The sequence below is a fragment of the Enterococcus viikkiensis genome (genome assembly GCF_005405345.1).
Lineage (GTDB): Bacteria > Bacillota > Bacilli > Lactobacillales > Enterococcaceae > Enterococcus_A > Enterococcus_A viikkiensis.
This window is the reverse complement of the sequence record NZ_BJDW01000004.1, coordinates 115343-163974: the sequence shown is the minus strand read 5'-3', so window position 1 is coordinate 163974 and position 48632 is coordinate 115343. Positions and strand designations below refer to the sequence as shown.

Annotated in this window: 49 protein-coding genes, 2 tRNA genes and 1 other annotated feature (1 of these 52 cut by a window edge); of the genes, 46 read left to right on the top strand and 5 right to left on the bottom strand. The window is 41.1% G+C overall.

Features of this window, described 5'->3' with window-relative positions:
- Positions 1-134: 134 nt before the first annotated feature.
- The 7 genes from thiI (at position 135) to FFM67_RS04250 (ending at position 8432) form a co-directional block, all read left to right on the top strand.
- On the top strand, positions 135-1343 hold the full coding sequence (thiI, locus tag FFM67_RS04280; protein WP_137613377.1) for a tRNA uracil 4-sulfurtransferase ThiI: 1209 nt from the start codon (positions 135-137) through the stop codon (positions 1341-1343).
- Positions 1344-1480: 137 nt separating this feature from the next.
- On the top strand, positions 1481-2125 hold the full coding sequence (locus tag FFM67_RS04275) for a redox-sensing transcriptional repressor Rex (protein ID WP_137613376.1): 645 nt from the start codon (positions 1481-1483) through the stop codon (positions 2123-2125).
- Between the two features lie 32 nt (positions 2126-2157).
- Positions 2158-2368, top strand: a binding site (T-box leader).
- 201 nt (positions 2369-2569) lie between these two features.
- Positions 2570-5209 carry a valine--tRNA ligase gene (locus tag FFM67_RS04270; protein ID WP_137613375.1) on the top strand — a complete coding sequence of 880 codons (2640 nt, stop codon included), beginning with the start codon at positions 2570-2572 and terminating at the stop codon, positions 5207-5209.
- A 154-nt stretch (positions 5210-5363) separates the two neighbouring features.
- A complete protein-coding gene (locus FFM67_RS04265; protein ID WP_170177983.1) occupies positions 5364-6695 on the top strand; it encodes a bifunctional folylpolyglutamate synthase/dihydrofolate synthase in 1332 nt (443 codons plus the stop codon).
- Positions 6682-7341 carry an HAD family hydrolase gene (locus FFM67_RS04260; RefSeq protein WP_137613373.1) on the top strand — a complete coding sequence of 220 codons (660 nt, stop codon included), beginning with the start codon at positions 6682-6684 and terminating at the stop codon, positions 7339-7341. The genes FFM67_RS04265 and FFM67_RS04260 overlap by 14 nt, the downstream gene beginning before the upstream one ends.
- A gap of 49 nt (positions 7342-7390) precedes the next feature.
- Positions 7391-8080 (top strand): RadC family protein, encoded by a 690-nt coding sequence (radC, locus tag FFM67_RS04255; protein WP_137613372.1) that lies wholly within the window; start codon positions 7391-7393, stop codon positions 8078-8080.
- A gap of 151 nt (positions 8081-8231) precedes the next feature.
- The gene (locus FFM67_RS04250) at positions 8232-8432 is read left to right on the top strand and encodes a cold-shock protein (protein WP_137613371.1); all 201 of its coding nucleotides are present in this window, start codon (positions 8232-8234) and stop codon (positions 8430-8432) included.
- Positions 8433-8491: 59 nt separating this feature from the next.
- On the opposite strand, the gene FFM67_RS04245 is transcribed toward FFM67_RS04250, so the two are convergent.
- The 3 genes from FFM67_RS04245 to FFM67_RS04235 all read right to left on the bottom strand — a co-directional run bounded on the left by FFM67_RS04245 (position 8492) and on the right by FFM67_RS04235 (position 11126).
- Positions 8492-8992, bottom strand: coding sequence for a TetR/AcrR family transcriptional regulator (locus tag FFM67_RS04245; RefSeq protein ID WP_137613370.1), 501 nt, complete (start codon positions 8990-8992; stop codon positions 8492-8494).
- Between the two features lie 243 nt (positions 8993-9235).
- Complete coding sequence (rnjA, locus tag FFM67_RS04240; protein ID WP_137613369.1) at positions 9236-10912, bottom strand: ribonuclease J1; 1677 nt, start codon at positions 10910-10912, stop codon at positions 9236-9238.
- A 1-nt stretch (position 10913) separates the two neighbouring features.
- Positions 10914-11126 carry a DNA-directed RNA polymerase subunit epsilon gene (locus tag FFM67_RS04235; RefSeq protein WP_137613368.1) on the bottom strand — a complete coding sequence of 71 codons (213 nt, stop codon included), beginning with the start codon at positions 11124-11126 and terminating at the stop codon, positions 10914-10916.
- Positions 11127-11609: 483 nt separating this feature from the next.
- Between FFM67_RS04235 and FFM67_RS04230 the strand changes: the two genes are divergently transcribed.
- The 34 genes from FFM67_RS04230 (at position 11610) to FFM67_RS12240 (ending at position 39918) form a co-directional block, all read left to right on the top strand.
- Positions 11610-13340 (top strand): ABC transporter ATP-binding protein, encoded by a 1731-nt coding sequence (locus tag FFM67_RS04230; RefSeq protein WP_137613367.1) that lies wholly within the window; start codon positions 11610-11612, stop codon positions 13338-13340.
- Positions 13337-15097 (top strand): ABC transporter ATP-binding protein, encoded by a 1761-nt coding sequence (locus FFM67_RS04225; RefSeq protein ID WP_137613366.1) that lies wholly within the window; start codon positions 13337-13339, stop codon positions 15095-15097. Before FFM67_RS04230 ends, FFM67_RS04225 begins: the two co-directional genes overlap by 4 nt.
- Before the next feature lie 461 nt (positions 15098-15558).
- Positions 15559-17067 (top strand): glutamate/gamma-aminobutyrate family transporter YjeM, encoded by a 1509-nt coding sequence (gene yjeM, locus FFM67_RS04220; protein WP_137613365.1) that lies wholly within the window; start codon positions 15559-15561, stop codon positions 17065-17067.
- Between the two features lie 10 nt (positions 17068-17077).
- Positions 17078-18307: an aminopeptidase gene (locus tag FFM67_RS04215; RefSeq protein WP_137613364.1), complete on the top strand. Its 1230-nt coding sequence runs from the start codon at positions 17078-17080 to the stop codon at positions 18305-18307.
- 108 nt (positions 18308-18415) lie between these two features.
- Positions 18416-18904 (top strand): gamma carbonic anhydrase family protein, encoded by a 489-nt coding sequence (locus FFM67_RS04210; RefSeq protein ID WP_137613363.1) that lies wholly within the window; start codon positions 18416-18418, stop codon positions 18902-18904.
- Positions 18905-18914: 10 nt separating this feature from the next.
- A complete protein-coding gene (locus FFM67_RS04205) occupies positions 18915-19250 on the top strand; it encodes a hypothetical protein (protein ID WP_137613362.1) in 336 nt (111 codons plus the stop codon).
- A gap of 65 nt (positions 19251-19315) precedes the next feature.
- Positions 19316-19588, top strand: a complete 273-nt coding sequence (locus tag FFM67_RS04200; RefSeq protein ID WP_137613361.1) for a (4Fe-4S)-binding protein — start codon at positions 19316-19318, stop codon at positions 19586-19588.
- A gap of 52 nt (positions 19589-19640) precedes the next feature.
- A complete protein-coding gene (locus FFM67_RS04195; RefSeq protein ID WP_307723246.1) occupies positions 19641-19934 on the top strand; it encodes a GNAT family N-acetyltransferase in 294 nt (97 codons plus the stop codon).
- A gap of 80 nt (positions 19935-20014) precedes the next feature.
- Positions 20015-20251: a preprotein translocase subunit SecG gene (gene secG / locus FFM67_RS04190; RefSeq protein ID WP_071857487.1), complete on the top strand. Its 237-nt coding sequence runs from the start codon at positions 20015-20017 to the stop codon at positions 20249-20251.
- A 131-nt stretch (positions 20252-20382) separates the two neighbouring features.
- Positions 20383-21147 carry an alpha/beta hydrolase gene (locus FFM67_RS04185; RefSeq protein ID WP_137613359.1) on the top strand — a complete coding sequence of 255 codons (765 nt, stop codon included), beginning with the start codon at positions 20383-20385 and terminating at the stop codon, positions 21145-21147.
- Positions 21128-23506 carry a ribonuclease R gene (gene rnr / locus FFM67_RS04180; RefSeq protein ID WP_137613358.1) on the top strand — a complete coding sequence of 793 codons (2379 nt, stop codon included), beginning with the start codon at positions 21128-21130 and terminating at the stop codon, positions 23504-23506. Before FFM67_RS04185 ends, rnr begins: the two co-directional genes overlap by 20 nt.
- A 3-nt stretch (positions 23507-23509) precedes the next feature.
- Positions 23510-23974 (top strand): SsrA-binding protein SmpB, encoded by a 465-nt coding sequence (smpB, locus tag FFM67_RS04175; RefSeq protein ID WP_137613357.1) that lies wholly within the window; start codon positions 23510-23512, stop codon positions 23972-23974.
- Positions 23975-24263: 289 nt separating this feature from the next.
- Positions 24264-24977, top strand: a complete 714-nt coding sequence (gene atpB / locus FFM67_RS04170) for a F0F1 ATP synthase subunit A (protein ID WP_071862312.1) — start codon at positions 24264-24266, stop codon at positions 24975-24977.
- Between the two features lie 34 nt (positions 24978-25011).
- On the top strand, positions 25012-25224 hold the full coding sequence (gene atpE / locus FFM67_RS04165; RefSeq protein WP_010743272.1) for an ATP synthase F0 subunit C: 213 nt from the start codon (positions 25012-25014) through the stop codon (positions 25222-25224).
- 93 nt (positions 25225-25317) lie between these two features.
- A complete protein-coding gene (atpF, locus tag FFM67_RS04160; protein ID WP_071862311.1) occupies positions 25318-25839 on the top strand; it encodes a F0F1 ATP synthase subunit B in 522 nt (173 codons plus the stop codon).
- On the top strand, positions 25829-26374 hold the full coding sequence (atpH, locus tag FFM67_RS04155) for an ATP synthase F1 subunit delta (protein WP_071862310.1): 546 nt from the start codon (positions 25829-25831) through the stop codon (positions 26372-26374). The genes atpF and atpH overlap by 11 nt, the downstream gene beginning before the upstream one ends.
- Positions 26375-26393: 19 nt before the next feature.
- A complete protein-coding gene (atpA, locus tag FFM67_RS04150; RefSeq protein WP_137613356.1) occupies positions 26394-27920 on the top strand; it encodes a F0F1 ATP synthase subunit alpha in 1527 nt (508 codons plus the stop codon).
- 15 nt (positions 27921-27935) lie between these two features.
- On the top strand, positions 27936-28841 hold the full coding sequence (locus tag FFM67_RS04145; protein ID WP_137613355.1) for a F0F1 ATP synthase subunit gamma: 906 nt from the start codon (positions 27936-27938) through the stop codon (positions 28839-28841).
- 22 nt (positions 28842-28863) lie between these two features.
- Positions 28864-30264 carry a F0F1 ATP synthase subunit beta gene (gene atpD, locus FFM67_RS04140; RefSeq protein ID WP_137613354.1) on the top strand — a complete coding sequence of 467 codons (1401 nt, stop codon included), beginning with the start codon at positions 28864-28866 and terminating at the stop codon, positions 30262-30264.
- A 13-nt stretch (positions 30265-30277) separates the two neighbouring features.
- Positions 30278-30712: a F0F1 ATP synthase subunit epsilon gene (locus FFM67_RS04135; protein ID WP_137613353.1), complete on the top strand. Its 435-nt coding sequence runs from the start codon at positions 30278-30280 to the stop codon at positions 30710-30712.
- A gap of 353 nt (positions 30713-31065) precedes the next feature.
- Complete coding sequence (locus FFM67_RS04130; protein WP_137613352.1) at positions 31066-31299, top strand: DUF1146 family protein; 234 nt, start codon at positions 31066-31068, stop codon at positions 31297-31299.
- A gap of 47 nt (positions 31300-31346) precedes the next feature.
- Positions 31347-32648 (top strand): UDP-N-acetylglucosamine 1-carboxyvinyltransferase, encoded by a 1302-nt coding sequence (gene murA, locus FFM67_RS04125; protein ID WP_137613351.1) that lies wholly within the window; start codon positions 31347-31349, stop codon positions 32646-32648.
- Positions 32649-32660: 12 nt separating this feature from the next.
- Complete coding sequence (locus tag FFM67_RS04120) at positions 32661-32837, top strand: DNA-directed RNA polymerase subunit beta (protein ID WP_071862304.1); 177 nt, start codon at positions 32661-32663, stop codon at positions 32835-32837.
- A gap of 153 nt (positions 32838-32990) precedes the next feature.
- Positions 32991-33275, top strand: coding sequence for a membrane protein insertion efficiency factor YidD (yidD, locus tag FFM67_RS04115; RefSeq protein ID WP_174784457.1), 285 nt, complete (start codon positions 32991-32993; stop codon positions 33273-33275).
- A gap of 474 nt (positions 33276-33749) precedes the next feature.
- Positions 33750-34913: an ABC transporter substrate-binding protein gene (locus FFM67_RS04110; protein ID WP_137613350.1), complete on the top strand. Its 1164-nt coding sequence runs from the start codon at positions 33750-33752 to the stop codon at positions 34911-34913.
- Positions 34914-35027: 114 nt separating this feature from the next.
- Positions 35028-35906 (top strand): branched-chain amino acid ABC transporter permease, encoded by an 879-nt coding sequence (locus FFM67_RS04105; protein WP_137613349.1) that lies wholly within the window; start codon positions 35028-35030, stop codon positions 35904-35906.
- 9 nt (positions 35907-35915) lie between these two features.
- Positions 35916-36890: a branched-chain amino acid ABC transporter permease gene (locus FFM67_RS04100; protein ID WP_137613348.1), complete on the top strand. Its 975-nt coding sequence runs from the start codon at positions 35916-35918 to the stop codon at positions 36888-36890.
- Positions 36871-37647 (top strand): ABC transporter ATP-binding protein, encoded by a 777-nt coding sequence (locus FFM67_RS04095; protein WP_137613347.1) that lies wholly within the window; start codon positions 36871-36873, stop codon positions 37645-37647. The genes FFM67_RS04100 and FFM67_RS04095 overlap by 20 nt, the downstream gene beginning before the upstream one ends.
- A complete protein-coding gene (locus FFM67_RS04090; protein WP_137613346.1) occupies positions 37647-38348 on the top strand; it encodes an ABC transporter ATP-binding protein in 702 nt (233 codons plus the stop codon). Before FFM67_RS04095 ends, FFM67_RS04090 begins: the two co-directional genes overlap by 1 nt.
- Positions 38349-38353: 5 nt before the next feature.
- Positions 38354-38998, top strand: a complete 645-nt coding sequence (locus FFM67_RS04085; protein ID WP_137613345.1) for a CBS and ACT domain-containing protein — start codon at positions 38354-38356, stop codon at positions 38996-38998.
- An 82-nt stretch (positions 38999-39080) separates the two neighbouring features.
- A complete protein-coding gene (locus FFM67_RS04080) occupies positions 39081-39311 on the top strand; it encodes a DUF2969 domain-containing protein (protein WP_137613344.1) in 231 nt (76 codons plus the stop codon).
- 81 nt (positions 39312-39392) lie between these two features.
- Positions 39393-39476: transfer RNA gene (locus FFM67_RS04075), tRNA-Tyr, on the top strand.
- Between the two features lies 1 nt (position 39477).
- Positions 39478-39549 (top strand) — tRNA-Gln (locus FFM67_RS04070).
- Positions 39550-39747: 198 nt separating this feature from the next.
- Positions 39748-39918 carry a hypothetical protein gene (locus tag FFM67_RS12240; RefSeq protein WP_169818940.1) on the top strand — a complete coding sequence of 57 codons (171 nt, stop codon included), beginning with the start codon at positions 39748-39750 and terminating at the stop codon, positions 39916-39918.
- 176 nt (positions 39919-40094) lie between these two features.
- On the opposite strand, the gene FFM67_RS04065 is transcribed toward FFM67_RS12240, so the two are convergent.
- Positions 40095-40703: a TetR/AcrR family transcriptional regulator gene (locus tag FFM67_RS04065; protein ID WP_137613343.1), complete on the bottom strand. Its 609-nt coding sequence runs from the start codon at positions 40701-40703 to the stop codon at positions 40095-40097.
- Positions 40704-40881: 178 nt separating this feature from the next.
- On the opposite strand from FFM67_RS04065, the gene FFM67_RS04060 reads away from it, so the two are divergent.
- Positions 40882-45123, top strand: coding sequence for a 2-hydroxyacyl-CoA dehydratase (locus FFM67_RS04060; RefSeq protein WP_137613342.1), 4242 nt, complete (start codon positions 40882-40884; stop codon positions 45121-45123).
- Positions 45124-45288: 165 nt separating this feature from the next.
- The gene (locus tag FFM67_RS04055) at positions 45289-45993 is read left to right on the top strand and encodes a GntR family transcriptional regulator (protein WP_137613341.1); all 705 of its coding nucleotides are present in this window, start codon (positions 45289-45291) and stop codon (positions 45991-45993) included.
- Between the two features lie 9 nt (positions 45994-46002).
- On the opposite strand, the gene FFM67_RS04050 is transcribed toward FFM67_RS04055, so the two are convergent.
- Positions 46003-46644 (bottom strand): YigZ family protein, encoded by a 642-nt coding sequence (locus FFM67_RS04050; protein ID WP_137613340.1) that lies wholly within the window; start codon positions 46642-46644, stop codon positions 46003-46005.
- 115 nt (positions 46645-46759) lie between these two features.
- Between FFM67_RS04050 and FFM67_RS04045 the strand changes: the two genes are divergently transcribed.
- The 3 genes from FFM67_RS04045 to FFM67_RS04035 all read left to right on the top strand — a co-directional run.
- On the top strand, positions 46760-47041 hold the full coding sequence (locus tag FFM67_RS04045) for a DUF7662 domain-containing protein (protein ID WP_170177986.1): 282 nt from the start codon (positions 46760-46762) through the stop codon (positions 47039-47041).
- Between the two features lie 67 nt (positions 47042-47108).
- On the top strand, positions 47109-48413 hold the full coding sequence (locus FFM67_RS04040; RefSeq protein WP_137613338.1) for a DEAD/DEAH box helicase family protein: 1305 nt from the start codon (positions 47109-47111) through the stop codon (positions 48411-48413).
- 94 nt (positions 48414-48507) lie between these two features.
- On the top strand, positions 48508-48632 hold the beginning of the coding sequence (locus tag FFM67_RS04035) for a ComF family protein (protein WP_246042918.1). Its footprint extends 436 nt past the window's final position; only the first 125 of its 561 coding nucleotides appear in the window; its start codon is at positions 48508-48510; the stop codon falls past the right edge of the window.

Here is a 48632-nt window from a genome sequence, read left to right as displayed (position 1 = left end):
AAGCTTTCAGCAAGAGCTAAGAGCGATAATGGAAGATGAAAAGTATAGCTGAATGATATACGGCTTGAAAATCAAACTTATTTTTCCTGAACGTAGGAAAAATAAATACATGAATATGAAAAAGGAGAATCATCTTGCAATATACTGAAATTATGGTGCGTTATGGTGAATTGTCAACGAAAGGCAAAAATCGGCGCAGCTTCATTATGCAGCTAGCGCAAAATGTTCGAGGAGCGTTAGTAGAATTTCCAAACTTGAAAATTCACGCGGATCGCGATCGGATGCATATTTTATTAAATGGGGAAGATAGCAGTTTGGTGCTGCCAAAATTAAAAAAAGTTTTTGGTATCCAAACTTTTTCGCCCAGCATTCAAGTAGAAAAAAAGCTTGAAGCCTTAAAACAAATGACTCAACAAATCATGGAAGAAATCTACACAGGAAAAGAAACCTTCAAGATTACAGCGAAACGCAGCGACCACGATTTTGAATTAGACAGCCATGGCCTGCAACAATACTTAGGGGATGCCGTGATGGATGTTTGTCCAGAAATACAGGCTCAAATGAAGCATCCGGATATTAATTTACGAGTTGAAATTCGCCGTGACAGTGCCTATCTATCTTATGAGACGATCAAAGGGGCTGGCGGGCTGCCAGTGGGTACGAGTGGCAAAGGGATGCTGATGCTTTCTGGCGGGATCGATTCACCGGTAGCGGGTTATTTAGCGATGAAACGAGGCGTTGAGATTGAAGCTGTTCATTTTGCTAGTCCGCCTTACACAAGTGAACAAGCCTTGCAAAAAGCCAAAGATTTAACTGAAAAGTTAACACCGTATGTTGGGGGCATCCAATTTATTGAAGTGCCGTTTACTGAGATTCAAGAAGAAATCAAAAAACACAGTCCTCAAGGTTATTGGATGACGCTGACTCGTCGGATGATGCTGCGTTTGACAGATGCCATTCGGGAAAGACGTCATGGGTTAGTGATCATCAATGGCGAATCACTTGGTCAAGTAGCTTCTCAAACGCTTCACAGTATGGTAGCAATCAACGAAGTGACCACGACGCCGATCATTCGACCAGTCGTAACAATGGATAAGACGGAGATCATCGAACTGGCTGAAAAGATCGACACATTTGAATTAGCGATCCAGCCCTTTGAAGATTGCTGTACGATTTTTGCACCACCACAACCAAAGACGCGCCCTAATCTAGAAAAGGTTTTAGAGTTGGAAGAGCGTTTTGATATTGAAGGCATGATGGCTCGTTGTTTAGCCGGACTAAAGGTTGAAGAGATTACACCACAGCAAAGCGAAAAAACAGAAGAATTTGCTGATTTGTTATAATGATAAAAGAGCAAGAAATCAATTTTGATTTCTTGCTCTTTTGCAATATTTGGTGCTTTTTTTTGACAAAGGATTGTTAAACAAAAATATTCATGCTAAAATTATTCATGTGAAGTTTTTAACAAAGGAGTATCTTTATGAACCGCATAATTGAAAAACCCGTTCTCTCAAAAGCAACGACGAAACGTCTTTCATTGTATTTGCGTTGCTTAAAAAATTTAGAAAAAAATGGTGTCAATCGCGTGAAGTCTTCTGAGCTTAGTAAAATGACCCAAGTTGGTTCGGCAACTATTCGCCGTGATTTTTCACATTTTGGCGAGCTGGGACGCAGCGGTTATGGCTATGATGTCAATGATTTAATTAAAGTTTTCAGCGATATATTGGAAACGAAGGAAGAAAAACGAATTGCCCTAATTGGCTGTGGAAATTTGGGACAGGCCTTGCTGAATAATAATTTTAGACGGAATGAAAATTTAAATATTGTCTGCGCTTTTGATAATGATCCGGCTAAAGTCGGCACAGAGATTTGCGGCTATCCAGTTTATTCAATTAAAGAGTTAAGCGATGTCCTAAAAGAAAAGCAAATTACGGTGGCGATCTCAACGGTGCCTAGCCAGTATGCCCAAGGCGCCATCGATCAAGTGGTGGCAAGTGGGATTACGGCTATTTTAAACTTTGCTCCTGATCCACTGAAAGTTCCGGAAAATGTGCATGTTCACTATATTGATTTGACTTCGGAATTGCAGACCTTGATTTATTTTGATGGTCAATCACTCGCTTAGACTTTACAAGTTTTCAAGTTCATTGTAGAATGATTCATACGATGATCAAGAGGAGTATGTAAGCTCAATGTTATAGAGAGAAAATGATCTGCTGCAACATTTTCACTTTGACTTACAGAAGGTAGCTTGGGAGTTTGCGTTTTGAATCAGTAGGAACGCACGGCGCATGACCGTTAACACATGCTTGAGCGGCAGGAAATTTTTCTGCAATTTAGGTGGTACCGCGTAATTTACGTCCTAAAACACAGTTGTGTTTTAGGACTTTTTTTGCAGTTTCTTTAGCTTAAAAGAGACAATCATGTTTGCTCCAAGTGAAAGAATCTGCTGGCTCGCTTTATCATATGTGTAGGAAGAGAAAGAATTTTTTGAGCTAGCGGTCAGTCCAGTTTTACCACAAACGAGCAGAGCCAAAACTTTTATCAATCAATTTTAGGAGGAACAGTTATGACTGAAAATTTACCAACAAAATTTAATCCGCAAGAAGTTGAAGCGGGTCGTTACCAAAAATGGCTAGATCAAGAGTTATTCAAACCGTCAGAAGATAAACAGGCGAAGCCTTATTCAATCGTGATTCCGCCGCCAAACGTAACGGGAAAATTGCATTTAGGACACGCTTGGGATACGACGTTACAAGATATGATCATTCGCCAAAAACGGATGCAAGGCTTTGACACGTTATGGCTGCCGGGAATGGATCATGCTGGTATCGCAACTCAAGCCAAAGTTGAAGAAAAATTGCGGGAACAAGGGATTTCTCGTTATGACCTTGGTCGTGAAAAATTTGTCGATCAAGTGTGGGAATGGAAAGAAGAATATGCTGGACACATCCGTGAACAATGGGCGAAGCTAGGGTTATCATTGGATTACAGCCGCGAGCGTTTTACGCTGGATGATGGGTTATCTGATGCGGTTCGTAAGGTTTTTGTTTCTTTATATGAAAAGGACTTAATTTACCGCGGTGAATATATTATTAACTGGGACCCGCAAGCAAAAACAGCTTTATCAGATATTGAAGTAATTCATAAAGACGTGGAAGGTGCCTTCTATCATGTTTCTTACCTATTAGCTGACGGCAGTGGTGTGCTGGAAATCGCAACGACGCGTCCGGAAACGATGCTAGGGGATACAGCGATCGCGGTTCATCCAGAAGATGATCGCTATAAAGAGTTGATTGGTAAAAAAGCGATTTTACCATTGTTGGATAAAGAAATTCCAATTATTGCGGATAGTTACGTAGATCGTGAATTTGGGACGGGTGCCGTGAAAATTACACCGGCTCATGACCCTAATGACTTTGAGGTGGGGAATCGTCATCACTTGCCACGGGTAAATGTAATGAATCCAGATGGTAGCATGAATGAACTGGCTGGTAAATATGCAGGGCTGGATCGTTTCGCCGCTCGTAAGGCAATCGTTGCGGATTTGAAAGAAATCGGTCGGTTAATTAAAGTTGAAAAAATGGTTCACAGTGTCGGACATTCAGAACGGACAGGTGTCGTTGTGGAACCGCGCTTATCAACCCAATGGTTTGTTAAGATGGCACCTCTTGCTGATCAAGCAGTGAAAAATCAAGCAACAGACAATGCGGTAGAATTTTTCCCACCACGCTTCAACAATACCTTTATGACTTGGATGGAAAACGTGCATGACTGGGTTATCTCTCGCCAATTATGGTGGGGCCATCGGATTCCTGCTTGGTACCATAAAGAAACCGGCGAAATGTATGTCGGCATGGATGCGCCTGCCGATAGCGAAAATTGGGAACAAGATCCAGATGTTTTGGATACGTGGTTTAGCTCTGCCTTATGGCCGTTTTCTACGATGGGGTGGCCGGACGAAGATAGTGAAGATTATAAGCGCTACTTCCCAACCAGTACGTTAGTCACAGGCTACGATATTATTTTCTTCTGGGTTAGCCGCATGATCTTCCAAAGTTTGGAGTTCACGGACGAACGACCATTTAAAAATGTGTTGATCCATGGCTTGATTCGGGATGAACAAGGTCGCAAAATGAGTAAATCTTTAGGCAACGGGATCGACCCAATGGATGTCATTGAAAAATATGGTGCAGATGCCTTACGTTGGTTCTTATCCACTGGTTCTGCACCAGGTCAAGATGTTCGCTTCAGTTATGAAAAAATGGATGCTGCCTGGAACTTTATCAATAAAATCTGGAACGCTTCTCGTTTCGTGATAATGAATGTGGAAGACTTCACCACGGCGGATATTGATTTTTCTGGTGAGAAGACGGTTGCCGATCGTTGGATTCTGACTCGCTTGAATGAAACGATTGAAAAAGTGACGAGTCTTTTTGACCAATTTGAATTTGGAGAAGCCGGACGTCAATTGTATAACTTCATGTGGGATGATTTCTGTGACTGGTATATCGAGATGAGTAAAGAAATTCTTTACGGTGAAGACGAAGCGGCTAAGAAAACCAACAAGAGTATCTTAGTTCATGTCTTGGATCAAACATTGCGCCTATTGCACCCAATCATGCCATTTGTGACAGAAGAAATTTGGGCGAAACTTCCACATACTGGCGAATCATTAGTCGTCGCTGAGTATCCGGTGGTTCAACCGGAGAACAACGATGATACAGCAGCTAAAGGGATGGAAGTCTTGAAGGAATTGATCCGTTCGGTTCGGAACATTCGGGCTGAAGTGAATACACCGCTTTCAAAACCAATTACGTTGTTGATCAAAACGAGTGACCCTAAGGTTGAAGAGTTCTTAATTGAAAATACAAGTTATATCGAGCGTTTCTGTAATCCAGAAGAGTTGACGATTGCTAGCGATATTACTGCGCCTGATTTAGCGATGTCAGCCGTTTTAACTGGAGCTGAAATTTATCTGCCACTGGCAGGCTTAATCAACATCGAAGAAGAAATCAAACGTTTGGAAAAAGAATTGGCCAAATGGACTGGTGAAGTCAAACGAGTTCAAGGAAAATTAGCCAATGAACGATTTGTTGCCAACGCTCCTGAAGCCGTGGTAGCAGAAGAACGGGCGAAGGAAAAAGATTATTTAGAAAAACAAGCGGCCGTACAAGATCGGATCGAAAGCTTACGTACCATTTCATAATAATTTATTGAGGTCGTTTATTCGTAAGCAGAGCCTGTGACAAGATTTTTGTCACAGGCTCTGCTTTTTTGCGCGAGACAATCTTTCTCAGGTAAATTTTGCTATACTAGAGAGGCAAGAGAACGAATGGAAATATAAAAAAGTTGAAGAATAAATGAGGCGAGAAATCTTGACGATAAAAGAAGCGATTGCTTGGATCCACAGCCGCCAAAAATTTGGCTCAAGACCAGGACTTGAACGGGTGCAAGCATTATTAAATAAAGTAGACAATCCAGAAAAAAAAGTTCCTGTGATCCACATTGCCGGAACTAACGGCAAGGGTTCTACCGTGGCTTATTTGCGCAGTTTGTTAATTGAAGCAGGCGTGACGGTAGGGAGTTTTACTTCCCCTTATATTGAAGAATTTAATGAACGAATTGCGATCGATGCGAAGCCAATCAGTAATCAGGATTTGGTTCAGTTGGTGGAAAAATTCCAGCCTTTGGTAGAAGAATTGGATCAGCAGCCAGAAATCAACGGCGTTACTGAATTTGAAATTTTAACGGCGATGATGTTGGATTATTTTTTAACTAAAGAAGTAGACGTAGCGGTGGTGGAAGTCGGCTTAGGCGGATTACTGGATTCAACCAATATTGTGGAGCCGATGTTAACGGCGATCACGACGATCGGTTATGACCACATGGATATTTTAGGGGATACGTTAAATGAGATCGCCTTTCAAAAAGCGGGCATTATCAAAAAGAATATTCCTGTTGTGACTGGTAAAATTAGTAAAGGCCCCTTGATTGAAATTACTGAAAAGGCTGCGACAGAAACAGCTCGGATGTATCGCTATGGCAAAGAATATACCGTCAACTATTTACATCCTGATCCAACGTGGGGGGAATTATTTACTTTTAACGATCAAGCAGGCAAGCTTTCTTCATTGAAAGTCCCACTTTTAGGCCGGCATCAAGTAGAAAATGCTGGAGTCGCTATCGAACTGTTTCGTTTGTATTGTGAACAGCAGCGGCTGCCTTTTGACGAGAAAACAGTTCAAAAAGGGTTAGCCAATGCTCAATGGCCTGCTCGAATGGAAAAAGTCAGTGATGAGCCATTGATCGTAATGGATGGTGCGCACAATAGTCACGCCATGAAACGTTTAGTAGAAAATGTTAAAAAAGAATTTCGCAATTACAATGTCAAAGTGCTGTTTTCAGCTTTAGAGACAAAAGATATTGATCAAATGTTGGCGTTGTTACAAGGAATTCCCAATGTACGGATTTATTTAACCACCTTTGAATATCCTAAGGCGATGGATCTCGCCCGCTATGATGATCGGGAAAACAATCAGTTCAGTGTCGTTTCGCTATGGCAATTTGGGTTAGGAGAATTGTTGGAGGATATGGCAGAGGACGATTTACTCTTAATTACAGGATCGTTGTACTTCGTCTCTGAAGTACGTCAATTATTATTAAATATAGGAGGAAACGATGAAAAAAACTAAGGGAATTATTTTTGACATGGATGGGTTGTTGTTTGATACAGAATCGATTTATCAGGATGCGAATTTAATAGTGGCTGAAAAGTATGGCATCCCCTTCACTAAAGAGACTTATAAACAGTTTATTGGGATCTCGGATGAAGAAGTCTGGGCAGCACTCCATGAAATGTATGCGGACTACGGTGAAGTGACGGTTCAAAAATTCATCGATGAAAGTTGGAGGCTGGCTCATGACCGCTTCAAAACAGGGGATGTTGATTTGAAGCCCGGCGTTCATGAGTTATTAGCCTATTTGGAAGAAAAAAATGTACCGCGCGTGTTGGCCTCTAGTAATATGCGATCAGTCATTGAAATTTTATTGGAGCATGCCGGAATTCGCGATAAGTTTGTAGACATTGTCTCGGCAGAAGATGTAAAATTTGCGAAACCTGATCCAGAAATTTTTGTAATCGCTGCAGACCGCTTGGGGATTAGCCAAGCAGATGCCTTAGTCTTAGAGGATTCTAAAAACGGCATTTTAGCGGCAGAAGGCGCAGGCGTGCCTGCTGTGATGATTCCAGATATTGTTGCACCGACTAGCGAATTAGAAGCAAAGACGGTAGCGGTTCTCCCCACCTTACATCAGGTAATTGATTTTTTAGAAGCATAACGTTAGCTCCTTTGCGTACTTTAAAGAAAAGTAGGTAAAGGAGTTTTTTATGGAAAAAAGTTTATTGCTGCAAGAGTTGCCAGAAAGTTCCTGGCCCCGGGAACGTCTGTTGCGAGCTGGCGAAAAACATTTATCGGACCAAGAATTATTAGCGATTATTTTACGGAACGGTTCGCGTCAGCAAAACGTTATGGAGTTGGCTGGAACCATCTTACGAACCTTTCCAAGCTTATATGAATTAAAACAAGCAACTGTGCAAGAGTTACAGCAGTTTAAGGGAATCGGCGAGACACGAGCAGTCGAATTAAAAGCGATGATGGAATTTGGCTATCGAATCAATTGTGCACTTCAGCCAAAAATAGGAAGGATCCAATCCAGTCTTTTATTAGGGCAGCAGTTGATTAGTGAGTTAAAGGATTATCAGCAAGAACATCTCGTGGCTTATTTTTTAAATACCAAAAATGAAATCATTTCGCAAAAAACACTTTTTATCGGTTCGCTGAATCAAAGCATCGCTCATCCACGAGAAATTTTCCGTGAAGCAGTGCGAATCAGCGCAGCTCGAGTAGTTTTAGGGCATAATCATCCTTCAGGAAACCCGGTGCCTTCGCAAAGTGATTTAGAGTTTACAGAACGGGTGAGGGAGTGTGGTGAAATGATGGGAATTGAATTATTGGACCATATTATCACCGGAGAAACCAAATATTTCAGTTTGCGTGAAGAAAAGTACTTAAAGTAGAGATTGAAAACCCTTGCGCAGAGAATCACACCAGTGTTAAACTATTAGTGTAATTTTGTTTTAGATACGAGTTGGTATAGAGACGATGCCCTTTTCGTAGGCTGGCAATGTTACAATCAATAAGTGCTAAAGCACGAGGAGGATTTTATTCATGGAAAACGGAACAGTAAAATGGTTTAACGCAGAAAAAGGTTTTGGTTTCATCACTCGCGAAGATGGTAGCGATGTATTCGTACATTTCTCAGCAATCCAAGGCGACGGCTTCAAAACATTAGAAGAAGGACAAGCAGTAACTTTCGATGTTGAAGAAAGTGATCGTGGACCTCAAGCAACTAACGTGAATAAGCAATAATATGACAAAGCCTTAGAGACAGGTCTCTAAGGCTTTTTTGTTTAGTATATTTTTGAATGTTAGTTAAAGATGTTTTGAAAAAACAAATCTTCCTCCAACGTTTCCGTGTGATTGGCATTGTTTACCGCCAAAGCAGCTTTTCCAATACAATACTGCCAAAAGAAATCAAAAGTATGGGGATGCTCTTTTTCTGCGCAGATGGTTGTAAAGAAAGTATAGGTGACTTCTTTAACGGCTTTGATCGTTTCAGAATCCTGCAAGAAGAAGCGATAAAACTCTTCGGGATAGTCAGTTGCGTAATTCATGATGGTGGCGGACAATGCTCGCAAACTTTTAGGGGCTTGATCATCTAAAAAATCTGTGTACTTCACTAAGATGCGATTTTTTAGTACCGCTTTTAGTTCAGCCAAATTCTCAAACTCACGGTAGATTGGCTGCGTGGAGCAGGAGATGTGCTGAGCGATATTCCGAGCATGAAATTTCTTGAACCCCTCATTGAGAATCAGCTGATAGGCGCCGTCAATGATGTGGCTCCGATGAACGCGTTGTGTTCTTACCATGTTAATCTTCCTTTATCTTGATTTGAATTATTTTAAAAATAACTAATAATAGTTAGTGGGCCTTTTTACTTAACTTTCATTGTGCAAATAAAAAAGTGATTTGTCAATCGATTTTAGGATGTTTGTAATAAAAAAATAATTTATTTTGCTTAAAAAACACGGTTAAATAAGAATTGAAGGAGAGTTACTCTTGGTCGATTTGAATAAAAAAACACCTATCTGTAAAAAGATAGGTGTTGTCGATTAATTATCTGGAGTCATGATCATTGGCAGAATCATTGGATGACGCTCTGTTTTATCAAACAAGAACGGCTGTAAGGCACCGACCATCGCATTTTTAAGCTTCGCTTCATTGCAATTGCCTTCATTCAACGCTTCTCGTAACGCATGGAATAAAATCCGTTGGCCTTCATTGATCATTTCACCGGATTCACGCATATAAACGAACCCGCGTGATAAGATGTCTGGACCAGCTAAAATTTCTTTTTTCTCAATATCAACAGTTGCTACCGCCAAAACTAATCCCTCTTCAGAAAGAATTCGACGATCACGGAGAACAACATTGCCAATATCACCAATCCCGCTGCCGTCAACATACACGTCGGTTGCAGTGAAGTGACCAGCGCGGCGAGCGCTATCAGCTGTTAGGGCCAACATATCACCGTTTTCCATCAAGAAACAATTTTCTTCTGGGACACCGGTGTCTTGTGCCAAGCCAGTATGGATCTTCAGCATCCGGAATTCACCATGGATTGGAACAAAATATTTTGGTTTCATTAAGCGCAGCATCAATTTTTGTTCTTGCTGACTACCGTGTCCAGAAGTATGGATATTATTGACTTTTCCATGGATGACTTCGGCACCGGCTTCGGACAGCAGATTGATCAAATGGTTGACGCTGGTCGTATTACCAGGAATGGGTGAGCTTGAAAAGATCACCGTATCGTCTGGTTGGATTTGAATCTGACGATGGGTACCATTAGCGATCCGGGAAAGAGCCGCCATGGGTTCACCCTGCGATCCGGTACACAAAATCATAACTTCATTGGCTGGCAATTGATTCATTTCGTGAGCATCGATAAAGGTCCCATCAGGTACAGTGATGTAGCCTAATTTTTGACCGTTGACGATGGCATTTTCCATACTACGGCCAAAGACCGCGATTTTTCGACCAGTTGCAACGGCGGCAGATGCAGCTTGTTGCAAACGAGAAATGTTAGAAGCGAAGGTGGCAAAAATGATCCGACCATCGACTTTTTCTACGATTCGTAAGATCGATTGACCAATTGTCTGTTCTGATTTAGTAAAGGTTGGCACCTCTGCATTGGTACTATCAGACAGCAGACATAAGACGCCTTCCTCCCCAAGTTTAGCCATACGATGAAGGTTGGCTGGTTCTCCCACTGGTGTGAAATCAAACTTGAAGTCGCCCGTTTCTACAATGTTTCCAGAAGGGGTTTTAACTACTACGCCTAATGGGTCGGGAATACTATGGGTCGTCCGGAAAAAGCTGACGGATGTTTTGCGGAAACGAATTACGGAATCTTCATTGATCTCGTGGAGTTCGGCATCTCGCAGCAAACCATGCTCGTCTAATTTATTTTTGATTAAAGCTAAAGCTAAAGCTCCTGCATAAATCGGAATATTGGCCTGCTTTAATAAGTAAGGCACTCCACCGATATGGTCTTCATGGCCGTGAGTAATAACGAGTGCTTTGACCTTATTGATATTTTGGGTAACGTAACTGAAATCAGGAATGACATAATCAATCCCTAATAAATCATCCTCTGGAAATTTTATTCCGGCATCAATAATGATGATTTCATCTTGGAATTGAACCCCATACATATTTTTTCCGATTTCGCCCAATCCACCAATGGCAAAGACACCAGTTTCATTGTTTTTTAGCGAAAGTTTCATATTAGAACTCCGCTAACTTGAAGTCGGCATTTTCTTTTTCGTATTCTAAATGACTGCCTTCTAAAAGTTGGATATATTCCACGTTATATGGGGTGTTATCGCGTAATAGGTTGTGAACCATTTCTTCGTTGTCGGCTTCGACATAAAGTGATTGGGTTTGTTCTCGTTTTGGGTTGCGTTCTTTGGTTTCTTGATAATAAACTTTGTAAATCATGAATCTATCTCCTTTATTTGCTTTATAGCAATTTTTTCCACGACAAAATGAGGGGGCAGGTGCCACCGGTTTTTTTACGTCTAGCTTTATGAACAAACTTTTCGACAATAAGCAAAAATTTTGGCAGATCTATATTACGACTGAACAAAATTTTGATCGGATTGTTTAAAAGTGAATGGAGTTCAGAAAGCCTTTCCTAATGCTCAACGTCTTAGCTTGCGCGAAAGCGTTGAGAAGAAGCCTCGTCTTTGCTTCTTGCTTGAAAAAACAATTTCACCGTACTTTGGGTTGTTCTTACAACAATTACTTGTAGTTTATCACAGAATAAATCAGAAGTATAGAAACTAGGAAGTGAAATGAGGTTTCCTAAGAAAATTTCAGAAAGTAAAAAAACTTGAATATAAAGAAACAATTTCCTCATAGGCGAAAGTTTTTCATTTATGCTATATTTGAGACATTACGGTATAGAAAGAGGCGAAAAAAATGAAGTTGATGTTGCGGTATACTTGGCGCTACAAAAAGTTATTATTTTTTGATTTCATCAGTGTATTTGGATTTATTTTAATCGAGTTGGGGCTGCCAACAATTTTGGCTATGATGATCGATAAGGGGATTGGAAATAACGATTTCAGCTATGTTCAGCGGATGGGAATGCTGATGATTGCAATTACGATCGTTGGGATCATTATGAGTATTTCTTTGCGTTATTTCAGCTCTCAAATCACCTCTCGCATGGTAGCAGCGATTCGGGATGATTTGTTTGAAAAAGTACAAAATTTTTCTCATTCAGAATATGAACAAATCGGGGTACCTTCCTTGATTACACGAGCGACCAACGATGCCTATCAAATCATGTTGTTTATGCAAAATATTTTAACAACGGGCTTCATGACGCCAATGATGTTTGGGATGAGCTTGTATTTGATTATACGGACCAGTCCCGGCTTAGGCATGTATGTACTGTTGGCACTGCCAATTCTATTGTTAGCCGTTTTACTGATTGCTAAGTACTCAGAGCCATTATCAACCAAACAACAAAATAATTTGGATAATATCAACAGTATTTTGCGTGAAAATCTTTCAGGGTTACGGGTGATTCGGGCTTTCGTCAATGAAAAATTTGAGGAAATGCGTTTCCGTTTAGTGAATGATGCATACACCAATAGTTCGAAGAGTTTGTTTCATTTAATGGCGGTCGCACAGCCGGGCTTTTTCTTTCTATTTAATATTGTGATGGTGTTGATTATTTGGAACGGAACAATTCAGATTGATCAAGGAAATTTAGCCGTGGGTACGCTGATCGCCTTCATTGAATATATTTTCCATGCGTTGTTCTCCTTTATGCTTTTCGCAACGGTCTTTATGATGTACCCGCGGGCTAATGTATCCGCGCAACGAATCCAAGAAATTTTTGATATGGACCCGTTGATTAAAGACAATCCAGAAGCACTCGTGGAACCAAAGGAAAAAAGTACATTGGAATTCAAGGATGTAACCTTTGCTTATCCTGGGCATGCGGAAAGCCCAGTGATTCGTAATGTTAGTTTTACCGCCAATCCGGGAGAAACAGTCGCTTTTATCGGTAGTACGGGTTCAGGTAAATCAACACTGATTCAGTTGATTCCACGATTTTACGATGTAACCGAAGGACAAGTCTTAGTCGACGGTCAGGATGTGCGTGCCTATCGGCTAAAAGATTTAAGAGAAAAGATTGGCTATATTCCGCAAAAGGCTCAGTTATTTACCGGAACAATCGAAGAAAATCTACGTTATGGGAAAAAAGATGCTACCCAAGCAGAAATGGAAGAAGCAGCGGAAATCGCTCAGGCAGCCGAATTTATTTCGCAAAAACCGAACGGCTATCAAGAAGAGTTGGCAGAAGGCGGCGGGAATTTTTCCGGTGGTCAGAAGCAGCGTCTAGCGATTGCTCGCGCAGTGATTCGCCGGCCAGAGATTTATATTTTTGATGATAGTTTCTCCGCGTTAGATTATCAAACGGACGCTAGATTACGCGCACGATTGAAAAAGGAAACGACGCAATCAGCGGTTCTGATTGTCGCTCAGCGGGTGGGTACGATTATGCACGCTGACAAAATCGTGGTTTTGAACGAAGGAGACGTCGTTGGTATTGGAACCCATCGTCAGCTGCTTGAAAACTGTCCGATTTATTACGACATTGCCGCATCACAATTATCGAAGGAGGAATTGGCATGAAAAAATATACTTCTTCTTTAAAACGATTGATGCGCTATATCAATCCTTACAAAAAAATATTTATCCTCGTTCTTGTATTAGCGGTGGCGACCTTGATATTAGGTACATGGATGCCGTACCTGACTGGTTTGCCGACAACCGAGGTCAGCAAAAATATTACTCAAGGCGAAGCAGTCAATTTTGACTATGTATTTAAGTGGTTAGCCGTGATTGTGGTTGTCGGGATTGCTTATTGTGGCACCCAGTTAGCGACGGGCTGGCTAATGGCCAATGTTGTCCAATCCGCAATGCGGGATTTGCGTGAGGATATCGAAGCCAAGATCAATCGTTTGCCGGTCTCGTATTTTGATCGCAATCAACAAGGAAATATTTTGTCACGGGTAACCAATGACGTAGATGCGGTCAGCAATGCGATGCAACAAGCGATCATTAAATCCATCAATGCAGTTTTAGGAATCTTGCTGGCAGTGGTCATGATGTTTTACATCAATCCCATGATGGCTTTTCTGTCGATAATCATGATCCCTTTGTCAATTGTGATTTCTAGAAAGATCGTTCAAGTCTCTCAAAAAGATTTCCAAGGCATGCAAAATTCTTTAGGAGAGTTGAATGGGTACGTACAAGAAAATATGACGGGCTTTAGTGTCTTGAAGCTTTATGGTCGTGAAAAAGAAACGTTAGCTGGTTTTAGTAAGGTCAATCATCAATTACGACATTTTGGCTTTCGAGCGGCTTTTGTTTCAAGTTTGATGCAGCCACTCGTTCAATTAACAGCTTATGGAACGTATATTGCGATGGCAATTTTAGGTAGTTGGAACGTCATTCACGGTGTGATCTTGGTAGGTCAGTTACAAGCCTTCATTCAATATATTTGGCAAGTCAGTCAACCAATGGGAGAAATTACTCAGCTGTCATCCATGATTCAAAGTGCTTCGGCCTCCGCAAAACGAGTGTTTGAAATTTTAGACGAACCGGAAGAAACGTTAAACGAGACGGATCTAGCATTATCAGAACCACTCCAAGGAAATGTCGTCTTTGATCATGTGCAGTTCAGCTATGATCCTAAGAAACCATTGATTGAGGATTTGAGTTTTGAAGTCAAGGCTGGAGAAACGGTCGCAATCGTTGGACCAACAGGGGCTGGAAAAACCACCTTGATTAATTTATTGATGCGTTTTTACGACATCGACAGTGGGAAAATCCTGATTGATGGTGTGAATACGCAAGAAATGAACCGCTCTGATGTTCGTTCGTTGTTTGGTATGGTGTTACAAGATGCGTGGTTGTATGAAGGCTCGATCGGTGATAACATTCGCTTTGGCCGATTAGAAGCCACGGATTATGAAGTCGTGGATGCCGCTAAGACTGCGAATGTCGATCACTTTATTCGTACAATGCCCGGTGGGTATGAGATGGAGATTAATTCAGAAGGGAACAATGTTTCCTTAGGACAGAAACAATTACTAACGATTGCTCGTGCGATCATTTCGGATCCGAAAATTTTGATTTTAGACGAAGCCACCAGCTCCGTCGATACACGATTGGAAGGTTTGATTCAAAAAGCGATGGATCGAGTGATGGAAGGGCGAACCAGTTTCGTGATTGCCCATCGCTTATCAACGATTCGCGATGCGGACCACATTTTAGTGATGAAAGATGGAAATATCATTGAACATGGAACGCACCATGAACTGTTAGAACAAGGCGGATTCTACGAACAACTTTATAATAGTCAATTTATGGAAGAAGCTGAGTAAGCGGGGAGAGACATGGATGAAGAGTCCATGTCTTTTTTACTTTGGATTGAGTATGCTTTCACATGAGATGATTTATTCATGAGAAGAGCGTTTTTTTTTCTAATTTTGAATCGCCAGGCAAATGGAAATAAAGAAACTCACGTCATCATATGAAAGCTTATAAATAAATGAATTTTGTAGAGCCGAAAATAAAACGAAACGACCTAATAAAAAAACGACCGTTCTTTATTATAAAAAAGAAAGCGTTTTCTTTTTCGGATTATGCTTTGCTAAGTTATTAGGAAATCCTGTTGTTTTAGTGGTAGCGAATACGTACAATTTTAGTAATAAAGCGATTTTTTAACGAAAGAACAACTCATTTCTTTAAACAAGTGTCACTTGATTTTAAAGAAAAGTGTTCTTTAAATCTTAAGAAAGGATAGGTTTGATTCGCTGAAAAATAAAAATTGGAGGAAACATTCATGTCGAAACCGAAAAAACAGAAATTAACTTTAATCTCACTGATTCTTATGATCTTCACATCGGTATTTGGTTTCACCAACATTACACGCGCGTTTTATTTGATGGGTTATGCTTCAATCTTGTGGTACGTTTTAGCAGCAGTGACGTTCTTTTTACCTTTTGCTTTTATGTTGTCTGAATATGGAGCGGCTTTTAAAGATCGAAAAGGCGGCATTTATTCTTGGATGGCAGAATCCTTTAATCCTAAATTTGCTTTTATTGGTACTTTCATGTGGTATGCATCATATATTATTTGGATGGTTAACGTAGGATCGGGAATCTGGATTCCATTGTCGAATGCGATTTTCGGCGTAGACAAAACACAACAATGGACACCATTTGGATTGTCTGGTGTACAAACATTAGGAGTCTTAGCTATTTTCTGGATTATTTTGATTACTTTTGTTTCTTCAAGAGGATTAGACAGCATTAAAAAAGTGACGTCAATCGGTGGGACAGCCGTTGCATTGATTAATGTTGTATTATTTATCGGTGGTTTGGCAATTCTTTTACTGAATGGACATATGGCACAGCCGCTGAGTCCAGGAGCATTTTTCCAGTCTCCTAATGCAGATTATTCGACGATGATTCAAGTTTTTGGTTTCCTAGTCTTTGCGATCTTCGCATATGGTGGCTTGGAAGTTGTTGGCGGCTTAGTAGATGAAACAGAGAATGCCGAAAAGACTTTTCCTCGAGGAGTGGCAATCTCGGCAATCGTTATCGCGGTGGGATATGCAGTTGGAATTTTTATGATGGGGGCTTTCACAAATTGGACTTTTGCCTTTACACAGTTTTCTGATGCGGAAGTGACCTTAGGCAATGTTGCGTATATCGCGATGAATAATATGGGCTATCAATTAGGTCATGCGTTGCATTTAACGGAAGCCGCCTCTGTCACGATGGGTGTTTGGGTATCGCGTTACATGGGCTTGTCGATGTTCTTAGCATTGACAGGAGCATTTTTCACCTTGATCTTCTCACCTTTGAAACAGTTGATCGAAGGGACACCGAAAGAGGTTTGGCCGGAATATTTAACTAAAACTAAAAATGGTTTGCCCGTTAACGCAATGAAAGTCCAAGCAGCGATCGTAATTGCGATTGTGGCACTCGTTTCTTTTGGCGGAAGCGGCGCGAAATATTTCTTCCAAGTCTTAGTTTCGATGACGAATGTTTCGATGACGATTCCTTATATGTTCTTGGCGATCGCTTTTATTGGATTTAAAAAGAAAAAGGAAATCGAAAAACCATTTGAGATATATAAGACTCAGACAATGGCTAATATTGCGGTAATTGTTGTAACTTTTGTGGTCGGTTTTGCCAATGTCTTTACGATTGTTCAACCAGCAATGCAAGGCGATCTTGCGGGAACAATTTATTCGATTTTAGGTCCAGTCGTCTTTGGGGTTGTTGCGGTCGTTATGTATAGCCGTTACGAGAAAAAATATATTTTAACTTCAGGAACATTATAGAGGTGGAAAAATGATAGATTTAATGGAGCATTTAGACGCATATGCGAATTTGATTGTGAAGACGGGAGTTAATGTTCAGGCGAAAGATTTAGTCCAGTTAGACATTTCTGTCAATCAGGCACCTTTGGCTCGTTTAATTGTTAAAAAAGCCTATGAAGCCGGAGCGAGCCAAGTCGTTTTGCGTTGGACAGATGACACGATTTTACGCGAACAGGTAATGAATATGGCACTTGACGAATTGCGGGAAGTTCCAGCGTACAAGCAGGCGGAGATGGATGATCTAGTTGCTCGACGGATCAGTCGAATCAGTGTGGTTTCACAAGATCCGGGTGTATTCGCTGGTGTGGATACGAAACGCATTGATGCCTATCAACAATATGATCGCAAATTATTATTTGGTCTGCGGCAAGTTGCAGCGGCGAATAAAATCAGTTGGACGGTAGTAGCTGCAGCGGAAGCACCATGGGCGGCTAAAGTTTTTCCAGAATTGCCTGAGTCAGAGCAAGTAGCAGCGTTGTGGGACGCAATCTTTAAGGCAACTAAAGTTTATGAAGCTGATCCGATTCAGGCGTGGTCGGCACATGAAAAAAGATTGCAAGAAAAAGCGGCTATGATGAACCGTGAGCAATTTAAAGCGTTGCATTATCAAGCGCCAGGAACTGATTTAACGATCGGCCTGCCTGTAAATCATGTGTGGGACAGTGCCCGCAGTATTAATGAAAAAGGCTTTGAATTCATGGCCAATATGCCGACAGAAGAAATTTTTACCGCACCTGATTGCCGGGTCGCAGACGGGGTCGTATCTTCTACCAAACCCTTAGCCTACGGTGGACAAGTAATTACTGGTATTCAATTGACTTTCAAAGACGGCGCCATTGTTGATGTTCAGGCGGAGCAAGGTGAAGAAGTCTTAAAAGCATTAGTCGAAATGGATGAAGGTTCCAAGCATTTAGGAGAGGTAGCGTTAGTGCCGGACCCTTCACCAATCTCTCAATCAGGAATTACGTTCTTCAGTACACTATACGATGAAAATGCCTCGAATCATTTAGCTATTGGCAATGCTTACGCCTTTAACTTAGCAGGTGGAGTGGATATGAATGAAGAAGAACTAATCGAACATGGCTTGAATCGGAGCAAAAATCATGTGGATTTCATGATTGGTTCTGGTCAAATGAACATTGACGGGATTCGTCAAGACGGCAGTCGCATCGCGATCTTTAGAAACGGAGATTGGGCTTAGCACGTTTATGAATAAACAGGAAGCAAGAGTCTTAAAATTATTTTTAAGGCTCTTTGTTTTACAAACGAAAGGCTAGCCTCGTGCTATACTGAAATTGAGGTGAGGACGATGACAGAATTTATTGCAAATAGTGCAGATGTATTCGGAGACGTGACGATTGATGCTGGCTCGACGATTTGGTTTCAAAGTGTTTTAAGAGGGGATAGCAACAAAATTTCAATTGGTAAAAAAAGTAATATCCAAGACGGGACGATCGTGCATGTGGATCATGATGCACCAACTCAGATTGATGATTATGTAACGGTCGGTCATGGCTGTATTATTCATGGGTGTAAGATTCATTCAGGGGCTCTGATTGGAATGGGCTCGACCATTTTAAATCATGCGGAGATCGGAGAAAACAGTTTGATTGGAGCGAATTCGTTAGTAACCGAAGGAACCGTGATTCCAGCAAACTCGCTGGCTTTTGGTTCGCCTGCTCGGGTGATTCGCCAATTGACACCTGCAGAAATCGAAAAAAATCGTGAGAACGCGGAGCATTATTATGAATTAGGCCAAGCTTATTTGAATAATGTATTTCCAGCGTTTTCCGCATAAGGGACTTCCAATGAAGGAGACTAGCTTTTTATTATTACAGGCACAACTGCGCGCGCTTTTTCCCGAAGAAGGCTTGAATCAATTAGCGCTTTATGAAGATCAGACCGAAAAGCTATTGATTTTCTCTAACCGCGGGTTACATGTATTAGAAGAAGATGATCTGACGAAAGAACCACGAAATGTTTATTTTACGACAGAAAGCTTGAAACCCTTTTCCCTGCACCAACAATCAGGTGTCTTTGAATTGTTGATTGAGACATTAGGCGGACGAACATTTACTTTGGCGTTTCCAGATCAGAGAGATGCGCATCAAACGATGCAGACTCTAATCGAACTCTTAGCTTAAAAGACGATTTAGTGTAAATTTTTATTGATTTTCTTTATAATCTTACTCAAAGGAAGTGATAAAAAATGGACGGAAGCAAATTTGATCAAGAGCCTGTTAATGAAGAAGAATTATTGGCTCAAGGTTATCGCAAATATCATGGTGAGGGCATTGATATTTATTACAATAAAGATATTTGCGCGCATATCGGAAATTGTGTCCGAGGCAATCCAGAAATTTTTGAGGTGGGACGCAGACCGTGGATCATCCCGGATAATGGCAGTGTGGAAAATGCTAGCTATGTCGTGGATACGTGTCCAAGCGGCGCCTTGAAATATATTGTAAAAGCAGAAGTATAACGGGATTTTTCCTAGCTAATTAAGGAACATCCCATAGTTCACCAAAACTTTCATTCAGAGGAGCGTTATTATGGAAATCAAAGAAGGAAAAGACCGTTTTGTATTACTAAACGACGAAGGAAACGAAGCTGGCGAAATGACTTGGTCAAATGCAGGCCCAGAAATCATGATCATCGATCATACCTTTGTTGACCCAACTTATCGTGGCCAACAATTAGCACAAAAATTAGTTGCAGCTGGCGTTGATAAAGCACGTAAAGATGGTAAAAAAATCATCCCTCTTTGCCCATTTGCTAAAAAAGAATTTGAAGAAAAACCAGAATATGCAGATGTTTTAAGAAAATAAGTTTGTTTTCCTCTCTAGTCAAGCAGCTTCAATTATGCTAAAGTAAAAAATGAAGTAGTTTGGAATAAGGAGGTCATCTTTTGTATAATTTTATTTTGGGCGTTATCTTGGTGTTGTCAGTGATCATCGTCATTACGATCATGATGCAGCCTAGCAAACAAAATAGTGCTGCAAGTGCATTTACTGGCGGTGCGGATCAATTGTTCGGAAAGCAAAAAGCGCGCGGCTTTGAAGCTGTGATGCAACGATCAACTGCAGTTTTAGGTGCAGTTTGGATGATTTTGCTCTTCGTCTTAATGTTTCTATCAAGCAAATAAAGCGGCCTCTCACTTGAGAGGTCTTTTTTTGATGTCCGGTTTCACGAACAAACGGTTGAACGAAGTCTTTCTAATTTTGTATTTAATGTAAATCAAGTACACTTTAAGATAGAAGAAAAGGAGTGGAAGGAATGGTTCAATTACCTGAGTCGTTGTTCTTGCCCCACGGAAAGCGCGCGGTGTTACTTTTGCACGCCTATTCCGGCAGTCCGAATGATGTCCGGATGCTGGCACGTTCGTTAGAAAAATTAGATTATACAGTTTACGCCCCACTATTTAAGGGACATGGCACGCTAGATCCTTTGGATATTTTACACGAAAGCTCAGCGCATTGGTGGCAAGATAGTCAACAGGCAGTAAAATTTTTACAAGCAAAAGGCTATCAAGAGATTGCTGTTTTAGGATTATCAATGGGCGGGATTTTTTCAACTCGTTTATTAACGGAAGCTTCAAAAGATTTTGTTGGGGGTGGCTTTTTTTGCTCACCAATCGCGCCAGTGAAAACGCAAGTAGCTGAAAACTTCCTATTATATGCCAAGCAGGTAATCGAACGAACCGGAGAAGTCCTAACGGAGGAAACGTTAATGACGTATCGTCCATTAGTCGAAAAGCAACTGGCCACAATCGAGGCGCAAGCGAAACAAGCCTATGAAAAATTAACCGCGATCCAAGCCCCCTTTTTTATGGCGCAGGCAGGTCAAGATGAAATGATTGAAGCGAAAGGGGTTTTTCAAACGGCAGCACTTTTGCAGCAGACCCCCTTTACGTTAAAATGGTATCCTAAAAGTGGTCATGTTATTACGGTAGGACCTGAACGAAGACAATTTGAACAAGACGTTGCTGATTTTTTAGCGGGTCTTGGCTGGAGAGAGAATAATGGAGAAAAAAACAATTAAAGCAGAAATACTGGCTGGGTTGAAAGCGGCCACTAAAAAAAGTCTGTCAATGGAAGAATTGGCAGAAGCATTAGACATGCGTAAAAGCGAGGACTACAAGTTGTTGGTTCAAACGGTTGCGCAAATGGAAAGGGAAAAGACCTTAGAGTTTAATAAAAAGGGTCGCATCAAGTTGCCTTTCCAACCAATCGAAGTTGAAGGAATCTTTCGTCGTAACGAACGAGGCTTCGGTTTTGTAACGATCGATCCGGAGGAACCAGATGTGTTCATTCCGAAGGATGCGACGAATTTTGCGATGGATGGCGACATCGTTATGATCGATATTCAAAAAACAGCAGATTTATTTGCTGATCGTGGGGCAGAAGGCCAAGTCGTTTCCATCAAAGAACGAAAAATCCAACAATTAGTTGGTGAGTTCACTGCATTTGATGTGGATGAGATTGCAGAATCGGATTTGTTTGGCTACGTAACACCAAAGGATAAAAAAAGTGCGCAGTTTAAAGTCTTTATTGCAGCTGAGGGGATTCAACCGGTGGACGGCAGTGTCGTTATCGTTGAGATTACCCATTACCCGGAAAAAGGCTATGCAACCAGTCTTGAGGGAATGGTGACAAAAGTCATCGGTCATAAAAATGATCCAGGGATGGATATTTTGTCTATCGTGATTGCACAAGGGATTCCGACGCAATTTCCAGAAGAAGTCCAGACAGCTTCAGAGCAAGTACCGGATCAAATTTCAGAGACGGACCTGGTTGGCCGCAGGGATCTGCGGGAGCAACAAATCGTGACCATCGATGGTGCTGACGCGAAAGACTTAGATGATGCGGTGACTGTTCGTAAACTAGATAATGGCAATTATTTCTTAGGGGTTCATATCGCCGACGTTTCTTATTATGTGACGGAAGATAGTATCTTAAATAAAGAAGCGTTTGAACGGGGAACCAGTGTTTATTTAACCGATCGGGTAATTCCGATGATTCCGCAGCGTTTATCAAATGGGATCTGTTCATTGAACCCGCGGGTGCCACGCTTAACGATGAGTTGTGAGATGGAGATCGATCCAAGTGGAACGATTGTTCATCATGAAATCTTCCAAAGTGTCATTCAAACGACTGAGCGAATGACATATTCAGCAGTCAATGAGATTTTGGAAGAGAAAAAGCCTGAAACGTTGGAACGCTATCAGCAGTTAGTGCCGATGTTTCAACTAATGAAAGAACTGCATCAGATTCTTGAAGCTCGTCGTATCCAACGTGGGGCAATCAATTTTGAAGATCGTGAAGCGAAAATTTTGGTTGATCCAGAGGGCCGTCCCACGGATATTGAGTTGAGAGAACGAGGCGTCGGTGAACGCTTGATCGAATCCTTTATGCTGGCCGCCAACGAAACGGTTGCGGAGCATTTTAATCGCTTGAAGTTGCCTTTTATCTATCGAATCCACGAACAGCCGAAGGAAGAAAAAATGCAGCGTTTCTTTGATTTTGCGTCTGCTTTGGGTATTGTAGTTAAAGGAACAAAAACTACCATCACGCCGAAAGATTTACAAAAGGTTATTGACGAGGTAGAAGACAAACCGGAGGCTCCAGTCATCAATACGATGCTTTTACGGAGTATGCAACAGGCACGATATTCTGAGGATAACTATGGGCACTATGGATTAGCTGCTGAATACTATACGCACTTTACGTCGCCAATTCGCCGTTATCCTGATTTGATTGTCCATCGTCTGATTCGGACCTATAGTCAGGATCAAGGGGAAGCGACAAAAGCCAAGTGGGCAGAGGCGTTGCCTGAAATTGCTGATCATAGCTCGAAGATGGAGCGTCGGGCAGTAGATGCTGAACGTGAAGTGGACAGCATGAAAAAAGCGGAGTATATGGCGGATAAAGTCGGTGAAGAATTCGATGGGATTATCAGCTCTGTTACGAAGTTTGGGATCTTTATTGAATTGCCGAATACGGTTGAAGGCATGATCCATCTCAATGAATTGAAACAAGATTATTTCCACTTTATTGAAAATCAATTAGCTTTAGTCGGTGAGCGGACACGTCAAACCTTTAAAATAGGGCAAAAGGTACGAGTAAAGGTTACGAAATCGGATCCTGAAACAAGAGAAATTGATTTTGAGTTGCTTGAAGCCGAAGAAATTCCAGCGCTGGAAGTTCCAGAAAACAGTCGTCGTAACAATCAGCGCCGTAAGCCAACTGGTGGACGCAAGAATAATCAAAACAGCAATAAAAATCATCCGAAAAATTCGGATCGTCCCGCTGCGGGAAAAGAGAAGAAAAAGAAAAAAGGTAAGAAGCCTTTTTACAAATCGGTGGCTAAAAAGAAAAAAACAGGTAGAAAGAAGGGATAGCAGATGCCAAAAGGGGAAGGAAAACTCGTTGCACAAAATAAAAAGGCCCGTCATGATTATACGATCATCGACACGATGGAGGCGGGAATCGTTTTGCAAGGAACGGAAATCAAATCGATTCGCAATAGTCGGATCAATTTGAAGGACGGTTTTGCTCGTGTTCGAAATGGCGAAGCTTTTTTATACAATGTCCATATCAGCCCGTATGAGCAAGGAAATATTTTCAATCATGATCCTTTGCGAACACGCAAATTATTGCTTCATAAAAAGCAAATTGCGCGTTTGGCTGGGGAATTAAAAAATCCCGGAATCACGATCGTACCCTTGAAAGTCTATTTGAAGGATGGCTACGCCAAAGTTTTGATTGGTATCGGTAAAGGAAAACGCCAATATGATAAACGTGAAACATTGAAGCGAAAAGATGTCGATCGACAGATTAGTCGGACGTTGAAAAATTATTCTCGTTAGCAAAATATTCTTTTTCGCATATTTAATGATAATTTCTTTACTTCACTATGGATTTTGATACGATTAGTTACAATCTATACTAGCTGTTTTGCGGGCTAAATTAGTAATTAGAGGGGATTTGAACAAAGATAAAATAACGTACTAAAAATTTTCTTTGACTTATTCGAAAATTTTTAGGAAAATTCTTTGAAATTTTCTTTCTCTGGTGGTAACATACGATAGTATTTTGACGAGCAGCGCTAAGCAAGCATGAGCTGACGCGAATCGCTGAGAAGAGAGGTGAACTGGATTGAATGAAAAATCTTGGGTTTTCCATATAGGTCCCGTATGGTTTGACGGTACGGTAACGTCAATGATTGTTTTGACATGTATCATCGTCTTTCTCATTGTTTTTGCGTTTACACGCAACCTATCATTGAAACCCAAAGGCAAACAAAACGCAATTGAGTGGGTCATTGATTTTACGACGAACATTGTTGGTGACAACATGCCGCGTAAAGAAGTTAGAAATTTTAGTTTGTTCTCATTTACGTTGTTCTTATTTATCTTTGTGGCAAACCAAATCGGGCTTATCACTAAAATCGTTTCAGGAAACGATGTAACGTATTGGAAGAGCCCAACAGCAAACCCGTTTGTAACAATGGGATTGGCGTTACTAGTATTGACCTTGGCGAATTATCTTGGGTCAGAAAAATTTGGCTTAGGTGGTTACATTAAAAATTCTTTCTTTACACCTGCGGGCTTGTTCCCGATCAAGTTGATGGAAGAATTCACCAATGTTATTACGTTAGGTCTGCGTCTTTATGGCAATATTTTTGCCGGTGAAGTACTGCTTTCATTGATCGCAAGTGTTGTAACTAGTACTGGCTGGATCACCTTGCCGCTAGTTGTTCCGCTTGAAATGATTTGGATCGCATTCTCATTATTTATTGGTAGTATCCAAGCTTTCGTTTTCACAACTCTATCGATGGTTTATATCAGTCATAAAATCGAGGTAGAATAAAAAAATTTAACACACTTTTAGGAGGAAATTTATTATGAACTTTATCGGTGCAGGAATCGCAATCATGGGGGCCGCAATCGGGGCTGGTTATGGTAACGGACAAGTAATCTCAAAAGCAATTGAATCTATGGCACGTCAACCAGAAATGTCAGGACAAATTCGTTCAACAATGTTTATCGGTGTTGGTTTGATCGAAGCTGTGCCAATTCTAGGTGTAGTATTAGGTATGTTGATGGTTTTCCAATAATCCAAAATACTTTTTTATGAAGGCTTTTAGATAAGCCTAAGGAGCGAATGACGATCCTTAAATGAGGAAGACGAACAGAAAGGAAGACCGAGTATGCCGAATCTAGTTATTGCTGAGACTGTCAATACAACGCTCGGTAATTTAATCGCTGTTACATTATCATTCGTGATATTAATGGCGCTATTGAAAAAATTCGCGTGGGGTGCCGTTCAAGACATCTTACAAAAACGTGAAGATAAGATCGCCAATGATCTAGATTCTGCCGAACAATCACGAAACAAAGCAGCTGAGTTGGAAAAAGAACGTGAAACTCAGTTAGCCAGCTCTCGTAGTGACGCGGCAGACATCATCAAAAATGCGAAGGAAAGCGGCGAATTAAGTCGCCAAAACATCATCAAAGACACCAAAGAAGAAGTTTCTCGTCTGAAAGATCGTGCGCAAGCCGAAATCAAAGACGAACGAGACAATGCTTTGACCTCTGTTAAAGATGACGTGGCTACTCTTTCCTTACAAATCGCAGAAAAAATCTTGAGCAAAGAGCTTTCACAAGACGCGCATCAAGATTTGATCAACGACTATATGGATAAGCTAGGTAATACGAAACATGAAGCTTGATAAATACACTGTTGGTAAACGTTATGGAAAAGCTTTGTTTGAATTGGCGATCGAAAATAAAGCCGCCGATGCCGTTTATCAAGAGTTGTTGACCGTTCGAGAAATTTGTAAAGAAATTCCCGATCTAGGAAATATTTTAACGGATGTTCGTTTAACAGGTGCCGAAAAGAAAGCGATTATGGATGCTTTCACTGGCAACTTTGAAGGGATCATTAAAAATTTTCTATTAGTTGTTTTTGAGTACAATCGTAGTGATGATCTTCCGTTCATGATTGATGAATATGAGCATCGCTATGATGAATTAAATAAAATCGCACACGGTACAGTCACTACGGCTGTTCCGCTCTCTGAAGAAAAGAAACACGAACTTGAAGCAAAAGTCGCTGATGTTTTTGGCTACCAGAAGGCCACGTTAACCCCGTTAGTTGATGAATCAATTCTCGGTGGTGTCATTGTTGAAGCCGATCATCAAGTGATCGACGGCAGCCTCGCCAGCCAATTAAATGGTCTACGAGCAGCACTTAGTAAAAAGTAGAGAAGAAGAGGTGAAATGAATGGCCATCAAAGCAGAAGAAATCAGTGCTTTAATTAAAGAACAGATTCAAAATTATGACAACAAACTGTCGGTTGAAGAAATCGGAACAGTTACTTACGTTGGGGACGGAATCGCTCGTGCCCACGGCTTAGAAAATGCAATGAGTGGAGAACTGTTAGAGTTTTCTAACGGCTCTTACGGAATGGCACAAAACTTAGAAAGCAATGATGTAGGTATCATCGTTCTAGGTGAATTTGAGTCCATTCGTGAAGGAGATAAAGTAAAACGGACCGGTAAAATCATGGAAGTACCTGTTGGTGAGAACATGATTGGTCGGGTCGTGAATCCACTAGGTCAACCAATCGACGGCATGGGCCCAATTGAAACAAGCAAAACACGTCCAGTAGAAGCTATGGCTCCTGGCGTTATGCAACGTAAATCCGTTTCAGAACCTATGCAAACCGGTTTAAAAGCCATCGATGCCTTAGTTCCAATCGGCCGCGGCCAACGTGAATTAGTTATCGGTGACCGGAAAACTGGGAAAACTTCGATTGCGATTGATACGATCATCAACCAAAAAGGTCAAGACATGATTTGTATCTACGTCGCTATTGGACAAAAAGAATCTACCGTTCGTTCGCAAGTGGAAACACTTCGTAAATTTGGTGCGATGGATTACACCATCGTCGTAACAGCCGGTGCGTCTCAACCTGCACCGCTATTATTTATTGCGCCTTACGCTGGAACAGCAATGGGTGAAGAATTCATGTACAACGGCAAACACGTCTTGGTCGTCTTCGATGATTTATCAAAACAAGCCGTTGCTTATCGTGAACTCTCATTACTATTACGTCGTCCGCCAGGTCGTGAAGCTTACCCAGGGGATGTTTTCTACTTGCATTCACGTTTACTAGAACGTGCAGCAAAACTTTCTGACGAATTAGGTGGCGGTTCATTAACAGCCTTGCCGTTCGTTGAAACACAAGCCGGAGATATCTCCGCATATATTCCTACCAACGTAATCTCCATCACCGATGGACAAATTTTCTTAGAAAACGATTTGTTCTATGCTGGTATTCGCCCAGCCGTTGATGCTGGTTTATCCGTATCACGTGTTGGTGGTTCAGCACAAATCAAAGCGATGAAAAAAGTTGCCGGGACCCTTCGTTTGGACCTTGCCAGCTATCGTGAATTAGAAGCCTTCACCCAATTCGGTTCAGATTTAGATGCAGCAACACAAGCAAAATTGAATCGTGGCCGTCGGACGGTTGAAGTGCTAAAACAAAAATTACATGATCCACTTCCTGTTGAAAAACAAGTTGTGATCCTTTATGCCTTGACTCATGGCGTACTTGATAGTATTCCAGTCAATAGTATTTTAGATTTTGAAGCACAATTATTTGAATACTTAGAAACGAACCATTCTGATTTATTCGCGACAATTCGTGACACGAAAGAATTGCCAGAATCTGAAAAATTAGATAGCGCGATCCAAGAATTCAAAGATATTTTTGACGCATCAACTGCTAACAAAGAAAAAGCATAATCGAGGTGAGAAAAAATCATGGCATCCTTAAATGAAATCAAAACACGGATTGCATCGACAAAAAAGACGAGCCAAATCACCAAAGCTATGCAAATGGTTTCTGCTTCGAAGTTAACAAAGTCTGAAATGTATTCGTCAAAATTTCAATTGTATGCTTCAAAGGTACGGGAAGTCTTAACTCACTTAACAGCTAGTGAATTAACTGAATTGGCTAATTCTGGTCGTCAAATAAGCGGCATTAACTACCACAGTATGTTGATCAATCGACCGGTTAAAAAAACGGGTTATATTGTGATTACCTCTGATGGTGGTTTAGTGGGCGGATACAACAGCTCGATTTTAAAGCAAACGATGACAATGCTTGAAGATGATCATGATTCTGCCGATGAATATGTATTATTAGCCATTGGTGGGACCGGAGCAGACTTTTTCAAAGCTCGCGGCGTTAAATTAGCTTATGAATTGCGCAATTTATCGGATCAACCAAGCTTTGATGAAGTACGAAAAATCGTTTCAATGACAACTAGTATGTATGAAAATCAAGTTTTTGATGAATTGTACGTATGTTACAACCATCACGTCAATTCATTGTCTAGTCAGTTCCGAGTAGAAAAAATGCTACCGATTTCTGACTTAGATCCAAATGAAGCACAAACGTATCGTGAGGAATATCTTTTTGAGCCTTCAAAAGAAGCCATCCTTGATCAATTGCTGCCGCAATATGCGGAAAGCTTGATTTATGGTGCGATCGTTGATGCCAAAACGGCAGAACACGCAGCTGGGATGACAGCGATGAAGACAGCCACAGATAACGCTGGTTCAATTATTGATGATTTGACCATTTCATACAACCGTGCACGTCAAGCGGCGATCACCCAAGAGATTACAGAAATTGTCGGCGGGGCTTCCGCGTTAGAATAATTTCAAGATTGGAGGAAAAAACATGAGTTCAGGCAAGATTGTTCAAGTTATTGGTCCCGTTGTCGACGTGGAATTTTCTTTAGATCAATCCTTACCAGACATCAACAATGCGTTGATTGTTTATAAAAATGATAAAACAAAAGTCGTTCTTGAAGCTGCTTTAGAACTTGGTGATGGTGTTATCCGCACGATCGCCATGGAATCTACTGATGGTTTGCAACGTGGGATGGAAGTTGTCGATACCGGCAAACCAATCTCAGTACCAGTAGGGAAAGAAACATTGGGTCGTGTGTTTAATGTTTTAGGTGAAACCATCGACAAAGAAGCACCTTTTCCTGAAGATGCAGAAAAAAGTGGAATTCATAAAAAAGCGCCAAGCTTTGAAGAACTTAGCACAAGTAACGAAATCTTAGAAACAGGGATCAAAGTTATCGACTTATTAGCGCCTTACTTAAAAGGTGGTAAAGTCGGACTATTCGGTGGTGCCGGTGTGGGTAAAACCGTATTGATCCAAGAATTGATTCATAATATCGCTCAAGAACACGGTGGGATTTCCGTCTTTACCGGTGTTGGGGAACGGACTCGTGAAGGGAACGACCTTTATTATGAAATGAAAGATTCAGGTGTAATTGAAAAAACAGCCATGGTGTTTGGCCAAATGAACGAGCCGCCAGGTGCCCGGATGCGGGTTGCCTTAACTGGTTTAACTCTAGCTGAATATTTCCGTGACGAAGAAGGACAAGATGTGTTGCTATTTATCGATAACATCTTCCGTTTCACTCAAGCCGGTTCAGAAGTATCTGCCTTACTTGGTCGGATGCCGTCAGCTGTTGGGTATCAACCAACCTTGGCAACTGAAATGGGTCAATTGCAAGAACGGATTACTTCTACTAAAAAGGGTTCAATTACTTCGATCCAAGCCATCTATGTGCCAGCCGATGACTATACTGACCCTGCGCCCGCGACAGCTTTCGCCCATTTGGATGCAACAACCAACTTGGAACGTAAGTTGACAGAGCAAGGGATCTATCCAGCCGTTGACCCATTGGCTTCATCTTCAAGTGCCTTAGCACCTGAAATCGTTGGTGAAGAACATTACCGTGTAGCGACAGAAGTTCAACGTGTCTTACAACGTTACCGTGAGTTACAAGATATCATCGCAATCTTAGGGATGGACGAATTGTCTGACCAAGAAAAAGTGATTGTGTCTCGTGCACGTCGGATTCAATTCTTCTTGTCACAAAACTTCAACGTGGCCGAACAATTTACTGGTCTTCCAGGTTCATATGTTCCTGTTGATAAGACAGTTGAAGGCTTCAAAGAAATCCTTGATGGAAAATATGATGACCTTCCTGAAGAAGCTTTTCGTAGTGTAGGTACGATCGAAGACGTAGTAGAAAAAGCAAAAACTTTAGGCTACTAGAAAGAGGTGCCCGATGGAACAAGAAAAGAACAAAGTTCTGCAAGTGAACGTTGTTACTCCAGATGGTAACGTCTATGATCATAATGCGACTATCGTGGTTGCAAAAACAGTTGCGGGTGAGATCGGGATCTTGCCGAACCACGCACCGATCATTGCGCCTCTTGCGATCGACGAGGTTCGAGTTCGTCGTACGGACTCTGATACACACGTTGACTGGATCGCAGTCAACGGGGGAATTATGGAAGTTCGGGACAATGTCTTAACGATTATCGCCGACACGGCTGAACGTGAACGCGATATTGATGTGTCACGTGCTGAAAGAGCAAAACAACGGGCGGAAGCGCGGATTCAAGAAGCGCGGGAAAAACAAGACACCGACCAATTAAATCGGGCCGAAGTTGCGTTACACCGTGCTATGAATCGAATCAAAGTTTCAAAACATCGTTAAATAAAAAGAAGATCAATCTCAAGTTGATCTTCTTTTTTTATAAAAGAAAGAAGAGTTGACCGGGCGAACATTTTTAATGTTTTTCAAATAAATGAGGGCAGTAATACTTAGGGGTAGTAAAAAAATTACCCTTAATAAGGATTGTAAGCCACTACGATAAAAAAAGATCAATAGAATTTTTAAGAAGACTATTTTCTAGTTTGAAAGAAAACCAACAGTGTCTAAAAGAAAAATTATAAAAGCTTAAGTTTTTTAAAAAGTTTTTTATAGGCTTTTGGGTGAGCAAACTGTTCTTCTTTATATGAAACTGTGATATAATCCAACTGTTGATTTTTTTTGAAAGGGAATTGATTATGCAGGTATTTGGAATCGATGCGCTAGTCAGAATCGTGTCGCATTTTGCTTTTATTTATTTAGCTTTCTGGGCAATACGATCGTTACGGATTGAAAACCTCTTTAAATCATTTAAAGAAACACAAGTCCGATTGACGTTAATGATGCTGGCGATTGCTTTAGGTTATACTTGTAGTAACTTCTTTTTAGAAATTATCCTTTTGTGTAAAAATATTTTTTTGACATTTAGTTAGGTACATATAAGATAAGAGAATTCGATTAGCTTTTTGGAGGGAATACAATGGAAGAGATCATCGTTCGTGGTGGCAAACAATTAAATGGAACTGTACAGATTGAAGGAGCAAAAAATGCTGTACTTCCGATTTTAGCTGCGACTCTATTGGCTGAAGAAGGAACGACAACATTAAGCAATGTTCCGATTCTTTCTGATGTCTTTACCATGAATCAAGTGATCCGTTTTTTGAACACGGATGTTGAGTTTAATGAAGAAACAAAAGAAATCACAGTGGATGCGACGCGTCAATTAAACGTGGAAGCTCCCTATGAATATGTAAGTAAAATGCGGGCGTCAATCGTCGTAATGGGTCCTTTATTGGCTCGTAATGGACATGCCAAGGTAGCTATGCCAGGCGGATGTGCCATTGGGAAACGTCCAATCGATTTGCATTTAAAAGGATTCCAAGCGTTAGGTGCAAAAATTATCCAAAAAAATGGTTATATCGAAGCAATTGCTGACGAATTAATCGGCGATACGATTTACTTGGATTTTCCTAGTGTCGGTGCGACACAAAACATCATGATGGCTGCTGTTAAAGCCAAAGGAACGACAATTATTGAGAATGTTGCTCGTGAACCAGAAATCGTTGACTTAGCAAACTTCTTAAACAAAATGGGAGCAAGCATTCACGGAGCTGGCACAGAGATAATGCGTATTGAAGGTGTAGAACATCTTCATGCGGTTTCACATCCGATTGTGCAAGACCGGATCGAAGCTGGAACATTCATGGTGGCAGCAGCAATGACTGAAGGTGATGTGCTGATCGAAGGCGCAATCTCTGAACACAATCGTCCATTGATCTCTAAATTAACAGAGATGGGTGTTACAATTTCTGAAGAAAATGATGGCTTAAGAGTTATCGGTCCTAAGACATTAAAAGCAACAGACATTAAAACGATGCCTCATCCTGGGTTCCCAACAGATATGCAAGCCCAAATGACTGCTATTCAATTAGTAGCTGAAGGTATCAGTACAACCACAGAAACGGTCTTTGAAAATCGTTTCCAACATTTAGAAGAAATGCGCAGAATGAATGCACAAGTGAAAATTGACAACAATGTTGCGTTGATCAAAGGTTCAACTGAACTTCAAGGTGCAGAAGTTTATGCCACGGATTTACGTGCAGCGGCGGCTTTAGTATTAGCTGGCTTACGTGCGAATGGAATTACACGTGTACGCAATCTGAAATACTTAGATCGTGGATACTATGAATTCCACACGAAGTTGCAACAATTAGGCGCCGATGTGGAACGTGTGAATTCTGAAGACAAGAAGGCGGCAGACACAGCAGCAGTATTGGCTTAAGGGAGTGGATATATGAGTTCGAGTGAACATATCTTACGTAGCTTAATCCGAATCGTAGCGATTTTGCTGGCAGGTATTCTATTATTTATTGTGGGCAGCATGATCGGCTATGGTGCTATGGGCGGAGGCAATCCGTTTAAGGTTTTATTACCTGGCGTGTGGCGGCATATTTTAGAATTTGTACATTAGTAAAGTTGTTATAACAAAATGTCTAGTATTGAGGGGTTGCACCAAATTTTTGGGGCAATCTCTTTTTGCTAGTAAGAAAATTGGTTTGAGGTCTGGCTTACCGGACGTAACGACCTGGCGTGTTCGTGAATCCATTTAAATTGAGGTGATGTAATGAGTTTTATTGGAAAAGGACTAATTATGATTGTACGAGGGTACCAACGGTTTATCTCGCCATTGTTCCAGCCTTCGTGTCGCTATTATCCGACGTGTTCTAGCTACATGATCAAGGCGATTCAGGTGCATGGGGCGATAAAAGGGAGCACAATGGGGATTTTTAGGATTTTACGCTGTAATCCTTTTGCTCGAGGAGGCATTGATTATGTACCTGTTCATTTTTCGTTGAAAAAAAATTTGTTGGATGAAGAGGAACCGGATTATTTAGCGAAGAACCGTTGAATTGATCCAGTCTAAATAATGTGGCTTTCGTGTCCATTTTTAAGCGGGGACTTTTGCTGAAAATTAAAGAATAAATGCTTCCAAGAGTGCGTTTTGGTTGCTAAATAAAGTACATAGGTTATTGTATTGTTTTCTGCTTTCTTGAAAAAAGTCGGTGCTGAGTGGAAAATAATTTGAGATTTTGACTGAATTGTTCCGAGAAATTTATTTAAGGACTTAAAAATAAGCCTATTATTGAGGCAGTATAAATAAAAAAATAAGTTATTTAAAGAAGAGCTTTTTGACTATTAATGGGTCAAAAGCTTTTTTTTTAGTTATTTGATAGCTAGCCCTTAGAAATGAAAACGCTATAAATTGTTTGCGTATAGCTGAATTATTAAAATATTCAGAAAATTTAATTGACAGTGAGAGTTTTTTCCTATATATTCTTTATTATCTTAACAAATTATCATTATTTTATTAGGAGGATACAGGATGAAAAAAAGAACAGTAGCTGCATTGGCGGCAGGGTTGTTTCTATTTGGCGCATGTGGATCGCCTAAAGCAAGCGATAATAGCAGCGGAGAAGATGCGAAGACGATTAAAATCGGCGGAAATTTTGAATTATCCGGCGCAGTAGCGGCATATGGTGAAGCGGAAAACGAAGGCGCCAAATTAGCTGTTGAAGAAATCAATAAAGACGGCGGAATTGACGGCAAAAAAATCGAATACATCGCCAAGGATAATAAATCTGATAATAACGAGGCCGCTTCGGTTGCAGCGAATTTAACAACTAAAGATGGAGTTGTAGCAGTCATTGGACCAGCGACATCGGGCGCAGCGAAAGCGACATTACCGAATTTGACTAAGGCGAAGGTTCCAGCGGTCACTCCTTCTGGAACAGATGATGCGATTACGGTTCAAAAAGGCAAAGTTCAAGATTATATCTATCGCGCGTGTTTTCAAGATAGCTTCCAAGGGATCGTTTTAGCGAAATATGCGAATGACAATCTGAAAGCGAATAAAGCGGTGATCTTAGGGGACAACTCAAGTGATTATGCCAACGGTCTAAAAAAGGCCTTCAAAGATACGTATAAAGGTGAGATCGTCGCTGAAGAAAACTTTACTGCTGGTGACAAAGATTTCCAAGCTATGCTGACTAAAATCAAAGATAAAGACTTCAATGTTATCTATATTCCTGGTTATTACACAGAAGCTGGCTTAATCATCAAACAAGCTCGTGAAATGGGAATCGAACAGCCAATCATCGGTGCCGATGGTTTTGGAGATGAAAAATTGATTGATACTGCAGGCGCAGCTAATGTGAAAAATGTTTACTATACCGGTCATTTCTCAACGAAAGCTCCAGCAACTGACAAAGTAGAACCGTTTGTGAAGGCTTTTGAAGATAAATTTGGCAAGCAGCCATCGTCGTTTAATGCATTGGCTTATGATTCTGTCTACATGATTAAGCAAGCGATTGAAGACGAAGGCAAAGCAACACCAGAAGCGATTGACAAAGGCTTAGCTGGCTTGAAAGACTTCGTTGGTGTTACTGGTAAGATTACGATGGACAAAGACCACAACCCTGTAAAATCAGCGGTCGTTCTCGGCTTAACAGATGGAAAAGAATCTTCTGCTGAAACAGTAAATCCTTAATATTTCGGAGCAGACCGGGGTCTGTGACAATCATCTGTCACAGACCCTTATTTTCGAATAAAGGCTGCAAAGAATTACCTAACCTTAATTTTTTAGAAAAGTGATGTGATATGCATGGAAATATTTATCCAACAAATTGTAAATGGCCTGTTTCTAGGGAGTGTCTATGCTCTGATGGCACTAGGCTACACAATGGTTTACGGTATTATTAAACTGATCAATTTCGCTCACGGTGAGGTCTATATGATTGGTTCTTTTATTGGTTATTTTTTAATTAATCAGTTTAATATGGGCTTTTTCCCTGCATTGATCTTATCGATGGCAGGTAGTGCGGTTCTAGGTGTCGTAATTGAATTTTTGGCCTATCGACCCTTGCGGAATTCCACTCGGATCGCGGCCTTGATTACGGCAATCGGAGTTTCTTATTTATTGCAAAACACGATGATTTATTTCTTTAGTTCAACGACACGACCTTTTCCACAAGTAATTAAGCTGCAAGTGTTTAACATCGGCTTTTTAAGTGTTTCTAATATTCAATTATTAATTTTAGGACTTTCATTATTCCTGATGATCACCTTAAACCTAATTGTCCAAAAGACCAAGATGGGAAAAGCGATGCGAGCAGTTAGTGTCGATACGGACGCGGCTCAATTAATGGGGATCGATGTTAATCGAACAATTTCTTTTACCTTTGCATTAGGTTCTGCGTTGGCTGCTGCTGGCGGGATGATGATTGGTCTTTATTACAATTCGATTGATCCAATGATGGGGTATATTCCTGGCTTGAAATCATTTATTGCAGCTGTTTTAGGAGGGATTGGGATCATCCCTGGTGCGGCGATTGGTGGTTTTGTGATTGGTTTAATCGAAACGATCACGACGGCGTTAGGCTTCTCAGACTTTAAGGATGCGGTCGTATATGCGGTCTTGATTTTAATTTTGTTAGTTCGTCCAGCCGGAATTTTAGGCAAGCATGTGAAAGAGAAAGTGTAGGTGGGTCAAATGAAAAAGAATTTGAAATACAATTTGATTTGGCTGGCTCTGATCGTGATTGGTTATGCGGCTTTGTATATTGCTTATTCGGCTGGCATGGTCAATCTATTTTTAGATAATATCATGGTCCAAATCGGAATCAACATCATCTTAGCAGTCGGATTAAATCTAATTATTGGGTTCTCAGGACAGTTTTCATTAGGCCATGCCGGTTTTATGGCGATTGGTGCCTATGGTGCGGCGTTAGTCTCGATGAGTATGCCAACTTATGGCGGTTTCTTTTTAGGTATGGCTGTCGGGGTCATTTTAGCTGGGATCATCGCAGTTGCAGTTGGGATTCCCACGCTACGTTTGAGTGGCGATTACTTAGCCATAGCGACTTTAGGGGTGGCTGAAATCATCCGGATCCTATTGATCAACTTTAAAGACATTACCAATGGACCTTCTGGTTTATTTGGAATTGAGCCCTTTGTTGATTGGCAGATGGTCTATGGCTTCATGGCAATCACAACATTATTTATCGTTAACTATATTCGTTCGGGTGCAGGGCGTGCTACGATGGCGATTCGTGAAGATGAGATCGCTGCAGAAGCAATGGGTGTAAATACAACGAAATACAAAGTCATGGCTTTTGCTTTTGGGGCGATGACTGCTAGTATCGCTGGATCGCTTTACGCTGGTTATTTGCAATCAATCGCACCGAAGGACTTCGCGTTTACCAAATCCGTGGATATTTTGATTCTGGTCGTATTAGGCGGAATTGGTAGTGTCACAGGAACCTTTATCGCCGCAATTTTGTTAGGGATCATCAATATGTATCTTCAAGATTTCGGTGCCTTACGGATGATTATTTATGCGCTGGCGTTGATCATTTTAATGATCTTTAAGCCGGGCGGATTACTAGGGACAAAAGAATTATCCGTGAAGAAGTTGTTGAATAAATTTAAAAAAGGAGATGACCAAAATGCCTCTGTTGGAAATTAAAGAGTTAACGAAAAACTTTGGCGGTTTGGCGGCGGTCTCCAATGTCAATATCGCATTAGAAGAAAATCAATTAGTCGGTTTGATTGGTCCCAATGGTGCTGGGAAAACGACGTTGTTTAATCTGATCACCGGTGTGTATGAACCTAGTGAAGGGGACGTTCTCTTAGAAGTTGATGGTCAAAGTCAGCGTTTGAACGGTAAAAAGCCCTATGCGATCGCAGACTTAGGTTTGAGTCGAACGTTTCAAAATATTCGCTTGTTTAAAGATTTAACGGTGTTAGACAATGTACTAATCGCGATGAATAGCAAAAATAAGGAAGGCTTTTTCTCGAGTGTCTTGCGTTTGCCAACTTTTTATAAGAAAGAAGAGACCTTGCGAGAAGAAGCCCTGCAATTATTAACGATTTTTGATTTACAAAACAAAGCGGAAAATCTAGCCCGCAATTTGCCGTATGGGGAACAACGCCGTTTAGAAATTGTGCGGGCATTAGCGACAAAACCTAAAATTTTATTTTTAGATGAACCGGCGGCTGGGATGAACCCGCAGGAAACGGCTGCTTTGACAGAGTTGATCCGTAAAATCCAACAAGAATTTCAAATTACGATCCTCTTGATTGAACATGATATGAGTTTAGTTATGGATGTTTGCGAGCGCATTTATGTATTGGAGTATGGCCGGGTCTTGGCAGAAGGCGATCCCGACGAAATCAAAAACAATCCCGAAGTTATCAAAGCTTACTTGGGAGGTGACTTATAATGTTAAAAATCGAAAACCTTTCAGTGCATTACGGAATGATTCAAGCAGTGCGGGATGTCAGCTTTGAGGTCAATCAAGGAGAGATTGTCTCACTGATTGGTGCTAATGGAGCGGGAAAAACGACGATTCTTCGCACCATTTCAGGTTTGATCCAGCCGTCAAAAGGAACGATTCGATTTGAGGGCAATCCAATCCAAAAAAGAGCGCCGCGGAAAATTGTCGCCGAAGGAATCTCTCAAGTCCCTGAAGGGCGCCATGTTTTTTCCGGTTTAACCGTTTTGGAAAATTTAGAAATGGGCGCTTATCTACGGAAAGATGGGTCGTTAAAAGAAGATTACGAGCATGTCTACGAAAAATTTCCGATTTTAAAGGAACGATTGGCCCAAGATGCTTCGACCTTGTCTGGAGGCGAACAGCAAATGTTAGCGATGGGTAGAGCCTTAATGTCAAAACCACGCTTGCTATTATTGGATGAACCTTCAATGGGCTTGGCCCCGATTTTCATTAAAGAAATTTTCAATATTATCCAGGAAATCAAAGAACAAGGGACGACGGTGCTGTTGATCGAGCAAAATGCCAAAATGGCGTTATCGATTGCAGACCGTGGCTACGTTTTGGAGACTGGCAAGGTCGTTTTGTCAGGCACCGGCCAAGAATTATTAGACAGCGACGAAGTGAAGAAAGCCTATCTAGGAGGGTAATAAAAATGAGTGTAAGAGATTTTATGACGGATGAATTAGTGACCGTCTCGCCAAAGACAAAAATTTTTGATGCGGTCGATTTAATGAAAAAATACGATATTCACCGCTTGCCTGTACTTGAACATGAACAACTAGTCGGTTTGATCACTGAAGGAACGATTCAAGAAGCGCTGCCCTCTAAAGCGACCAGTCTAAGTGTGCATGAAGTGAATTATTTGTTGAATAAGACAGTAGTAGCAGATGTGATGATTACAGAGGTTAAAACGATTTCGCCGGATGCACAATTAGAGGACGGAATTTTCTTGATGCGGCAAAATAAAATCAATGTATTGCCGGTATTAGAAGGCGAAAAGTTGGTTGGCATCATTACTAATAATGATATCTTCGACGCCTTTTTGAAACTGACCGGCTATCATGAAGGCGGCACCCGAGTTCAATTAAAGATTATTGAAGATAAAAAAGGTGTGTTGGCGCGAGTGACAAAATTGTTAGCGGATAATGAGTTGAGTATTTTGACAATTATCACTAATCACAAAAGTAATGGAACAATTGTTGAGATTCAATTGAGCAGTAAAGAAACGGAACGAATCAAAGAAATCCTGACCAACGCTGGCTATGAAGTCATTCGAGCAGTGACAACGAATCCTTAATTGCAACAGGCTACTCATAATTAGAGTAGCCTGTTGTTGTTTTCTTTTGGAGTATGATAAAATGACAGTCGGAGGGAATGCTATGTCTAAAAAAAATAAAGATATCGAAGTTCAGATCAAAGAAGAGGAACGTTCGATCAATGGTCAAGCAGTGACTGTTACGCAGCTAGTGATCGGTAAAAAAATGATTGGTGAAGTAATCCCTGAAAACAAAGTGTTTCAGGCTTATAGCGATGATCGTTTACTAGGAAGTTTTCGTACATTAGATGACGGAATCGAGAATGTGATCCGTAGCTGGAATTTACATGAATAAAATTGAAAAATAATACTTGCATTTTTTTTGGAGATTAGGTATTATAACTGAGTCGGGTTTTTAAATAATAAAAACCTAGATGGAGGAGTAGCGAAGTGGCTAAACGCGACGGACTGTAAATCCGTTCCTTAGGGTTCAGTGGTTCGAATCCACTCTCCTCCACCATTGGGGTATAGCCAAGCGGTAAGGCAAGGGACTTTGACTCCCTCATGCGTTGGTTCGAATCCAGCTACCCCAGTAACGTAAAACGTGAGTTGCAGATGCAACTCACGTTTTTTTTGTTTTTCTCGTAAACGCTACAAAAAAAGGCCCTTTCTGTAAAGGATACTGTTAGCCGCTCTTTCTCTACTAATTGAAACTTGATCAGCTGAATTGCTTGAAGCCTTTTCAAATTTAGGCTACATTAAAGAAGAGAGAAAGAATGGAGCTGATCGCAATGAATAAAGTGCAAGAAGTAAAAGAACTATTAACAGACACGGTAACAAAAATTTATAGCACAGTGAAGGATCATTCATTGGAAGTAACCAAAGAAAAGGGGCAAGCCCCCCGGGTTCGTACACTACGCCCTACGCGTCATACGATTAAATGGAAGTCTAGAAATCATTAAAAAAATTGCGCTCAGCGAAAATCTGAGCGCAATTTTTTTGACTATAAAGGAAGTATAAATTTTTAAATGAATAAATCGCTTTACAGCAGGTCTAGCCATGTCCGGCTTCACGAACTAGCTTTATCGTTTGGTCTTATTGCTCAAAAGCTGAGCGAGTTCGTGAAAGCCTTTCTCATTTAATGATCAATTTCTATTCCCAGAATCGTCAAATGACCATTGCCTACTAGTTTGATAACGAGTTTTGCGAGACTGCCAGCATCCATCCCTGTGTCGCTAGTGATCCACCAATGGAGGGTACCGACAAAGATCGAGGTCATGTATTCAATGATAAAGTCTAGGGGCACTTCAATATCATTCTCTGTGATCTTTAAACGATTGAACACGTGGGCGTATTTGATATCTAGAATTTCCGCGATCTTTTTCCGCAGCATTTCATTCCCAGAGGCATCCATGACCGTCAAAAAGAATTTTCGATTGGCTTGGATCTGCTGGTAAATATTGGTTAAAACGAATTCGATTTGTCTAACTTTCAAGCGATTGCCTTGGACGATCTGATCGGGATCAAGGACCTCGGTGAAGGCATCGATGGCTTGTTTAAAAATATGGTCATATAAATCTTGTTTGTCTTTAAAATGGGCGTAGAAGGTGGCTCGATTGATCATAGCTTCATCAGCGATCTCTTGTACAGTGATATTATCAAAGCCTTTTGCTTCTACTAAATGGATAAAAGCATCCATGATCATTTTTTTTGTTCGTTTCACTCTTAAGTCGATTTTTTTTGGCATGAGAAATTCCTTTCATTTTTTGCAACAGAACAGGTTGGAACGTTGCTTATCACACGAATGAAATGATTTTGATAGTTGCATAACGTGCAAAATCTTTTTAGAATATACGTGAGTAGTATAACAAACACTTTGTAAGTTAATCAACACGTGTTGCTAAAAATGGAAGGTAGGAATATTTATGACATTACGAGCGGGGATCGATGTAGGCTCTACAACCGTCAAGTTGGTCATTTTAAATGAACAAAATGAAAGTCTCTTTGCAAAATACGAACGGCATTTTTCGGATGTGAAAACTGCCACAGAACGTGTGTTGCGTGAAGCAGAAGAGGTACTTGGCAATCAAAAAATGACGATGAGTATCACAGGTTCCGGTGGGATGGGACTAGCTGATGTTTTAGACATTCCTTTCGTCCAAGAGGTGATCGCCTGTACACGTACCGTGGAAGAGGTTATTCCGGAAACGGATGTGGCGATTGAATTAGGCGGAGAAGATGCGAAGATTACCTTCTTTGAAGGTGCTTTGGAGCAACGGATGAATGGTAGCTGTGCTGGTGGGACTGGAGCCTTTATTGACCAGATGGCGGTCTTGTTAAAGACAGATGCCAATGGGGTCAATGAATTAGCAAAAAATTATAAGACCCTTTATCCGATTGCTTCTCGTTGTGGCGTATTCGCCAAAACTGATGTACAGCCGTTGATCAATGAAGGGGCAGCGAAAGAAGATATTGCGGCGAGTATTTTTCAAGCCGTTGTCAACCAAACGATTGCCGGTTTAGCAGCCGGTCGTAAAATTAAAGGGAACATCGCTTTTCTTGGTGGGCCGTTGTTCTTTATGTCTGAACTGCGCCAACGCTTTATTGAGACATTGAATATCGCCCCGGAAAATGTGATCTTTCCTGAAAACCCACAACTTTTTGTAGCAATGGGAGCCGCTTTCTATTCAGAAGAAGCACCGGTTTCTTCATTAGAAGAATTGCTGCATCGTTTGACTACTGCAGATGAAGGACATTTATCACCTTCTGATACGCTGGAGCCTTTATTTAAAGACGAGGCGGATCTCGCCGACTTCCGGCTGCGTCATGGGCAAGCACAAGCGCAAGAAAAAGATTTGAATGAACATGAAGGCGTGGCGTTCTTAGGAATCGATGCCGGTTCTACGACGACCAAAGTTGCCTTGATTGATGAGAGCGGAAATCTCATGTTTTCATTTTATGGCAATAACCAAGGTCAGCCGTTAGAAACAACGATGACGGTCTTAAAAGATTTGTACCAAAAATTACCTGAGAATGTTTTTATCGGAAAAGCAGCAGTAACCGGTTATGGTGAGCAATTAATTAAAAATGCTTTGAAGGTCGACATCGGCGAAGTAGAAACGATGGCGCATTACAAAGCGGCAAATCATTTCCAACCCGGTGTTGACTTTATTTTAGATATCGGTGGGCAAGACATGAAGGCGATGACGATTAAAGATGGTGCGCTGTCTTCAATCCAGTTGAATGAAGCCTGTTCTTCTGGTTGTGGCTCTTTCATCGAGACTTTTGCTAAATCGTTGAATTATAAAGTGGAAGACTTTGCGCAAGCGGCCTTGAAATCAAAAGGCCCTGTGGACTTAGGTTCTCGCTGTACTGTCTTTATGAATTCGAAAGTGAAACAAGTTCAAAAAGAAGGCGCATCTGTTGGAGATATCTCCGCTGGCTTGTCTTACTCAGTCATTAAAAATGCTATCTATAAAGTAATTAAGGTTCGTCGCCCTGAAGAGTTGGGGGAAAAGATCGTCTGTCAAGGTGGGACTTTCTATAATGAAGCGGTGTTACGCGCTTTTGAAATGGTGACCGGTCGTGAAGTCGTTCGTCCATCGATCGCCGGGTTAATGGGCGCATTCGGTGCGGCATTGATCGCTTTAGAAAATTATGAGGTCGGCGAAACGACAGAAACCTTATCTTTGGCGGAGATCGATAGCTTTACTGCAGAAAAAGAATTTACTCATTGTGGATTGTGTGAAAATAATTGTATGCTGACGGTTACTTTATTCTCCGACGGGCGTCAATTTATCACTGGCAATCGCTGTGAGCGAGGCGCTCGGATCAAAGTGAAACGGGAAGATAAAAAAGTTAATCTAGTGGAATATAAATATAAACGGCTCTTCAAATATCGTCCATTACGTAAAAAAGAAGCGGTGCGAGGAGAAATCGGAATTCCACGAGTCTTGAATATGTATGAAAATTATCCTTTGTGGCATACCTTCTTCAGCGACCTTGGCTTCCGAGTGAAATTATCACCACGTTCAAATAAAGAATTGTATGAACAAGGGATGGAGACGATCCCAAGTGATACGGCTTGTTACCCAGCTAAAATTGCTCACGGCCATATCCAAGCCTTAATCGATGGTGGCGTGCCGATGATTTTCTATCCTGGTGTGGTTTTTGAGCGTGAAGAATCTAAAGAAGCGGACAATCATTTCAACTGTCCAATCGTCCAAAGCTATCCAGATGTGATCCGTAACAATGTTGATGACATCCGTGACGGCAAGGTAGATTATCGAAATCCTTATTTAAATTTAGCCAATGAAGCTTCAGTAGCCAAAGTTTTAGGGCGCTGCTTCCAAGATTTGGGTATCACCCAAACGGAAGTTGACAATGCGTTGCATCATGCTTATGAAGAATTAGAAACCTTCAAAAATGACATTCGTCAAAAAGGGGAAGAAACGCTTTTAATGCTGAATCAAAAAGGCGAACGAGGCATCGTTCTTTCTGGTCGTCCGTATCATTTAGATCCAGAGATCAATCACGGAATCGCCGAGGTTATTACCCAAGAAGGCTTCCATGTTCTAACCGAGGATAGCGTGTCTCATTTAAGCGATGTTGGCAATTTACGGGTTGTCAATCAATGGGTCTACCATTCACGCTTATATGCGGCTGCTCGGGTGGTTGCTAAATCTAAAAATCTAGAGCTTGTTCAATTGAATTCTTTCGGTTGTGGACTAGACGCGGTCACCACCGACCAAGTTGAAGAAATCATGGAACAATACGGCAAGATCTATACTGTTTTGAAGATTGATGAAGGGTCTAACTTAGGTGCAATCAGAATTCGTTTGCGTTCGTTAAAAGCTGCTGTCAATGAACGAGATAAATCCAATTTCCAACCCGTTAGACGTTTTGAAGAACCAGAAAAAATCGTCTTTACGAAGGAAATGCGGAAGAAACATACGCTACTCTTACCAATGCTTAGTCCGATTCACCAATCTGGCTTATTTGATGTCGCGTTGGAGGCTTCAGGCTATAATGTTGTCTGCTTACCAGCAATGGATCGTGAAGCTGTTAATGTCGGCTTGAAATACGTGAACAACGATTCTTGTTACCCAGCGATTATTTCTATTGGGCAACTCGTTGAAGCCTTGGAAAGTGGCAAGTATGATTTGAATAATACTAGTGTCATGATGAGTCAAACCGGTGGTGGCTGCCGGGCAACAAACTATATCCCATTATTGCGCAAAGCCTTGAACGATGCTGGTTTTCCACAAGTGCCTGTTGTTTCCGTATCACTAGGAAACAAAGGGGTAGAAAGCAATCCAGGCTTCAAGTACACCTTGCCGATGTTGAAACGGATCGTTGTGGCAATTCTTTATGGGGATCTCTTTGAACGAGTGGTCTACCGTACGCGGCCTTATGAATTAGAGGAAGGCCAAATCGATGCCTTACATGAGAAATGGCTGAAAAAAGTTGAAGGCAATGTTCGTAATGGGTCATTGACGCTGTTCAATGTGAACATGAAGAAAATTATTAAAGACTTTGATTCGGTACCAATTTCCAATGAAGTTAAACCCAAAGTCGGTGTTGTTGGAGAAATTTTGGTGAAATACTCACCAACTGCCAACAATGACATTGTCCGGTTGTTAGAAGCGGAAGGCGCCGAGGCAGTCGTACCGGATCTGATTGGGTTCATGAACTATTCCTTATATAATCAAATCTGGAAATACGACAATATGGGGATGTCTAAGAAGAGCAAAAATCTGGCAGAAATAGCAATCAAATTAATTGAATTCGTAGAAAAACCGATGGATAAAGCGTTACGAGCTTCGGATCGTTTCACAGGGATTCATTCGATTTATCAATTAGCGGAAGATGCCAGCAAGATTCTTTCAATCGGGAACCATACAGGTGAAGGTTGGTTCTTAACCGGTGAAATGATTGATCTCTTGAAGACAGGTGTCAACAATATCGTCTGCATGCAGCCCTTCGGTTGTCTACCGAACCATGTGGCAGGTAAAGGGGTCATTAAAGAATTGCGTCATCAGTATCCAAAATCCAATATTGCCGCGATCGATTATGATCCAGGTGTTTCGATCGTCAATCAATTGAATCGGATTCGTTTAATGATGGCGACCGCTAACAAACAATTAAAAGAAGAAGTAAAAAGTTAAAGAATAGAGTAGGCCAATTCAAATGGTCTACTCTTTTTTTTTGTTTAATAGCTGATTATTGCAGGTAATTGACTAGTTAGTTGGAAAATTGGGAAGGGTTATTATTGTACATTAGGTATATACCAGTTATAATAAATATAGAAAAATCAACAGGAGTGATGGAATGTGGCAAATCAAGTGCCCGTATATATTCAAATTCATGATCAATTAAAGCATGAGATTGAAAATGGTGTGTGGAAAGTAGGCGATCGCTTGCCTTCTGAACGTGAATTGTCGTTAAAATTTGGCGTCAGTCGAATGACCTTGCGTCAAGCGATCCAGACGTTATCGGACGAGGGAATCTTAGAGCGGAAAATTGGTTCAGGAACTTATGTTGCCAGTAAAAAAGTCCAAGAAAAAATGAGTGGGACAACGAGCTTTACCGATATTATGGAATCTTTAGGGAAAATACCTTCTAGTAAAACGATTTCTTTTTTTAATTCTCGTGCTAGCTCTAGTGAAGCGGAAAAACTCGGCTTAGACAAAGGCGAGCAAGTGTTACGAATGGAACGAATTCGTTATGCAGATGAAGTGCCTATTTGTTTTGAAGTGGCGAGTATCCCTGCGAAACTAGTCGAAGGCTTCAGTAAAGAAGAAATTACAGATTCTTTTTATCATAGCTTGCAAGAAAAGGGCTTTGAGATCGGACAGGCCAATCAAACCGTTTCTGCTGTTTTAGCTTCGGAGCAAACAGCAGAATACCTAGCCGTTAAACGTGGGGATGCGATTTTACGGCTGCGTCAAGTTTCCTACTTAGCGGATGAACGCCCATTTGAGTATGTACGTACGCAATATGTTGGCAGTCGTTTTGAATTCTATTTAGAAAAATAATCCAAGAAGCTAGGCCTCTTGGATGACTTGTTCAAAATAGCTGATCTCGCCTAGAGTGAAGGCTGCTTGGCCATTTAATAAATCGGTAATCTGTTCTTCAAAAGCTGCAACATCTGGTTCATCCACCATGCAAGTGGTGACCACTTGATCAGTGAATTGCGTGTCTTTGACGGCGATCTTTTGAGCCGTTAAGAAATTTTCCAGTTTTCCCCAGTTTGAATAATCCAATTGGATAGACACTTCTTGCTGCAGTCGGCCCTCAACGATGCCAATATCGGCAATAGCTTGGGCGACTGCGCCTGAATACGCACGAATCAATCCGCCGGCTCCTAGTTTGGTGCCACCGAAGTAACGAGTCACAACAGCACAGACGTTGATCAAATCATTTTTCTTTAAGACTTCAAGCATTGGTACCCCGGCGGTTCCACTAGGTTCACCATCGTCAGAAGAACGTTGGATTTCGTTGTGCTCCCCTAAGATAAAGGCGCTGCAGTTATGATTCGCTTTCCAATGCTCTTTTTTCAGCTGTTGGATAAAGTTTTTAGCTTCTTCTTCAGAGTCGATCCGCTTTAAGGAACAAATAAAACGAGATTTTTTGATTTCGATCTCGTGGTAATGGTCTTGTTTGATGGTACGATAATTTTGCAGCATGATTTAGCCTCACTTTTTTTCTCTTGTTTTCAGTATAGGAGAAAAGTAGGGCCGGTTTCAACTATCAAGTAAGGATGCAAGTGAGAATTGAAAATTTTGAAGGTGAGAGATGACTATGACCCGTGCAAAAAAATATGATGCCATTACCCATTATTTAAAAAAGAATAATGGTTCCCAAGTGACGTTGACCTTCACCCAATTTGATGAGCTATTATTTCCAAGAAGCGGCTTGCCGCTGACTGCCCGACGGGATTATGATTGGTGGGCGAACGATTACCGTCACCCAGAAAAAGGTGCTTATGGCTGGCTGAATGCCAACTATGAAGTCGTACAAGTCAATCTGAATAAAGAATATATCGTTTTTAATAAATTGGTAAAATCAAATTGGTTAATTTAGCTGGACAGTATAGTGTTCAGCTTTTTTTGCGTATCTTTTGATAAGAATGTTTTTTAGGAGTGATTAAATGGCGATCACGGGACAGCGGTTATTACGACAAGAGTGGCAAGCCTTTTATCCGGATGTTGACTTGAATCAGGCTAAAAAAATCCCAGCGATGAACGCAGTGGGAGAGAGTTGGGTTTGCCAACGTTGTGGAAATCTTTCTCAAGAAGCACTTCCGGCGGGGTTCTTTTATTGTCCGGCCTGCCTAGTGTTAGGAAGGATCAGCAGTCATTCTTTTCTTTATTATTTTCCTGTAAAAGAATTGTCCGCAAGAAAAGTTGTCTTAGCTTGGTCCGGAGTCTTTTCTTCAGCTCAGGAAAAAATTGCCCGGCGATTAGTCACAGATCTACGGAATGGAAAAACTTTTTTATTGTGGGCAGTCACTGGGGCAGGAAAGACGGAGATTCTATTTCCGTTGATCAAAGCAGTTTTGGAAAAGGGCCAGCGAGTGGTGCTGACTTCTCCACGAGTAGATGTTTGTAATGAACTTTATCTACGCTTCCGGCAGGCTTTTCCAAAAGAAAGAATTAGTCTGTTTCATGGACAAGAGCGAAAAGATGCTGGAGATACCTTTGTGATTTGCACCGTTCATCAGCTGTTACGTTATCAGGACTATTTCGATTTGGTGATCGTTGATGAGGCGGATGCTTTTCCCTACAGTACGGATCCACTACTGCCTCAAGCGGTGACGCGAGCACAGCGAAAAAAAGCTAGGCGGATTTACCTCAGCGCGACGCCGGATAAAAAATTGAGGCAAGCAGCTGATTGTACGTATTATTTGCCTGCGCGCTATCACCGGCGTCCACTGGTTTTGCCGGAGATTCTATGGACAGTGAACTTAGAAAAATCATTAAACCGAGGCTTGCTGAATAAAAAAATTTTACAGCGGATACGTTCACTATTAACAAAAAATCATGTTTTGCTTTTTTGTCCGAGTATCCAGCTATTAGCAAAAAGTGAAAGCTATTTTAAAGCCAATTTGGCTGATAGCCGATTGACCACCGTGTTCTCCAAAGATAAGGAACGCTTGGTTAAAGTTGAAAATATGCGTGAAGGTCGGTATGACTTGCTGCTTACAACGACGATTTTAGAGCGAGGGGTAACCTTTGAAACTGTTTCGGTGGTGGTGTTGCAAGCATCACATCGTGTCTTTAATCAAGCTGCGCTAGTCCAGATTGCTGGTCGAGCCGATCGCAAAGGAGCGTATTCCGAAGCGGAGGTCATCTTTGTAACTAGTGAAATGACCAAGGACATGAAAGGAGCAATCAAAGAGATTAGGAATCATAATCAACAAGCGTTGCAGGAGGGGCTAATCGATGCGCTGTAGTTGCTGTCAAAAAGAACTGATTAAAAATTTAACATTGCTGGAATTATTTTTTCAAAGTAGTCACCGCTGTTTTCACTGCCAGCAGCTTTTCACTGTGATTGAACAAAAGGTGGCTTGTCCTGGTTGTGGCCGTCCAAATTCAGTTGAATTATGCGGTGATTGTCTTCAATGGCAAAAGCAAGTTGGTTTTGTTTTAGAAAATCGCGGGCTTTTTTATTA

What these genes read in the sequence shown, in the direction of transcription:
- FFM67_RS04275 (WP_137613376.1), top strand. Translation starts at nt 1,481, where the DNA reads ATGAACCGCATAATTGAAAAACCCGTTCTCTCAAAAGCAACGACGAAA.
- FFM67_RS04270 (WP_137613375.1), top strand. Translation starts at nt 2,570, where the DNA reads ATGACTGAAAATTTACCAACAAAATTTAATCCGCAAGAAGTTGAAGCG.
- FFM67_RS04265 (WP_170177983.1), top strand. Translation starts at nt 5,364, where the DNA reads ATGAGGCGAGAAATCTTGACGATAAAAGAAGCGATTGCTTGGATCCAC.
- FFM67_RS04260 (WP_137613373.1), top strand. Translation starts at nt 6,682, where the DNA reads ATGAAAAAAACTAAGGGAATTATTTTTGACATGGATGGGTTGTTGTTT.
- radC (WP_137613372.1), top strand. Translation starts at nt 7,391, where the DNA reads ATGGAAAAAAGTTTATTGCTGCAAGAGTTGCCAGAAAGTTCCTGGCCC.
- FFM67_RS04250 (WP_137613371.1), top strand. Translation starts at nt 8,232, where the DNA reads ATGGAAAACGGAACAGTAAAATGGTTTAACGCAGAAAAAGGTTTTGGT.
- FFM67_RS04245 (WP_137613370.1), bottom strand. Translation starts at nt 8,992, where the DNA reads ATGGTAAGAACACAACGCGTTCATCGGAGCCACATCATTGACGGCGCC.
- rnjA (WP_137613369.1), bottom strand. Translation starts at nt 10,912, where the DNA reads ATGAAACTTTCGCTAAAAAACAATGAAACTGGTGTCTTTGCCATTGGT.
- FFM67_RS04235 (WP_137613368.1), bottom strand. Translation starts at nt 11,126, where the DNA reads ATGATTTACAAAGTTTATTATCAAGAAACCAAAGAACGCAACCCAAAA.
- FFM67_RS04230 (WP_137613367.1), top strand. Translation starts at nt 11,610, where the DNA reads ATGAAGTTGATGTTGCGGTATACTTGGCGCTACAAAAAGTTATTATTT.
- FFM67_RS04225 (WP_137613366.1), top strand. Translation starts at nt 13,337, where the DNA reads ATGAAAAAATATACTTCTTCTTTAAAACGATTGATGCGCTATATCAAT.
- yjeM (WP_137613365.1), top strand. Translation starts at nt 15,559, where the DNA reads ATGTCGAAACCGAAAAAACAGAAATTAACTTTAATCTCACTGATTCTT.
- FFM67_RS04215 (WP_137613364.1), top strand. Translation starts at nt 17,078, where the DNA reads ATGATAGATTTAATGGAGCATTTAGACGCATATGCGAATTTGATTGTG.
- FFM67_RS04210 (WP_137613363.1), top strand. Translation starts at nt 18,416, where the DNA reads ATGACAGAATTTATTGCAAATAGTGCAGATGTATTCGGAGACGTGACG.
- FFM67_RS04205 (WP_137613362.1), top strand. Translation starts at nt 18,915, where the DNA reads ATGAAGGAGACTAGCTTTTTATTATTACAGGCACAACTGCGCGCGCTT.
- FFM67_RS04200 (WP_137613361.1), top strand. Translation starts at nt 19,316, where the DNA reads ATGGACGGAAGCAAATTTGATCAAGAGCCTGTTAATGAAGAAGAATTA.
- FFM67_RS04185 (WP_137613359.1), top strand. Translation starts at nt 20,383, where the DNA reads ATGGTTCAATTACCTGAGTCGTTGTTCTTGCCCCACGGAAAGCGCGCG.
- rnr (WP_137613358.1), top strand. Translation starts at nt 21,128, where the DNA reads ATGGAGAAAAAAACAATTAAAGCAGAAATACTGGCTGGGTTGAAAGCG.
- smpB (WP_137613357.1), top strand. Translation starts at nt 23,510, where the DNA reads ATGCCAAAAGGGGAAGGAAAACTCGTTGCACAAAATAAAAAGGCCCGT.
- atpE (WP_010743272.1), top strand. Translation starts at nt 25,012, where the DNA reads ATGAACTTTATCGGTGCAGGAATCGCAATCATGGGGGCCGCAATCGGG.
- atpF (WP_071862311.1), top strand. Translation starts at nt 25,318, where the DNA reads ATGCCGAATCTAGTTATTGCTGAGACTGTCAATACAACGCTCGGTAAT.
- atpH (WP_071862310.1), top strand. Translation starts at nt 25,829, where the DNA reads ATGAAGCTTGATAAATACACTGTTGGTAAACGTTATGGAAAAGCTTTG.
- atpA (WP_137613356.1), top strand. Translation starts at nt 26,394, where the DNA reads ATGGCCATCAAAGCAGAAGAAATCAGTGCTTTAATTAAAGAACAGATT.
- atpD (WP_137613354.1), top strand. Translation starts at nt 28,864, where the DNA reads ATGAGTTCAGGCAAGATTGTTCAAGTTATTGGTCCCGTTGTCGACGTG.
- FFM67_RS04135 (WP_137613353.1), top strand. Translation starts at nt 30,278, where the DNA reads ATGGAACAAGAAAAGAACAAAGTTCTGCAAGTGAACGTTGTTACTCCA.
- FFM67_RS04130 (WP_137613352.1), top strand. Translation starts at nt 31,066, where the DNA reads ATGCAGGTATTTGGAATCGATGCGCTAGTCAGAATCGTGTCGCATTTT.
- murA (WP_137613351.1), top strand. Translation starts at nt 31,347, where the DNA reads ATGGAAGAGATCATCGTTCGTGGTGGCAAACAATTAAATGGAACTGTA.
- FFM67_RS04120 (WP_071862304.1), top strand. Translation starts at nt 32,661, where the DNA reads ATGAGTTCGAGTGAACATATCTTACGTAGCTTAATCCGAATCGTAGCG.
- yidD (WP_174784457.1), top strand. Translation starts at nt 32,991, where the DNA reads ATGAGTTTTATTGGAAAAGGACTAATTATGATTGTACGAGGGTACCAA.
- FFM67_RS04110 (WP_137613350.1), top strand. Translation starts at nt 33,750, where the DNA reads ATGAAAAAAAGAACAGTAGCTGCATTGGCGGCAGGGTTGTTTCTATTT.
- FFM67_RS04105 (WP_137613349.1), top strand. Translation starts at nt 35,028, where the DNA reads ATGGAAATATTTATCCAACAAATTGTAAATGGCCTGTTTCTAGGGAGT.
- FFM67_RS04100 (WP_137613348.1), top strand. Translation starts at nt 35,916, where the DNA reads ATGAAAAAGAATTTGAAATACAATTTGATTTGGCTGGCTCTGATCGTG.
- FFM67_RS04095 (WP_137613347.1), top strand. Translation starts at nt 36,871, where the DNA reads ATGCCTCTGTTGGAAATTAAAGAGTTAACGAAAAACTTTGGCGGTTTG.
- FFM67_RS04090 (WP_137613346.1), top strand. Translation starts at nt 37,647, where the DNA reads ATGTTAAAAATCGAAAACCTTTCAGTGCATTACGGAATGATTCAAGCA.
- FFM67_RS04085 (WP_137613345.1), top strand. Translation starts at nt 38,354, where the DNA reads ATGAGTGTAAGAGATTTTATGACGGATGAATTAGTGACCGTCTCGCCA.
- FFM67_RS04080 (WP_137613344.1), top strand. Translation starts at nt 39,081, where the DNA reads ATGTCTAAAAAAAATAAAGATATCGAAGTTCAGATCAAAGAAGAGGAA.
- FFM67_RS12240 (WP_169818940.1), top strand. Translation starts at nt 39,748, where the DNA reads ATGAATAAAGTGCAAGAAGTAAAAGAACTATTAACAGACACGGTAACA.
- FFM67_RS04065 (WP_137613343.1), bottom strand. Translation starts at nt 40,703, where the DNA reads ATGCCAAAAAAAATCGACTTAAGAGTGAAACGAACAAAAAAAATGATC.
- FFM67_RS04060 (WP_137613342.1), top strand. Translation starts at nt 40,882, where the DNA reads ATGACATTACGAGCGGGGATCGATGTAGGCTCTACAACCGTCAAGTTG.
- FFM67_RS04050 (WP_137613340.1), bottom strand. Translation starts at nt 46,644, where the DNA reads ATGCTGCAAAATTATCGTACCATCAAACAAGACCATTACCACGAGATC.
- FFM67_RS04045 (WP_170177986.1), top strand. Translation starts at nt 46,760, where the DNA reads ATGACCCGTGCAAAAAAATATGATGCCATTACCCATTATTTAAAAAAG.
- FFM67_RS04040 (WP_137613338.1), top strand. Translation starts at nt 47,109, where the DNA reads ATGGCGATCACGGGACAGCGGTTATTACGACAAGAGTGGCAAGCCTTT.